The sequence below is a fragment of the Actinomadura sp. NPDC049382 genome (genome assembly GCF_040677125.1).
In the GTDB taxonomy this organism is placed as follows: domain Bacteria; phylum Actinomycetota; class Actinomycetes; order Streptosporangiales; family Streptosporangiaceae; genus Spirillospora; species Spirillospora geliboluensis.
In genome coordinates this window covers 1-57,671 of the sequence record NZ_JBFARO010000025.1, presented here as the reverse complement: position 1 = coordinate 57,671, position 57,671 = coordinate 1, and the positions used below count along the sequence as shown (strand labels likewise).

The 57,671-nt window shown below is 71.4% G+C and carries 48 protein-coding genes and 1 pseudogene; 32 read left to right on the top strand and 17 right to left on the bottom strand.

All coding sequences use genetic code 11. The annotated features are described in order from the left end of the window. Positions 1-161 precede the first annotated feature (161 nt). Positions 162-980 carry an NUDIX domain-containing protein gene (locus tag AB0K34_RS17890; protein ID WP_364549745.1) on the top strand — a complete coding sequence of 273 codons (819 nt, stop codon included), beginning with the start codon at positions 162-164 and terminating at the stop codon, positions 978-980. 128 nt (positions 981-1,108) lie between these two features. Here AB0K34_RS17890 and AB0K34_RS17885 read toward each other — a convergent pair whose 3' ends face one another. Then, positions 1,109-2,299, bottom strand: coding sequence for an MFS transporter (locus tag AB0K34_RS17885; RefSeq protein WP_364549743.1), 1,191 nt, complete (start codon positions 2,297-2,299; stop codon positions 1,109-1,111). Positions 2,300-2,359: 60 nt separating this feature from the next. Here AB0K34_RS17885 and AB0K34_RS17880 point away from each other — a divergent pair, with 60 nt between their 5' ends. From AB0K34_RS17880 to AB0K34_RS17810, 15 genes are all read left to right on the top strand, one after another. Next, a complete protein-coding gene (locus tag AB0K34_RS17880; protein WP_364549742.1) occupies positions 2,360-2,953 on the top strand; it encodes a TetR/AcrR family transcriptional regulator in 594 nt (197 codons plus the stop codon). 91 nt (positions 2,954-3,044) lie between these two features. Then, entirely contained in the window at positions 3,045-3,902 is an 858-nt protein-coding gene (locus AB0K34_RS17875; protein ID WP_364549740.1) for an SAM-dependent methyltransferase, read from the top strand. Positions 3,903-4,220: 318 nt separating this feature from the next. After that, a complete protein-coding gene (locus tag AB0K34_RS17870; RefSeq protein ID WP_364549738.1) occupies positions 4,221-5,783 on the top strand; it encodes an amidohydrolase family protein in 1,563 nt (520 codons plus the stop codon). 70 nt (positions 5,784-5,853) lie between these two features. Further along, positions 5,854-6,906, top strand: a complete 1,053-nt coding sequence (locus AB0K34_RS17865; protein WP_364549736.1) for an ABC transporter substrate-binding protein — start codon at positions 5,854-5,856, stop codon at positions 6,904-6,906. Positions 6,907-6,908: 2 nt separating this feature from the next. Continuing rightward, entirely contained in the window at positions 6,909-8,519 is a 1,611-nt protein-coding gene (locus AB0K34_RS17860) for a sugar ABC transporter ATP-binding protein (RefSeq protein ID WP_364549735.1), read from the top strand. Next, positions 8,512-9,456, top strand: a complete 945-nt coding sequence (locus tag AB0K34_RS17855) for an ABC transporter permease (protein ID WP_364549733.1) — start codon at positions 8,512-8,514, stop codon at positions 9,454-9,456. Before AB0K34_RS17860 ends, AB0K34_RS17855 begins: the two co-directional genes overlap by 8 nt. Then, complete coding sequence (locus tag AB0K34_RS17850) at positions 9,456-10,412, top strand: ABC transporter permease (RefSeq protein ID WP_364549731.1); 957 nt, start codon at positions 9,456-9,458, stop codon at positions 10,410-10,412. The genes AB0K34_RS17855 and AB0K34_RS17850 overlap by 1 nt, the downstream gene beginning before the upstream one ends. After that, on the top strand, positions 10,412-11,548 hold the full coding sequence (locus tag AB0K34_RS17845) for a M20 family metallopeptidase (RefSeq protein WP_364549729.1): 1,137 nt from the start codon (positions 10,412-10,414) through the stop codon (positions 11,546-11,548). The genes AB0K34_RS17850 and AB0K34_RS17845 overlap by 1 nt, the downstream gene beginning before the upstream one ends. Beyond that, on the top strand, positions 11,545-12,279 hold the full coding sequence (locus AB0K34_RS17840; protein ID WP_364549728.1) for an MBL fold metallo-hydrolase: 735 nt from the start codon (positions 11,545-11,547) through the stop codon (positions 12,277-12,279). The genes AB0K34_RS17845 and AB0K34_RS17840 overlap by 4 nt, the downstream gene beginning before the upstream one ends. After that, positions 12,276-13,094, top strand: coding sequence for an IclR family transcriptional regulator (locus tag AB0K34_RS17835; RefSeq protein ID WP_138632079.1), 819 nt, complete (start codon positions 12,276-12,278; stop codon positions 13,092-13,094). Before AB0K34_RS17840 ends, AB0K34_RS17835 begins: the two co-directional genes overlap by 4 nt. Next, a complete protein-coding gene (locus AB0K34_RS17830; RefSeq protein ID WP_364549726.1) occupies positions 13,091-14,302 on the top strand; it encodes an alanine racemase in 1,212 nt (403 codons plus the stop codon). Before AB0K34_RS17835 ends, AB0K34_RS17830 begins: the two co-directional genes overlap by 4 nt. Before the next feature lie 11 nt (positions 14,303-14,313). Then, a complete protein-coding gene (locus AB0K34_RS17825; RefSeq protein ID WP_364549725.1) occupies positions 14,314-14,955 on the top strand; it encodes a bifunctional 4-hydroxy-2-oxoglutarate aldolase/2-dehydro-3-deoxy-phosphogluconate aldolase in 642 nt (213 codons plus the stop codon). After that, positions 14,952-15,902, top strand: coding sequence for a sugar kinase (locus AB0K34_RS17820; RefSeq protein WP_138632088.1), 951 nt, complete (start codon positions 14,952-14,954; stop codon positions 15,900-15,902). The genes AB0K34_RS17825 and AB0K34_RS17820 overlap by 4 nt, the downstream gene beginning before the upstream one ends. A gap of 10 nt (positions 15,903-15,912) precedes the next feature. Beyond that, positions 15,913-16,296, top strand: coding sequence for a Rid family detoxifying hydrolase (locus AB0K34_RS17815; protein WP_176198003.1), 384 nt, complete (start codon positions 15,913-15,915; stop codon positions 16,294-16,296). Further along, positions 16,296-17,441: a hypothetical protein gene (locus tag AB0K34_RS17810; RefSeq protein WP_364549722.1), complete on the top strand. Its 1,146-nt coding sequence runs from the start codon at positions 16,296-16,298 to the stop codon at positions 17,439-17,441. The genes AB0K34_RS17815 and AB0K34_RS17810 overlap by 1 nt, the downstream gene beginning before the upstream one ends. A gap of 194 nt (positions 17,442-17,635) precedes the next feature. Here AB0K34_RS17810 and AB0K34_RS17805 read toward each other — a convergent pair whose 3' ends face one another. Next, on the bottom strand, positions 17,636-18,055 hold the full coding sequence (locus AB0K34_RS17805) for an SHOCT domain-containing protein (RefSeq protein WP_138632200.1): 420 nt from the start codon (positions 18,053-18,055) through the stop codon (positions 17,636-17,638). A 279-nt stretch (positions 18,056-18,334) separates the two neighbouring features. Between AB0K34_RS17805 and AB0K34_RS17800 the strand changes: the two genes are divergently transcribed. Next, entirely contained in the window at positions 18,335-19,735 is a 1,401-nt protein-coding gene (locus AB0K34_RS17800) for a DUF2252 domain-containing protein (protein WP_364549720.1), read from the top strand. Positions 19,736-19,822: 87 nt separating this feature from the next. Then, positions 19,823-21,433 (top strand): MFS transporter, encoded by a 1,611-nt coding sequence (locus AB0K34_RS17795; protein ID WP_364549718.1) that lies wholly within the window; start codon positions 19,823-19,825, stop codon positions 21,431-21,433. A gap of 9 nt (positions 21,434-21,442) precedes the next feature. Here AB0K34_RS17795 and AB0K34_RS17790 read toward each other — a convergent pair whose 3' ends face one another. Together AB0K34_RS17790 and AB0K34_RS17785 are read right to left on the bottom strand one after the other, a co-directional pair. Then, entirely contained in the window at positions 21,443-21,982 is a 540-nt protein-coding gene (locus tag AB0K34_RS17790) for a hypothetical protein (protein ID WP_138632103.1), read from the bottom strand. Positions 21,983-22,028: 46 nt separating this feature from the next. After that, the gene (locus AB0K34_RS17785; RefSeq protein ID WP_171068769.1) at positions 22,029-22,481 is read right to left on the bottom strand and encodes a hypothetical protein; all 453 of its coding nucleotides are present in this window, start codon (positions 22,479-22,481) and stop codon (positions 22,029-22,031) included. Between the two features lie 220 nt (positions 22,482-22,701). Here AB0K34_RS17785 and AB0K34_RS17780 point away from each other — a divergent pair, with 220 nt between their 5' ends. Both AB0K34_RS17780 and AB0K34_RS17775 read left to right on the top strand, forming a co-directional pair. Next, entirely contained in the window at positions 22,702-22,875 is a 174-nt protein-coding gene (locus AB0K34_RS17780; RefSeq protein ID WP_171068770.1) for a hypothetical protein, read from the top strand. A gap of 47 nt (positions 22,876-22,922) precedes the next feature. Beyond that, positions 22,923-23,180 (top strand): hypothetical protein, encoded by a 258-nt coding sequence (locus AB0K34_RS17775; protein WP_138632106.1) that lies wholly within the window; start codon positions 22,923-22,925, stop codon positions 23,178-23,180. A gap of 71 nt (positions 23,181-23,251) precedes the next feature. Here the strand turns inward: AB0K34_RS17775 and AB0K34_RS17770 are convergent, their stop codons facing one another. After that, a complete protein-coding gene (locus AB0K34_RS17770) occupies positions 23,252-25,906 on the bottom strand; it encodes a LuxR C-terminal-related transcriptional regulator (protein WP_364549715.1) in 2,655 nt (884 codons plus the stop codon). A 446-nt stretch (positions 25,907-26,352) separates the two neighbouring features. Between AB0K34_RS17770 and AB0K34_RS17765 the strand changes: the two genes are divergently transcribed. Further along, positions 26,353-27,087, top strand: a complete 735-nt coding sequence (locus AB0K34_RS17765) for a hypothetical protein (protein ID WP_364549713.1) — start codon at positions 26,353-26,355, stop codon at positions 27,085-27,087. Here the strand turns inward: AB0K34_RS17765 and AB0K34_RS17760 are convergent. The 3 genes from AB0K34_RS17760 to AB0K34_RS17750 all read right to left on the bottom strand — a co-directional run bounded on the left by AB0K34_RS17760 (position 27,047) and on the right by AB0K34_RS17750 (position 29,624). Next, positions 27,047-28,234: a DUF4241 domain-containing protein gene (locus AB0K34_RS17760; protein ID WP_364549711.1), complete on the bottom strand. Its 1,188-nt coding sequence runs from the start codon at positions 28,232-28,234 to the stop codon at positions 27,047-27,049. The genes AB0K34_RS17765 and AB0K34_RS17760 overlap by 41 nt on opposite strands. Positions 28,235-28,750: 516 nt before the next feature. After that, on the bottom strand, positions 28,751-28,972 hold the full coding sequence (locus AB0K34_RS17755) for a hypothetical protein (RefSeq protein ID WP_364549709.1): 222 nt from the start codon (positions 28,970-28,972) through the stop codon (positions 28,751-28,753). Between the two features lie 25 nt (positions 28,973-28,997). Next, complete coding sequence (locus AB0K34_RS17750; RefSeq protein ID WP_138632124.1) at positions 28,998-29,624, bottom strand: dihydrofolate reductase family protein; 627 nt, start codon at positions 29,622-29,624, stop codon at positions 28,998-29,000. 104 nt (positions 29,625-29,728) lie between these two features. Between AB0K34_RS17750 and AB0K34_RS17745 the strand changes: the two genes are divergently transcribed. Both AB0K34_RS17745 and AB0K34_RS17740 read left to right on the top strand, forming a co-directional pair. Then, positions 29,729-30,298, top strand: a complete 570-nt coding sequence (locus tag AB0K34_RS17745; RefSeq protein ID WP_138632127.1) for a TetR/AcrR family transcriptional regulator — start codon at positions 29,729-29,731, stop codon at positions 30,296-30,298. A gap of 68 nt (positions 30,299-30,366) precedes the next feature. Continuing rightward, positions 30,367-30,537, top strand: coding sequence for an SDR family oxidoreductase (locus AB0K34_RS17740; RefSeq protein WP_240807028.1), 171 nt, complete (start codon positions 30,367-30,369; stop codon positions 30,535-30,537). Between the two features lie 507 nt (positions 30,538-31,044). Here AB0K34_RS17740 and AB0K34_RS17735 read toward each other — a convergent pair. After that, positions 31,045-31,650 carry a dihydrofolate reductase family protein gene (locus AB0K34_RS17735; protein ID WP_138632131.1) on the bottom strand — a complete coding sequence of 202 codons (606 nt, stop codon included), beginning with the start codon at positions 31,648-31,650 and terminating at the stop codon, positions 31,045-31,047. Between the two features lie 506 nt (positions 31,651-32,156). Here AB0K34_RS17735 and AB0K34_RS17730 point away from each other — a divergent pair. The 6 genes from AB0K34_RS17730 (at position 32,157) to AB0K34_RS17705 (ending at position 39,471) form a co-directional block, all read left to right on the top strand. Then, positions 32,157-32,711 carry a histidine phosphatase family protein gene (locus AB0K34_RS17730; RefSeq protein ID WP_171068771.1) on the top strand — a complete coding sequence of 185 codons (555 nt, stop codon included), beginning with the start codon at positions 32,157-32,159 and terminating at the stop codon, positions 32,709-32,711. 833 nt (positions 32,712-33,544) lie between these two features. After that, positions 33,545-34,312, top strand: coding sequence for a hypothetical protein (locus AB0K34_RS17725; protein WP_138632137.1), 768 nt, complete (start codon positions 33,545-33,547; stop codon positions 34,310-34,312). Positions 34,313-34,657: 345 nt separating this feature from the next. Then, the gene (locus AB0K34_RS17720) at positions 34,658-36,214 is read left to right on the top strand and encodes a serine/threonine-protein kinase (protein WP_171068772.1); all 1,557 of its coding nucleotides are present in this window, start codon (positions 34,658-34,660) and stop codon (positions 36,212-36,214) included. A gap of 595 nt (positions 36,215-36,809) precedes the next feature. Then, positions 36,810-37,097 (top strand): hypothetical protein, encoded by a 288-nt coding sequence (locus tag AB0K34_RS17715; RefSeq protein ID WP_301174650.1) that lies wholly within the window; start codon positions 36,810-36,812, stop codon positions 37,095-37,097. A 77-nt stretch (positions 37,098-37,174) separates the two neighbouring features. Further along, positions 37,175-38,986, top strand: coding sequence for a glycoside hydrolase family 15 protein (locus tag AB0K34_RS17710; protein WP_138632146.1), 1,812 nt, complete (start codon positions 37,175-37,177; stop codon positions 38,984-38,986). After that, complete coding sequence (locus AB0K34_RS17705; protein WP_138632149.1) at positions 38,983-39,471, top strand: hypothetical protein; 489 nt, start codon at positions 38,983-38,985, stop codon at positions 39,469-39,471. The genes AB0K34_RS17710 and AB0K34_RS17705 overlap by 4 nt, the downstream gene beginning before the upstream one ends. Before the next feature lie 114 nt (positions 39,472-39,585). On the opposite strand, the gene AB0K34_RS17700 is transcribed toward AB0K34_RS17705, so the two are convergent. From AB0K34_RS17700 to AB0K34_RS17680, 5 genes and pseudogenes are all read right to left on the bottom strand, one after another. Continuing rightward, positions 39,586-40,803 carry a hypothetical protein gene (locus tag AB0K34_RS17700; protein WP_364549705.1) on the bottom strand — a complete coding sequence of 406 codons (1,218 nt, stop codon included), beginning with the start codon at positions 40,801-40,803 and terminating at the stop codon, positions 39,586-39,588. A gap of 23 nt (positions 40,804-40,826) precedes the next feature. Beyond that, positions 40,827-44,552, bottom strand: coding sequence for a hypothetical protein (locus tag AB0K34_RS17695; RefSeq protein ID WP_364549703.1), 3,726 nt, complete (start codon positions 44,550-44,552; stop codon positions 40,827-40,829). Between the two features lie 89 nt (positions 44,553-44,641). Beyond that, positions 44,642-47,056, bottom strand: coding sequence for a hypothetical protein (locus tag AB0K34_RS17690; protein ID WP_364549701.1), 2,415 nt, complete (start codon positions 47,054-47,056; stop codon positions 44,642-44,644). Then, positions 47,053-50,388: a DUF6603 domain-containing protein gene (locus tag AB0K34_RS17685; RefSeq protein WP_364549699.1), complete on the bottom strand. Its 3,336-nt coding sequence runs from the start codon at positions 50,386-50,388 to the stop codon at positions 47,053-47,055. The genes AB0K34_RS17690 and AB0K34_RS17685 overlap by 4 nt, the downstream gene beginning before the upstream one ends. 535 nt (positions 50,389-50,923) lie before the next feature. Next, positions 50,924-51,067, bottom strand: a pseudogene (locus tag AB0K34_RS17680) (transposase); the annotation flags it as partial. Positions 51,068-51,301: 234 nt separating this feature from the next. Between AB0K34_RS17680 and AB0K34_RS17675 the strand changes: the two are divergent. Together AB0K34_RS17675 and crtI (AB0K34_RS17670) are read left to right on the top strand one after the other, a co-directional pair. Next, positions 51,302-51,598 carry a hypothetical protein gene (locus AB0K34_RS17675; protein WP_138632170.1) on the top strand — a complete coding sequence of 99 codons (297 nt, stop codon included), beginning with the start codon at positions 51,302-51,304 and terminating at the stop codon, positions 51,596-51,598. 520 nt (positions 51,599-52,118) lie between these two features. Beyond that, positions 52,119-53,588, top strand: a complete 1,470-nt coding sequence (crtI, locus tag AB0K34_RS17670) for a phytoene desaturase family protein (RefSeq protein ID WP_138632176.1) — start codon at positions 52,119-52,121, stop codon at positions 53,586-53,588. Between the two features lie 50 nt (positions 53,589-53,638). Here crtI (AB0K34_RS17670) and AB0K34_RS17665 read toward each other — a convergent pair whose 3' ends face one another. After that, positions 53,639-54,304 carry a spheroidene monooxygenase gene (locus AB0K34_RS17665; RefSeq protein WP_364549697.1) on the bottom strand — a complete coding sequence of 222 codons (666 nt, stop codon included), beginning with the start codon at positions 54,302-54,304 and terminating at the stop codon, positions 53,639-53,641. A 40-nt stretch (positions 54,305-54,344) separates the two neighbouring features. Here AB0K34_RS17665 and AB0K34_RS17660 point away from each other — a divergent pair, with 40 nt between their 5' ends. Then, positions 54,345-55,031 carry a glycerol-3-phosphate acyltransferase gene (locus AB0K34_RS17660; RefSeq protein ID WP_240807031.1) on the top strand — a complete coding sequence of 229 codons (687 nt, stop codon included), beginning with the start codon at positions 54,345-54,347 and terminating at the stop codon, positions 55,029-55,031. Here AB0K34_RS17660 and AB0K34_RS17655 read toward each other — a convergent pair. Beyond that, a complete protein-coding gene (locus AB0K34_RS17655; protein WP_301174647.1) occupies positions 54,937-56,103 on the bottom strand; it encodes a glycosyltransferase family 2 protein in 1,167 nt (388 codons plus the stop codon). The genes AB0K34_RS17660 and AB0K34_RS17655 overlap by 95 nt on opposite strands. Next, on the bottom strand, positions 56,100-57,671 hold a 1,572-nt coding region (gene crtI / locus AB0K34_RS17650), incomplete at its 5' end, for a phytoene desaturase family protein (protein WP_364549695.1). The genes AB0K34_RS17655 and crtI (AB0K34_RS17650), both read right to left, overlap by 4 nt.

Here is a 57,671-nt window from a genome sequence, read left to right as displayed (position 1 = left end):
CCCAGGCGACCGCTTCGACATGCGCCATCTTGTCGCCAAGGTTCCGACCTGGCTCACCCCCGCAGCGACTGCGGTCACGCTCCTCAGCACTCGGCGAGCGACTCGATCTAATGTTCGAGAATACTGAGACGGGCGCTCCCTCGGCTTCTAGGCTCGATGCCGTGACGACCCCTGAACCAGCTGTTGAACCCGCCGAGCCGTGTCGCGGCTTCTGGGACGACACCGCCCGCATCCGGGCCGGCTACCTAGCCGAGGTGCCGACCCAGACCCTGGTGTTGAAGGTCGCCGAAGAGGTCGGTGAGGTCGCCGAGGCCTACATCGGGATGACCGGCGGCAACCCGCGCAAGGGCGTCCACAAGAACAGAACCGACGTCCTGGACGAGCTCGCCGACGTCATCCTGGCCGCTGCGATCCCCATGGTCGATCTGGCGGGCGGCGCCGCCCAGGCCGAGGCGCACATGGCCAGACGGCTCGGTGTCGTCTCCGCCCGCGATGTGGCCGCTCCCCCGGCTGGGGCCCGGGGCGCGAGCGGCTGGCACGGGTCCTTCATCGCACCTCACATCCTGCTGCAGCGCCAGGACGGTCACGTACTGATGCTGCGCCGCCACGCCACCGGATACCGCGACGGGTGGCTGTGCCCACCGGCCGGGCGGATCGAGCCGGGCGAGGACGTGCTGGCCGCCGCGATCCGCGAAGCCGCGGAGGAGAGCGGCGTCCGGCTACGAAAGCAGGACGCCCAGTTCGTCCACGTCATGCACCGCACCGAAACGACACTGCCCGCTCCGTGCCACGCGGTCAGCGACTACTGGTTTCGCTTCGACCGCTGGGAGGGCGAACCACGCGCCGCCGAACCCAACAAGGCATCGGAGGCGTTGTGGATCGACCCGGCGAACCCACCCGACGACCTGATCCCCCACTGCGCCATGGCCCTCGCCGCGATCATGCGCGGCGAACCGTTCAGCGTCCACGGCTGGTCCTGAGATCCACTTGTCGCCCCCGAGGGCCGGACGAAGAAACTCCGGCCGCTTTTCAGGCCGTCCACCACTTCGTTCCTGAACCGAGAAGGCCGACGACGATCTGCTGTAACCGGCCACCCTGAGCACCCGTCCTAACCACGCCCTCCAGTGATGCGTCCGGTACCGGCGAACAAGGCCAACGACGCCAGGGCGCTCACGGCGGCGATGAGCGGAAGCGCGCCAGAGCCGTGCGTGCTGAGTAGCCAGCCACCGAGACCGGCGCCGAGTGAGGCTCCGACATAGACCGCGCTGCTGCTGAGCGCCAAGGCTTGCGGCCCGGTCTCCGGTCCGGCCAACTGGAGGACGCGGGCCTGGACGGGCGGGGGAATCGCCCATGCGGCGGCCGACCACACCAGCAGGAGGACAACGACGACGGGAAGGTACGCGGGTCGCAGCGACCAGCACAGCGCGAGTCCGATCATGGCGGCGACGAAGACCACCGCCGCGGTGGTGAACGCCCGTCCCGAGCCGAACCGGTCGACGAGCCCACCACTGAGACGTGCTCCAGCGATGCCCGCAGCGCCGGTCAATGCCAGTAGCCCGCCCAGCATGGCCGGCGTCACGCCCGCCGCGTCGTGGAGGAAGGCCGCGAGATAGGTCTGGAACAGCAGATTTCCCAGCACCGCGACGACAGCGGCGAGCAGAACGCACAGCACGGCGGGACGTGCCAGAGGGCTGAGTCGCTCAGCGAGGCCGGCGGCCGGCGAGGGCGGAACATCTGGCACCGCCAGGCCCACGCAGACCAGCGCTATCAGGCCGAGAAGGCCGCCGAGCACGAAGGTGGCCTGCCATCCGAATGCCGCACCGGTCCAGGTGCCCAGCGGAACTCCGATGACAACGGCACCGGTCAGCCCGGTCATGACGGTGGCGAGGTGGCGGCCCTGCCGCTCAGGCGGAGAATGCGCAGCCGTGACCGCGAACACGGTGGGCAAGGTGACCGCAGCCGCGAATGCGGCCAGGATCCGCAATGCCATCAAGGCCGGATAGGAGGCGGCGAGCGGAACGGCGAAGTTGGCGGTGCAGAACAGCAGCAGGCCGCCGATGAGCAGGCGTTTCCGAGGCCATGAAGCGGTGACGACGGCGGCCACCGGTCCGACTACCGCGCACATCACCGAGAAGACGCTCACCAGCTGGCCGGCTGCCGCCTCGCTGACCTGTAAGTCGTGCGCGATGGACGGCAGCACCCCCACGATGACGAAGTCGTCCGTCTGCAGGGCCAGAGCAGTGATGGCGAGCGCGAGAAGCCAGGGCTCGGCGAACGCGCGGCGGCGTGTGACATCCATGGGACGTTAACGTAACATGTGTTTCCTTAACTTCGACCAACCGAGCCAGGAGCGCCGCCAGTGGCCAGACCCCGCGACCCGCACCGCCGCACCGAGATCCTTGACGCGGTTCTGGACCACCTCGCCCAGACCGGGCTGTCCAGCGGATTCTCCTTCCGGCCGATCGCGCAGGCGCTAGGCCACAGCACGCGCGTGCTCACCCATCACTTCGCCGACAAGGACGCGCTGCTGGCCGCGCTGCTGACACGTCTGGACGAGATCCAGCATGAGCAACTCCATGCGACGGAAGGCTGGGACGACACCGATCGGGGCATCGGATCGATCGTCCGCGACTCCTGGCACCGCCATCTCAGGCCGGCCAACCTTCCCTACACTCGCCTGATCCACGAGATCGAGGGACTGGCGGCCGCCGGGCGCCTCGGTGGCCAAGTTCCCAAGTTCCTGGCCGAGCGGGCCGAATTCGTCGCCGGGGCACTGACCGCCCGCGGACTCGATCCCCGCGAGGCGATGATCAAGGCGACCTACCTCAACAGCGCCTACGCCGGCCTGCAGACCGACCTGCTGATCACCGGCGACCACACCCGCGTCGAAGCCGCCCTCGACGACCTCTGCAAGCTCGCCGACTCCTGGACGGCAACGAACTCAGCCGGGTAATACTCGGACGGGACTGTCGAAGATCGGGGCGAGGTCGGAGACGGCGGTTACGTTGCCTGGTCGGGCAACTGCACTGCGGGATCGGGAGCGCATGGTGGCCGCGGAAGAACGTGAATCGCCGATCGAGATCCGTGATGACATACCGGCGTCGGCTCGGGTGTACGGATGGGCGCTCGGCAGTAAGGACAATTACCAGGTCGACCGCGACTTCGCGTTGAAGACCGCGCCCGCCTTTCCCGAGTCGATCGATATCAGCCGGCAGAACCGGCTGTTCCTGTACCGGGCGGTGCGGTACCTGGCGACCGAGGCCGGGATACGGCAATTCCTGGACCTGGGTTGCGGGCTGCCCACCGACAACAATGTCCATCAGGTCGCGCAGCGGTTCGCGCCCGACGCCCGCGTCGTCTACGTCGACATCGACCCGATCGTGCTGGCCTACGGCCGCGCGCTGCTGGCCGGGGACGGCTCGACCGTCGTCATCAACGCCGACTTCCGCGACCTGGACGCCGTCCTGAGCCACTCCGAGGTCGGGCGGCTGATCGATTTGGACGAGCCGCTGGCGGTGCTGTTCCTGTCGGTCGGGCACCACCTGACCGACGCCGACGATCCGCGCGGCATCCTGCACACCGTCATGGACCGGGCGGCGCCCGGCAGCCACCTGGCGTTCTCCCAGGTCGTCTGCTCCGACCCCGGCCGCGCCGCCGAACTCGACGCGCGCATGAACGCCGCCGGCATCCCGTGGCAGAACCGCACTCGCGAGGAGGTCGGCGCACTCCTGCTGGACGGACTGGAGCCGGTCGATCCGGGACTGGTCAACCTGCTGCATTGGCGCCCCGACCCCGACCAGCCGCCCCTGCCGCCCGTCCCCGACGAACTGGCCCAGTTCGTCGGTGCCTCCAGGATGGGACGAGACGTCTGCGAATACGGCGGCATCCTGCGAAAGCCGTGAACGGCATGTGGCGATCGGCGCGAGCAACGCCCTGATCGAGTTCTCCGCCGGGGAAGGCGCCATCGTTCATCAACCGAGCCCTCGGCAGGCTCCGTCCAGCCCGTCAGCCGGCGGGCCCATGTGTCCGGGTGAGGTCGTCCGGTAGCCCAGGCTGGCTCGCCCGCTGCGGGCCTTAGCGTAACCGTGCAGGTCAGCGGGTAGTTTTGCAGTGCAAAATCATGTGTTGTGAATCTGGTGCGGGGGTTGGTGCGCGCCCTAGCCTCCACGACTACCGGCACAGACGTCCGGTTACGTGGCTCCTGGGGTGAATGAGGTCCAATGTACGATCTGCTGGTTCGCGGGGGGACGGTGCTGGACGGCACCGGGTCCGCCCGCCGCCGCGCGGACGTGGCCGTCACCGCGGGACGCATCGCGGAGGTCGGCCTCCTGGACGGCGCGCGGGCCGCCGAGGAGATCGACGCGACCGGCCGGTACGTCATGCCGGGCTTCATCGACACCCATGTGCACGGTGACGCGGCCGTGTTCGACCCCGACGTGCAGCACGCCGCGCTGCGGCAGGGCGTCACGACGTTCGTGCTCGGGCAGGACGGCGTGTCCTACGCCCCGGCGAGCGCGGCGACGCTGCGGTACGTCAGCCGGTACTTCGCTCCTGTGAACGGCGTCCATCCGGGCCTGGACGACGGGCCGGTCTCGGTCGCCGAGCTGCTCGCCGGATACGACCGGAGGACGCCGCTCAACACCGTCTACCTGCTCCCCCACGGGACCATCCGGCACAGCGTCATGGGGACCGCGCGGCGGGTCCCGGAGGCCGGCGAGCTGGCGGCGATGCGCGCCCACGTCGAGCGGGGGCTGGCGGAGGGCGCGGCCGGGCTGTCCACGGGGCTGGAGTACGTTCCCGGCGCCTACGCGGACGCGGCCGAGATCGCCGCGCTGTGCGAGCCGGTCGGCGCGGCGGGGCTGCCCTACGTCACGCACATGCGCGGGTACGAGTCGGAGGCCGTCACGGCGATGGCCGAGGTGCTGGAGATCGCGCGCGCCGGACGCGTCGCCCCGCACGTGTCGCACTACCACGGCCCCAAGGACCAGCTGGTCGCGCTCGTGGACAACGCACGCGCCGAAGGCATCGACCTGACCTTCGACAACTACCCGTACCTGCGGGGGTCCAGCACGCTGACGCTGGTCACGCTGCCGGGCTGGCTCCCGATCGCCGACCTGGACGGCACGCTGGAGGCGCTCGCCGACCCGGCGGTCCGGCGGCGGCTGGAGCGGGAGTGGTTCGCGCACCGGCCCGAGGTGTGGCCGCGCATCACGTTGTCGCACGTCCCGTCGGACGAGTACCGCTGGGCCGAGGGCATGGCCCTTCCGGACGCGGCGGCGCAGGCCGGCAAGGCCCCTGGCGAGTTCTGCTGCGACCTGCTCGTCGCGACGCGGCTGGAGGCGGGCTGCGTGTTCGGGCAGCCGCCGACCAACAGCGAGGAGTCGGTGCGGGCGCTGCTCAAGCACCCCGCCCAGACGACCGGCTCCGACGCCATCTACCAGGGCGGGCATCCGCATCCGCGCGGCTGGGGCGCCTTCGCCCGGCTGCTCGGGCGGCACGTCCGCGACCTCGGCGACTGGACGTGGGAGCAGGCCGCCGTGCATCTGTCCGGCCGCGCCGCCGACCGCTTCCGGCTCGCCGGCCGGGGCCGCGTCGAGCCGGGGTACGCCGCCGACCTCGTCGTCCTCGATCCCGCCACCGTCACCGACCGCTCCACCTACGAAAGTCCCAGGGTGCCCGCCGAAGGCGTGGAACACGTCATCGTGAACGGCGTGGCCGTCCTCAGGGACGGCGCTCTCGCGGCGGCCCACGAGCCGCCCGGACGGGCCCTGACACCCGCCTGACCCCAGAACGACCCCCCGCCCAGTTCGCCGGAGCCCGCTCGGGCTCCGGACCAGCACAAGGAGTCCATCCATGATCGGTAGGTTCACGCGCGCCATCGTGGCCGTCACGGCGCTGGGCACGCTGACCGCCACGGCCGCCTGCGGCGTCGAGTCCGGCGACGGCGGCTCGTCCGGCGGCACCGGCAAGTCCAAGGCCCTCAAGGTGGGCTGGTCCACGATCTACCTGACCCCGTCGTGGATGCAGCAGACCGACAAGATGATCAAGGACGATGTCGCGAAGCTGAAGCAGGACGGCAAGGTCGCCGACTACCAGGTGTTCAACGCCAACGGCGACACCTCCCAGCAGATCGCCCAGATCCGGGCGATGATCCAGCAGAAGTACGACGTCATCCTGGTGGACGCCGGGTCGTCCACGGCGCTGAACCCGGCGCTGGAGCAGGCGGCGGACGCGGGCATCACGGTCGCCAACTTCGACAGCCTGGTCACCTCCGAGAAGGTCGTGCGCGTCGGCACCGACCAGACCGAGTGGGGCCGGATGATGGGCCAGTGGCTCGGCGACACGCTGGGCGGCAAGGGCAAGATCATCGCGTTCAACGGGCCGGCCGGCGTCGCGGTCAGCGAGCAGCGCTGGAAGGGCGCCGAGGAGGCGCTGAAGAAGTACCCCGGCATCAAGGTCGTCTCGAACGTGCACAGCGAGTACAACCTGGCCCCGGCCGCGCAGGCGTTCGCCTCGGCGTACTCCGCGAACCCCGACATCGACGGCGTGTTCTCGCAGGGCGGCGCCCTGTCGGCGGCGGCGCTGCAGACGCTCGTCAAGCAGAAGAAGAAGCTCGTGCCGATCACCGGCGAGAACTACAACGGCTTCCTGAAGCTGTGGCAGGAGAACAAGGACGCCGGGTTCTCGTCGCTGTCCACTGCGCAGCCCAACTACCTCGGCGTGATCGCACTGCGCGCGGCGGTCGCGAAGGCCGGCGGGGCGACGGTGCCGAACCAGATCACCGTGCCGCTGCCCAGGATCACCAACGAGAACCTGGCCCAGTACGTCAAGGCGGACCAGCCGGACGACTCGTACCCCATCCAGGACCTGCCGCAGTCCGAGATCGACAAGCTGATCGGCAAGTAGCCATGACACTCCTGGCCGTCGAGCGGGTCTCCAAGTCCTTCGCAGGCAACCGCGTGCTGCACGAGGTGAGCTTCGACGTCCGCGCCGGTGAGGTGCTCGCGCTCGTGGGCGAGAACGGCGCGGGCAAGAGCACCGTGCTGTCCCTCATCACGGGGCTGCTGGCACCGGACGCCGGGCGGGTCGTCTACGACGGCGACCCCGTCCGCGACTGGTCGCCGCACCGTGCGCGGGCCGTCGGGATCGGCTCGGTGCACCAGGAGCTCAGCCTCAACCCGCATCAGACCATCGCCGAGAACGTGTTCCTCGGCCAGTGGCCGGCGCGGCGCGGGCTCGTCCTGCGCCGCGACCTGGCCCGGCGCGCCCGGCCGCTGCTGGAGCGCGTCGGCCTGGACGCCGACCCGCTGACCCGGGCGGGACGCCTCCCCCTCGGCCAGCAGCAGCTCGTCGAGCTGGCCAAGGCGCTCGCGTCCTCCCCGCGCCTGCTGATCCTGGACGAGGCGACGTCCGCGCTGGACGACGACCAGGTCAAGAGCGTGTTCGAGGTCGTGGACGAGCTGCGCGAGGCGGGCTCGTCCGTGATCACCGTCAGCCACCGGATGGGCGAGCTGTTCGCCATCGCCGACCGGCTGACGGTCCTGAAGGACGGCGCGGTCATGGCCACCCGGGAGCGGGCGGAGACCGACCACGACGACATCGTGCGCCTGATGATCGGCCGGGAGCTGTCCGACCTGTTCCCGCCGAAGGCCGGGGCGGTCCCGCCGGGGACCGCGGCCGGCCCGGTCGCGGCGGAGATCGCGGCGATTCCCTCCGAAAAGGAGATCGCCGAGGAGAAGAAGGCCGCGACGGACGCGACACCCGTCCTCACCGGCAGGCCGGTGCTGAGCGCGCGGGGGCTGACCGTCCCCGGCGCCTGCGCCGGCGTCGACCTCGACCTGGATCCCGGCCGGATCATCGGCCTCGGCGGGCTCCAGGGCCAGGGGCAGCGGGCGGTGCTGCGCGCGCTGTTCGGGCTCGTCCGGCACACCGGGCGGATCGAGCTGGACGGGCGCCCCGCCCGCCTCGGGTCGCCGCGCGCGGCGATCCGCGCCCGCATCGCCTACGTGCCGGAGGACCGCAAGGTCGAGGGCCTGCACGTGGCGCAGACCGTCCGGGCGAACCTGTCCCTCACCAACCTCGACGTCGTCACGCCCGCGCGGCGGCTCACCACCGTCGACCGCGGGGCGGAGGCCCGGCTGGTCGACGACCTCATCGAGCGGATGCGGATCAAGGTGGCCGGGCCGGAGCAGGAGGCGCGCCGGCTGTCCGGCGGCAACCAGCAGAAGGTCGCGCTGGCCCGCTGGCTGCCGTCCGAGCCGCGGGTGCTGCTGCTGGCCGAGCCGACCCGCGGCATCGACGTCGGCACCAAGCGCGAGATCTACCACCTGCTCCGCCGGCTGGCCGACGGCGGCGTGGCGGTGCTGGTCACCTCGGGAGACACCATGGAACTGGTCGGCCTGTGCGACGAGGTCGCCGTCATGTACGAGGGCGCGGTCGTGGACCGGCTGTCGGGCGGCGACCTCACCGAGGAGCGGCTGGTCCGCGCCTCCGTGACCGGGACGGTGGCGCATGCCTGACCGCCTCACCGGGGCGCTGCGCGGCAACGTGGACGTGGCGGGCCTCGGCGCGCTGCTGGTCGTCCTGCTCGCCGTCTACAGCCACTACGACCCCGAGGTGTTCACCCCGGCGTCGATCACGATCCTGTCGGCGCAGTTCCTGCCGCTGATCCTGGCCGCGATGGGGCAGAGCACCGTCATGCTGGCCGGCGGCATCGACCTGTCGCTCGGCTCGGTGCTGGCGCTCGCGATGGCGGTGTTCGCCGTCCGGGCCGAGGACGGCGTCGTGCTCGCGGCCGTGCTGGCCCTGCTGGCCGCCGCCGCGACCGGGGCCGCGAACGGCGTGCTCGTCGCGTACGCGGGGCTGCCGCCGATCATCGTGACGCTGGCCGCGTCGTTCCTGTGGGGCGGCGTCACGCTCGTCGTGCTCCCCCAGCCGGGCGGCAGCGTCCCGGCCGGCCTGGTCAAGGCGTACAACAACGGCTGGAACGGGATCGCGCTGCCGTTCCTGGCGATCGCCCTGGTCCTGGTGCTGTGGAAGGTCGTCCGGACGACCCGGTTCGGGCTCTCGCTGTACGCGGTCGGCGGCAACGAGCACGGCGCCTACGCCAGCGGCATCGCGACGCGGAAGGTGAAGATCTCCGCCTACGCGCTGGCCGGCGTCTTCGTCGGCCTCGCCGGGATCGGCCTCGCCGTCCAGACCGGCTCGGGGGACGCCACGATCGGCGCCCCGTACACGCTCAACTCGATCGCCGCGTCCGTGCTCGCCGGGGTCAGCTTCTTCGGCGGCGTCGGGCAGATGCGCGCGACCGTCCTGGCCGCGCTGCTGATCGGCCTGCTGACGAACCTGCTGCTGTTCACCGGGCTGTCGCCCTTCTACCAGCTGATCATGCAGGGCGCGGTGCTGATCGTGGCGATCGCCGTCAAGACGTTCGCGACCCGGGAGAGGACGGACTGATGACCGCGCTACCGCGCGCCGCCGCAGTGCCGAGGGTGCTGCGGGACAACCGCGCCGCCTGGGCGTTCGGCGTGCTCATCGTGACCTGGATCGCCGCGATCCTGTTCGCGAAGGGCTTCGACAGCGTCTCCAGCGTCCGCTACCTGGTGCAGACCGCCGCGTTCCTCGGCATCGTCGCCGTCGGCCAGACCCTCGTGATCATGATGAGCGGCATCGACCTGTCGGTGTCGGGCGTCGTCGCGCTGTCGGCGGTCGTGTGCGCGCAGGTCGCGTCCGGCTCGGGCGGGACGGCGGGCATCGCCGCGGCGCTCGCGGCGAGCGTCCTCGTCGGGATCGCCAACGCGGCCGGGGTGACCTGGCTGCGGGTGCCGCCGATGGTGATGACGCTGGCCACCGGCACGATCGTCGCCGGCGCGCTGCTCGTCTACACCGACGGGTCGCCGAAGTCGGCGAAGGTGCCGCTGCTGGCGTCGTTCGCCAACGACCGCGTCGCGGGGGTGCCGCTCGCGTTCGTCCTGTGGATCGCCATCACCGCGGTCGCCGCCTGGCTGCTGCACGCCTCCCGGGTCGGACGGTACGTGTTCGCGCTCGGCAACGGAGAGCGGGCCTCGCGCGCGTCCGGGGTGCCGCTCGCGCGCACCGCGTTCATCGCCTACGGGACGTGCGCGCTGCTCGCCGGGGTGTCCGGTCTGGTGCTGCTCGGGTTCACCTCCACCAGCTCGCTCACGATGGGCAACCCGTACCAGCTGCTGTCGATCGCGGCGGTCGTGCTGGGCGGGACGTCCATTCTCGGTGGGCGCGGGCACGTCCTCGGGACGGTCGCGGGCGCCCTGCTGCTGACGCTGCTGACGGCGCTGCTGGCGGCGTGGAACGTGTCGGAGGGCGTCCGGCAGATCGTGCTCGGGCTGCTCATCATCGCGCTGCTGCTCGCCTACGCCCGGGAACGGCGGTCCTGATGACGTCCTCGGGGGAGCTTCTGCGGGCCATGGTCGGCATCGCCAGCGTCAACCCGCGCGCCGGTTCCGGGCCCGGGTTCGGCGAGGCGGCGATCGCCGAGTACGTCCGCGACTGGCTGGCCGGACACGGGATCGAGGCCGAGCTGCGGGAGGTGCTGCCGGGACGTCCCAACGTCGTCGCGACCGTGCCGGGGCGCGGGCCGCGCATGGTGCTGCTCGAATCGCACCTGGACACGGTCGAGACCACCGGCATGTCGATCGACCCGTTCGCCGGGACGATCCGGGACGGCCGCCTCTACGGCCGCGGCGCCTGCGACGCCAAGGGACCCCTCGCGGCGTTCATGCGGGCGGCGGTCGAGCTCGCCGCCGACCCGGCGGAGACGGGGGTCGTCCTCGCCGGGGTGATGGACGAGGAGCACGCCTACCAGGGCGTCCTCGGCCTGATCTCCGACCTCGGCGACATGCCGGTGGTGGGCGCGATCGTGGGCGAGCCGACCGGGCTGGTGCCCGCGACCGCGCACAAGGGCTGCGTCCGCTACACCGTCCGCGCGCTGGGCAGGGCCGGGCACAGCTCCCGGCCGGACGAGGCCGTCAACGCCGTCACCCTGATGTCCCGCGTGATCGACCACATCGCCTCCGCCGAGCCGGACGTCGCGCCGCATCCCCTGCTGGGGCCGGCGACGCGCTGCGTCACCCGGATCAGGGGCGGTGAGGGGCCGAACACCATTCCGGGCCGCTGCGAGATCGACGTCGACCGCCGCACCCTCCCCGGCGAGGACCCCCTCGACGTGTGGCGTCGCGACCGCGCCGAGCTGACCGCCCTCCTCCCCGGCCAGATCGAGGTGGACGAGCCGTTCACCGTCGACTACGCCCTCGACACCCCGGCGGCCAGCCCGGTGCCGGCCGCGCTCTGCCGCGTGCTGGAGGCGGCGGGACGTCCCGCGGCCGTCCAGGGCATGCCGTTCGGCACCGACGCGAGCAAGCTGGCGCGCGCGGGCATCCCCTCGGTCGTCTTCGGCCCCGGCTCGATCACCGATGCCCACTCCGCGGACGAATCGGTGGCGCTCGCCGACGTGGACCTGGCGACCAGGCTGGTCGTCGACACCGTCCGGTCCCTCGACGGGGGCCCGGCGTGAAGCTGACGGAGCACATCGACCTCATCGGCAGCGGAGCGGCCGGGTTCGACCTCACCGATCCGCTGGACTGCCACGTGTACCTCGTGAGGGGGCCGGCCGGAGCGGCACTGATCGACTCCGGAGCCGGGGCGTCCGCCCGGGAGTTCGCCCAGCGGCTGCGCGGCGAGACAGGAGAGCGGCATCTGCTGCTCACCCACGGGCATGCCGACCACGCGGGCGGCGCCGCCGAGCTGGCGCGGAGCGTGGAGGGGATCGCCGTTCGCGCGGGGGCACCGGCGGACCAGTGGATCGCGTCCGGCGACGAGAAGCTGCTCAGCGTCGACCGCGGCAAGGCTGCCGGGGTCTACCCCGACGAGTACGCGTTCGCGGCGTGCCCGGCGGTGCGTCCCATCGCGGACGGCGAGCAGGTCGACCTCGGCGGGGGCGTCGTCCTGCGGGCCGTCGCCACCCCCGGGCACGCGGACGGGCACATCTGCTACCTGCTCGACGCGCCCGAAGGGCGAGCGCTGTTCTCCGGCGACTGCGTGTTCACCGGCGGACGGATCTCGCTGCAGAACCTCCACGACGCGCGGGTGCCGGAGTACGCCGCGAGCCTCGCCCGGCTCGCCGGCCTGGAGGTCGACATGCTGCTGCCGGGCCACCACGAGATATCGCTCGCCCGCGCCGGACGGCACCTGCGAGCCGCGCGGGACGTCCTCAGCCGCGGCCTGCTTCCGGGGAGCACCACATGACCGACGAGGCCAAGCCCCGCAACCAGTCGTCGTCGCTGCGCCGCGCGCTCGCGGTGCTCGACCACGTCCGCGACCACGCCGACGCGCGGGGCATCTCGCTGACCCGCATCGCCGACGACCTCGGCATCAGCAAGAGCACGGTGCTGCGGCTCACGCAGCCGCTCATCGACGGCGACCTCCTCACCCGGGACCGGGACACCGGCTGGTACCGGCTCGGGCACGGCGCACTGCGGCTCGGCCAGGCGTACCTGTCGACGCTGGACATGCGGGCGGTCGCCGCCGACCCGCTGCGCCGCCTCCAGCACGTCGTGGGCGAGACCTGCCACCTCGTCGTCTACGAGGCGCCCGACGTGGTCTACATCGACAAGGTGGAGAACGAGCACAACGTCCGGATGGCGTCCCGGGTCGGGATGCGGATGCCCGCCTACCGGACGGCCGTCGGCAAGGCCATCCTCGCCTGGCTCGGTGAGGACGACTTCCAGCTCGTGGTCGCCGCCGGGATGCCGCCGCGCACCGAGCGGACGATCACCGACCCGGCACGCCTCGCCGCCGAACTGGAACGGGTACGCCTGTCCGGGTACGCCGTGGACGACCGGGAGAACGAGCCGGAGGTGCGGTGCGTCGCGGCGCCGATCTTCGACCACACCGACCGGGCCGTGGGCGCGCTGAGCGTGTCCGGGCTGACGTCCCGGATGACGCCGGCGCGGGTCAGGGAGGTCGGCCCGATGGTGGCGCGGACCGGCCTGGAGATCTCCCGCGTGCTCGGCTCGTCCCGGCCGCGCCGCCGCCGCAACGACGAAGGGAACCAGCCGTGAACCTCACCATCCCGAACGAGCAGGCCGACTGGCGGACGAAGGGCCTGTGGCAGCCGCGGGCCGTCCCGCTGGAGGAGTTCGCCGCCGCCCGGCATCCGCTGTTCGGCGGCCCGTTCACCTGGCCGGTCATGGTGGCGCGGCGGTCGGCGCTGGACCACAACATCGCGGCGCTCGCCGCGTTCTGCGGCGAGCACGGGCTGGCGTTCGCGCCGCACGGCAAGACGACCATGGCCCCGTCGCTCTTCCAGGACCAGCTGGACGCGGGCGCCTGGGGGATCACCGCCGCGACCGCGAACCAGGTCCTCGCCTACCGGACGTTCGGCGTCCCCCGGATCCTGCTGGCCAACGAGCTGCTCGACCCGACCGCGCTGCGCTGGCTGGGCGGCGAGGTCGACCGCGGCATGGAGTTCCTGCTGTACGCGGACTCGCCCGAGGGCGTCGCCGCGATCTCCGCCGCGGCCGGGGAGCGTCCGTTCCGGGTGCTGGTCGAACTCGGGCACCCCGGCGGGCGCACCGGCTGCCGCACGGTCGAGGAACTGGCCGGGGTCGCCCGCGCGGTCGCCGCCGCGCCCGGCGCCGAACTCGCCGGGGTCGCCGGATACGAGGGCGGGCTGCCGGACGTCCCGTCCGCCGCCGCGTACCTGCGGGCGCTCCGCGACGCGACGATCGCGCTGTCCCCGCTGCTCCCCCGCGACGTCGTCGTCACCGCAGGCGGCAGCGCCTACTTCGACCAGGTCGCCGAGCAGCTCGCGGGCGACTGGCTGCCCGGTCACGACCTCACCGTGGTCCTGCGGAGCGGCGCCTACGTGTCGCACGACGACGGCATCTACACCAGGAAGACGCCGTTCACCCGGGTGCCCGGGTCGCTGGACGCGGCGCTGGAGATCTGGGCGCAGGTCACGTCCGTGCCGGAGCCCGGCCTCGCGATCGTGGGGATGGGCAAGCGGGAGGCCCCCTACGACGCCGGGCTGCCCGTCCCGCTGAAGCTCCGCCGGGCGGACGGCACGATCGTCCCGGCCGAGGGGCTGAGCGTCACCGACACCAACGACCACCACGCCTACGTGGCGTTCGGCGACCAGGCCCCGCGCCCCGGCGACCTGATCTGCTTCGGCATCTCCCACCCGTGCACGGCCTTCGACAAGTGGCAGGTCATCCCCGTCGTGGACGACGACCACACGGTCATCGACCTGATCCGCACGTACTTCTGAGAGGACGCCCCATGATGCCCCGCATGGCGCCGGGCGCCGCGCTGACGGCGACCGGAGTGGTCGCGGTCGTCCGCGGCACCCGCGCCGACCGCGTCGCCGACGTCCTGGACGTCCTGGCCGCCGCCGGCGTCCGCTGCCTGGAGGTCACCCTGAACACCCCGGGCGCGCTGGACGCCCTGGGCGCGGCGCGCGACCGGCTGCCCGGGGACGCCGACCTCGGCGCCGGCACGGTCCGGACCGCGGCGGAGGCGAAGGCCGCCGTCGCCGCGGGCGCGTCCTTCCTGGTCGCCCCCGACACGAACGCCGAGGTCGCCGCCCTGGCCCGCGACGCGGGCATCGGCTACTACCCGGGCGCGCTCACGCCGACCGAGGTCGCCCGCGCCTGGGACCTCGGCGCGACCGCCGTCAAGATCTTCCCGGCGAGCACGTTCGGCCCGCGGTACCTGCGCGCCCTGGCGGAACCGTTCCGCGACGTCCTCCTGCTGCCGACGGGCGGCATCGGCCCGGACGACGCCGCCGACTACATCGCGGCGGGCGCCGTGGCCGTCGGCGCGGGCGGTTCGCTGATCTGCGACGCCCTCGACGGCGGCTCCCTCGACGCCCTGGCCTCCCGCGCGCGCCGCCTCCTCGCGACGGTGGAGGCCGCCCGATGAGCGTCGATCTCGTCACGTTCGGCGAGACCATGGCGCGGCTGGACAACCCGGTCGTCGGGCCGATGCGGCACGCCCGCTCGCTCGACCTCGGCATCGGCGGCGCCGAGTCGAACACGGCGATCGGCCTCGCCCGCCTCGGCGGCACCGCCGCCTGGTTCGGCCGCGTCGGCGACGACGAGTTCGGCCGCCTCATCACCACGGCGCTCGCCGGGGAGGGCGTCCGGCTCGGGCACACGGTGGTGGACGAGTCCGCGCCGACCGCGCTGCTGTTCAAGGAGCGCCGGTCGGGGACGCTGACCCGCGTCCAGTACTACCGGACGGGCAGCGCCGGGTCGCGGCTGAGCCCCGCCGACGTCCCGCACGACCTGATCCGCTCCGCCCGCGTCCTGCACGTCACCGGCATCACCGCCGCGATCAGCGACACCGCCCGCCGGGCCGTGGACGACGCCGTCGAGACGGCCCGGGCCGCGGGCGTGCCGGTCTCGCTCGACCTCAACTACCGGTCGGCGCTCTGGACGCCGGCCGAGGCCGGTGAATGCCTGCACGACCTGGTCAAACGCGCCGACCTGGTGTTCGCGACCGAGCAGGAGGCGCGGCTGGTCGTCCCCGGCGACGACCCGGCCGGGCTCGCCGCGGCGCTGGCCGCGCTCGGGCCGCGCGACGTCCTGGTGAAGCGGGGCGCCGCCGGGGTGGTCGCGTACTGCGCGGGGACCCTGCACGTCCAGCCCGCGCACAAGGTGCCCGTCGTGGACCCGGTCGGCGCGGGCGACGCCTTCGCCGCCGGCTACCTGGCGGAGTTCGCCCGCGGCCTGCCGGTCGCCGCGCGCCTGGCCACCGCCACGGCGGCGGGCGCGTACGCGGTGACCGTCCGCGGCGACTGGGAGGGCCTGCCCAGCCGCGCCGACCTGGACTTCCTGAAGACCACCGAAGACAACGTCAGCCGATGAGGAGACAGATATGAGCAAGCGCGAACTCCGCAGCGCGGACTCCGCCCCGCCCGCCGGCACCTACTCGCAGGGCCTCGTGGTCGGCGATTTCGTGTACACCTCGGGGATGGGGCCGCTCGACCCGAAGACCGGCGAGGTCGTCGGCACGGACGTCGCCACGCAGACCCGGCAGGTCCTCGCCAACCTGGCCGCGATCCTGCGCGAGCACGGGCTGGGCCTGGACGACGTGGTGAAGTCGACCGTCCACCTGCAGGACCTCCACCGCGACTTCGCCGCCTATGACGAGGTGTACCGGGAGCACTTCACGCAGCCCTACCCGGTGCGCACGACCGTGGGTTCGACCCTGATGAACATCCTGGTCGAGATCGATTTCGTCGCCTACAAGAAGAGCTGATGGACTCGTCCCTCTATGTGATGGTGGAGGATCTGCGCGGCGCGGACGCCGCGCGGATCCTCTCCCACAACGTCTCGTCCATCACCGTCGGGGCCGCCTACCACCGCGCCAGGGACGTGACCCCGCACGGCGCCAGCCGTGTCACCTTTCGCCATGACGGAATCCACTTCCCTCCCGGCGACCTCTTCGACGGGCTTCGCCTCCAGCCACCGGTACAGAAGGACGCCGCACTCGACCCCATACGGACCCTTCGGGAGGAGACCCACCGGCTCGGTGCCGCGCTGCACGGCTGGGGTGTCTTCCTGCACAACACCACCCTTGGTCTGGCCTTTCCGGACGTCACCCATCAGAACTGCTTCGGCGACCGTGCCGCACCCGCCGACCTGTGCCCGTCCAACCCGGACGTCCGCGCGTACGCCGTCGCCCTCGGACGAGCCATCGCCCGCCAAGGCGTCGACACGGTCGTCGCAGAATCCCTGCATTTCGGGACGTTCGGCCACGGCTACCACCACGAACGCTCTTTCGTGGACCTGGGCCCGGCCGCCGAGTTCGCCCTTGGCCTGTGCTTCTGCCCCTCCTGCGTCGCCCGCATCCCGCACGCCGCCGAGGCCCGCGCGGAAGCCGCCCGCCTGACGACCACCGTTCTGGACGGCGGCCCGCCCGCGAGCGACGTCCCGGACGTCCTCACCGCCTACGCCCAGGCCCGCGCGCCGATCGTCACGTCCCTGGCGGCCGAGGTGGCAGAAGCCGTGTCGACGGAGGGATCTCAGCTGACGTTCATCGACCTCACGGGTGCCGTCCTGGGCTACGCCGACGGCCGTCCCACCGGCCCCCCGGCCGCCGCCTCCGCCTGGCGGATCGGCGTGGACCCGAGATCGTTGGCGTCGGCCGTCCCGTCCTACGCGATCCTCTGCTACGCCCGCGAAACGGTTCGCGTGGCCGAGGACGTGGCCGCCTACCGCGAGGCCCTCGGCCCCGAACCGGCGCTTCGGACCGTCCTGCGCCCCGGCCATCCGGACACGGCGTCGGCCGACCACCTGGCGGCGAAGGTCACCGCGGCCCGGGCATCCGGCGCGGACTCCGTCGACTACTACGCCTACGGCCTGGCCCCGCTCCCGACCCTGGCCCGCATTCCTCGCACCTAAGGCATCATGGACGCCATGCACGCCCGGATCACGGTCCTGACATACGAGAACGTTCCTGGCAGCCTGCCGCCCGTACTGGCCCTCCGCGGTTGACTGCGTGAGCGCGGCATCGACCGCCTCGGCCTGCACCCCGACCAGCCGACCTCGAAGATCGTCGGCCGGCAGAGACGCCCAACGTAACCTCCGCAGCCCGGTCAGGTGAGGACTCTGGTCTTGGCCTGCTGGTACTCCACTTCGCTGATGTCACCGTGCTTCCTGAGCTCGGCGAGCTTGACCAACTCGTCGGTGCTCGTTGGCTCGGGAGTGCCGGCGGTCTCGCGGACGTAAGCGCGGAACTGCTCATCGCGCTTCTGGATCGCTCGCAGGTCGCGTTCCCCCATGCCCCGGCCGCGTGCGATCAGGTACACGAAGGCGCCGAGGAACGGCAGCACGATCACGAAGATCGACCATCCGGCCTTGCCCCAGCCGCTCAACCGGTCGTCGCGGAAGATGTCGGCGATGATCCTGAAGATCAGCATCAAGAACAGCACCCACAGGAAGAACCAGAGCATGGTCCAGAAGACGTTCAGCAGGGGATAGTCCGTTGCGGCGATGGAGCCGGCGAGCTCGTTCATGGTGATCCTCCAGTCGTGCGCCTCCGCATCTGATGCGGCCATGCTCCTCACGCCCCTCATCTCGCCGCATCACCCGCAGCGGGTGGCTTTCGCAAGAGCAGCGCACTATCGCTCCGCGCGACTCGACGGTAGGCCGGCGCCACTGCGGGAAGGCCGTCCCCGAGGGGGACTCGGTTACGGCTCCTGTCGGCGGACGGGCTCACCCCATGCGGGTGAAGCGGCCCGTCTGCGACATCGCCGAGGATGCCGTTCGTGCTTCTGACGAGAGGGGTTCCGCCCATGACCACCATCGGTGCCGCCGTCCGGACTCCGGCGGAGCGGGCGGCCCACGGGAAGCGGGCGCGCGCCGAGGTGCCCCGTTCGAGCCATGGGCGGTTCGAGCACGGCGAACGACCCGATCCGGTCGGCATCTTGGAGTCGCAGTCCGCGGCGAGGGTCCCGGAACTGGTGCCGCTCCGCTACGGCCGCATGCTGGAGTCGCCGTTCCGCTTCTACCGGGGCGCCGCGGCGATCATGGCCTCGGACCTCGGCGCCGCGCCCCACACGGGCATCACGGTGCAGCTGTGCGGTGACGCCCACATGCTGAACTTCCGGCTGCTCGCCTCCCCCGAGCGGCACCTGATCTTCGACATCAACGACTTCGACGAGACGCTCCCCGGCCCGTGGGAGTGGGACGTCAAGCGGCTCGCCGCGAGCCTGGCCATCGCCGGCCGCGCCAACGGGTTCTCCGCCCGGCGGCGCGCCGCCGCCGTGCGGGCGTGCGTGCGGAGCTACCGGGAGCGGATGCGCGAGTTCGCCCGCATGCGCATCCTCGACATCTGGTACGCGCAGGACAGCGCCGACGATCTGGACTCGATCCGGGCGGACCGGCTGAGCGGCGGCGCCCGCCGGCGGTTCTCCGCGGCGGCCGACCGGGCCCGCACGCGGACGAACCTGCAGGCCGTCGCGAAACTGACCCGATTGGAAGGGGGCGTGCGGCGGATCGTCCCCGACCCGCCGCTCGTCACTCCGGTCCGGGACCTGCTTCCCGGGGAAGAGGGCGCCGGGACGGCGGAGATGCTGGGCCGGCTGATCGAGGACTACGGCCGCAGTCTCTCCGCCGAGCGGCGGGTCCTGCTCGGGCGCTACCGCGTGGCCGACATGGCGCGCAAGGTCGTCGGGGTCGGCAGCGTGGGCACCCGCTGCTGGATCGTCCTCATGCTGGGGCGGGACGACGACGATCCGCTGCTGCTCCAGGCCAAGGAGGCCGGCGCGTCGGTCCTGGCCCCGTACACCGGCCCGGCCGGCTACGCCGACCAGGGCGAGCGCGTCGTCGCCGGGCAGCGGCTGATGCAGGCCGCGAGCGACATCTTCCTCGGCTGGGAGACCGCCCGGGGGATCGACGGCCGGCGCCGCGACTTCTACGTCCGCCAACTGCGCGACTGGAAGGGCATCGCCCGGCCGGAGACCATGACGCCCGGCGTCATGACGGCCTTCGGCCGGATCTGCGGCGCCTCGCTGGCCCGCGCGCACGCCCGTTCCGGGGACCCGATCGCCATCGGGGCCTACCTCGGCCACGGCGACGTCTTCGACCGGGCGCTCGCCGTGTTCGCCGAGGCCTACGCCGACCAGAACGAACGCGACCGCGAGGCCCTCGCCGAGGCAGCGCGCGCCGGACGGGTCCCCGCGGAAGCCGCATGACAGGCCACCCGCGCGAAGCACCCGGGGTGTAACGCGGGCAGGCGGAGTACGGGCGGCGACGCGGACACGGCGTATCGGAGGCACGCGATGGGACGATGGGGGCCGCTGCTCGCACTGGCGACCGCGCAGTTCGTCATGGTCCTCGACCAGTCGGTCATGAACGTCTCGATCAGCACACTGGTGGACGACTTCGACACGACGGTCCCCGCGATCCAGGCGGTCATCACCCTGTACTGCCTGGTGATGGCGATGTTCATGCTGACCGGCGCCAAGATCGGCGACATCATCGGCCGGCGCCGCGCCTTCGTCACCGGGCTGGTCGTCTACGCCTGCGGATCGGCGCTGACCGCGGCCGCCCCGACCCTGGCCGTGCTCGCGCTCGGCTGGTCGATACTGGAGGGCATCGGCGCCGCGTTGGTCCTGCCCGCACTGGTCGCCCTGGTCGCCGACAACTTCACGGGACGCGAGCGCGCGGCCGCCTACGCCGTGATCGGCGGGGTCGCGGGCGCCGGGATCGCGGTCGGGCCGATTCTCGGCGGCTGGGCGACGACCGAGCTAACCTGGCGGGTGATCTTCGTCGGCGAGGTGGTGCTGGTCCTGCTCATCCTGCCGGCGGCGCGCCTGCTGGCGGAGTCCGCCCGCGGCCGCCCGGCTCCCCGCCTCGACCTCGCCGGCACCGCGCTGTCGGCCTGCGGAGTCGGGACGATCGTGCTCGGCACCCTGCAGTCCAGCACCTGGGGCTGGGTCCGGCCGAAGGACGCCCCGGTCGAGCCGTTCGGCCTGTCGCCGACGCTGTTCGTCATCGCGCTCGGCGGGACGCTGCTCTGGGCCTTCACGGCCTGGCAGCGGCACCGCGAGCACGCGGCCGGCGATCCCCTGCTGCACCTCGACCTGCTGACGTCGCCGCCGCTCCGGGCCGGGCTGATCGGCCTGTTCACCCAGAACCTCATCCTCATGGGCGTCTTCTTCGTCATGCCGCTGTACCTGCAGCTCGTCCTCGGCCTCGACGCGCTGGAGACAGGCGTCAGGATGCTGCCCGTCTCCGTCATGATGTTCGCCGCCTCCGCGGCCGGATCCCGGCTGTCGTCGCGGCTGTCGGTGCGGGCGATCGTCCGGACCGGCCTGGTGCTCACCGGCGGAGCGGTCCTGGCACTGATGGCGACCGTGCGGCCGGACCTGGCGGGCCTCGCCTTCGCGCTCTCGATGGGGGCGCTCGGCACCGGCATGGGACTCATGGTCTCCCAGCTCGGGAACCTGGTGCAGTCCTCCGTCGGCGCGTCCGGCCGGGCGGAGGCGGGCGGCCTGCAGTACACCGGCCAGCAGCTCGGCTCCTCGCTCGGCATCGCGCTCATCGGAGCGATCGTCCTCGCCGGCCTGACCGGCGCGTTCGTGTCGAAGGTCGGCCAGGACGAGCGCATCAGCGCGCAGGTCGCCGAGCAGGTCGGCGTGGCCGCCGGCGGCGGCGTCGACTTCGTCGCCACCGGCCAGATCCGGGCGGCCGCGCGGAAGGCGGGCCTCGACGGCGCCACCGCCGAGGCCCTCGTCGACAACTACGGGAAGGCGCAGATCCTGTCGCTGAAGGCGGGGCTGCTGGCCACCGCGCTGCTCGTCCTGGGTTCGCTGGCGTTCACCCGCGACCTCCCGCGCACGCCGACCGCGCCCGGTAACGGACCCGCCGGCCGCAGCCGGCGGCGATGACCGGCGCCGTCAGTGAGTGAGCACCACCTTCAGCGCGACGATGAGCAGGCCGAGAACCAGGTTGACCATCCCCGACACGACGATCAGCCGGACGCCGGCATCGGCCCGCCGCCACGCGGCCACGGTCCATCCGACCTGCCCTCCGAGGGCCGTGAACAGCGCCGTCCAGGCGGCCGCACCGTCGGACAGGCCGGCGGCCCAACAGGCGAAGGCCGCCGCCGCGGGCGGTACGGCCGCCTGAGCCAGCGGCCACTCGCGCCGGCCGACCGACCGGATCTCCGGCCAGTTCACCCGCAGGCCGTGCTGCCGGTCACCGGCGAGGCTCGCGTACACGTGCGCCAGCCAGAAGACCAGCCCGGTCGCGAGCAGCAGCGCGATGAGCGTCGGGGCGGACGCCGGCTCCTGCCGGGGGCTCGCCCCCACGACCACCGACGCGGCCAGCAGCGACCCGTACACGGCCCCCGCGTAGTCCGCGCGCTCCCTCTCGTCGAGCCCGGCCGTCCTTCGCCGCTCGTCAACCCGCCGCCCGTCCACTGGGCGCCGCCGCATCAGGCCGGTTCCGCGCGCTGCTCGGCGGACGGTGTTCCGCTGAGCGTCACCGTCGCGGGTAGCCCGCATGTTCGGCGGCGCGCCGGCCGTACACGCACAGCGCCCAGATCACGGTGACGTCCAAGGCGATCATGACCACCGACCACACCGGGTAGTAGGGCAGGAACAGGAACTGGGAGATCGCGTTGACCACGGCGAAGGCGACTCCGATCGCCCGGGCCCACGCGTGGCCGGTGAAGACGAACACCCCGGCGACGGCGACGAGGATGCCGAGCCCCAGATGCGTCCACCCCCACGCGGACACGTCGAAGTCGTACACGTAGCGGGGCGTGACGACATAGAACTGGTCCCGCAGGATCGCGGCCAGCCCTTGCAGGGCCTGGAACGACCCGATCAGCACCATCATCACGCCGGCGAAGACCGCGAAGCCGGTCGCCCAGCCGCCGGCGGGCTCGGTGTCCGCACCGGGGCCCGGCCGGGTGGAAATCCGCTGTGACATGTGAACCTCCTCATTCCATCGATCACTCGCAGAATCACCCGGCGGCGGTGCTGTGGGCTCACCCTCGGCGGGTGAACTGGAAACGCCTCAATCACCCGCCGCGGAGGATGCGACCCGATCTGCGGAAACGGTGTCATTCCGGTACCGGCCCCAGCCAGGACGGACGAGCCGTCCAGGGGCCGGAGTCCAGACGTCGTACGAGAGCGTGGGAGGAGCGACGATGTCGACGACATCCCCGAGGACGGGAGGAACCGTCCCTGATCGCAGGCAGGGCACGATGCTCGTCGCCCTGACCTGGCTGTTCGGCCTCTGGTTGATCACCTGGGGGATCATCAGCGTCCTCGTCACCCTGTGGATCCGGCACGCCGGCCGGCAGGCCGCGTCCGCACGGTGATGCCGCGATCCCGCGATCCCGCGACCGGCGGGCCGAGAGGAGGCGATGTGCCGGCATGGGGCCACGGCGCACCGCATGCGACGTGGGACTACGAGATAAGGATCAAGGGGCGGGTCGGTGAATCGCTCCGGCTCGCCTTCGAGGAGCTCAGCGTCACGCTCAACCCCGGCGAGACGGTGCTGCGCGGCCGGGGACTGGACCAGGCGGCCCTGTACGGGATCCTGGACCGGGTCCAGGCGCTGGGGTTCGAGCTGGTCGCGGTCCGCCGGCTCCCGGTCCGCCGGCTCCCGCCCACTCCGCCCTGACTCGCGGGCTCAGGGACGTCCGCGCGCTTCAGGACGGGCACGTTTCAGGACGGGCCTGCCTCAGGGCGGGGTCACAGCAGCCGGTACCGGCGTGCGCGGCGGACCGCCTCGCCCCGGCGGGTCACCGCGAGCTTGCGGTAGATGTTCCTCAGATGGGTCTTCACGGTGTTGACCGAGAGGTACATCTCGGTGGCTATCTCTTCCGTCGTCAGCATCTTGGAGAGCAGGGTCAGCACCTCCAGTTCCCGCCTGCTCAGCGACCCCACGACGGCGGGGGCGGCGGCTTCTCGGCTGTCAGGGAGCACTCCCATGCCGAGTTGTCCGAGGAACCGCCGGTGCGGCTGGAAAAGCTCCGGATCCCGGTGCAGCACGGGGAGCAGCCAGCCGCGCGCCCTGGCGAACGGCAGCCCGATCTTCTCGCGTTCGCCCAGGCGCAGCGCGCGCTCCAACGCGCGGCGGCCCCGGGATCGGTCCTCCTCCCGGTAGGCCAGGCAGGCGTCCAGCAGCCACGCGTCCACCCGGACGGCGGCCGGTGCGGACGGCTCCATCAGCACGGGACGGACCGCCCGGGACGCCGCCGCCGGGTGCCGCTCATGCAGATGGACGCGGGCGAGCGCGACCGCGCCCTCGGCACCGCCGGCGTCGCGGGCGGCATCCCTCGCCTCCGCCGGCGCGTCGCCCGCGAGGTGCGCCTCGGCCTCGGCCAGCCGCACCCGGCGCCGGAACCACGGCATGCCGGCGGCGTCCCCGCCGATGGCGTCCAGCACGGCCAGCGCCCGGTCGGGCCGACCGGCGGCCACCTCCAGGCGCGCGGTGAGGAGGTCATGCAGGGCGGAGAGGAGTGCGTCGGGAGAGTCGGCGTTCGCCGCCCGGCCCTTGTCCAGTTCGTCCCGCGCCTCGTCCAGGCGGGCCTCCTCCAGTGCCACCCAAGCGCACGCCAGATGAACCGCCGCGACCCGCCGCCCGGCGGGTCCGGTGGAGATCTCGGGCAGCTGCGCCGCCGCCGACATCAGCCGGGCCGCCCGGCGGAAGCCGCCCTGGAGCGCCCCCGCCAGCGCGAGCCCGCCCAGGCACCGGCGATGCTGGAGGTCGCCGCCGGCCTCGGCGGCGGGCAGGGCGCGCTCGAACTCCTCCTCGGCCCGCCGGAGCCGCCCGGCGCGCAGTTCCAGGAGGCCATGCGCGTAGCCGACCAGTGCGTCCAGTTCCGGCTGGTCGTGCTGCGACCCGTACGGGAGGGCGTCCAGCGACCGGTCCAGGTCGTGGACGAGGTCGCGAAGGTCCGCCTGCCGCTCCGGGCAGGCGGCGACGAGCCTGATCACTCCCGCCGCCAGCCGCGCCGGGATCGCCTGGTCGTCGGGCAGTTCCGCCAGAAGGCGCTCCGCCCGGGTCAGGTGCGCCGCGCGGCCCGCGTCGTCCCCCTGGTCCAGCGAAACCGCGGCTGCCACGAGGTGCGGCTCGGGTCCGGCGGCTCCGGCGAGGGCACGGTCCGGGAGATCACCGAAGAGCGGGAGGACCGCCCGGCCGTCCGACAGGCCCAGCACACGGCCGATCGCCAGACCGTCGACGATGAGCCGGGAGGCGTAGGCCGGGTCTCCGGCCAGCACCGCGTGCCGAGCGGCCTCCTCGAGCGACCCGGCGCGGCTGAACCATTCCGCCGCACGCCGATGCAGCATGGCCTCATCCGCCGGATGCTCTTGGCGCAGCGTCAGGTTCAGGGCCGCACCGAGCACCGAGTGGAAGCGGTACCACCCATGGGCCACCGGCAGGACGAAGGCGTTCTCGCGCACCAGATTCGCGAACAGTTCACCCGTGTCCGGTCCGGCGAGCTCTGCCGCCAGTTCCGCGTCGAAGCTCTCCACGACGCTGAGCCTGAGCAGCAGCCGGCGGACCGCGGGGGGCTGCACGTTCAACACCTCCGCGACGAGGTAGTCGACGACGGCGTGGTCGTCCCCGGCGAACGCGGCGGCGAAGCCGTCGGGATCCGGATGACCCTCCATCGTCATGGCGGCCAGCCGCAGACCGGCCGCCCACCCTTCGGTCCGCTCGCGCAGGGCGCTGACCGAGGCCGGAGTCGCCGGCACCCCGTGGTGGGCGAGCAGTGTGCGGGTCTCGCCCTCGTCGAAGGCCAGATCCGCGCTCCGGATCTCGACGAGTTCACCGGTCAGCCGGTAGCGGTGCAGGGGAAGGGGCGGGTCGGTCCGGGAGATCAGCACCAGCCGCAGCACCGGACCGGCCCCTTTGAGGACGCGCGCCACGTCGCGAGGAAGATCGGAGCCGGCCGGCGGATGGAAATCGTCCAGCACGAGGACGACTGGGGCCGCACGGCCGGACAAGGCGAAGATGAGCCGCGCGCAGAAGATGTCGTGCCCGCGCTCCGAGGGCCGGGGGACATCGGCCACTCCCGCCTGCTCCAGCGCCGCGGCCACGAGACTCCAGAACGCGGCCGGACGGTGGTCCGCCTCGTCCAGGGAGACCCAGGCGACCGGCCCGGGCCGGCGCCCCGTGGTCGCCCAGGAGGCCACCACGACCGATTTGCCCGCGCCGGGAGGTCCCGTCACGACCGTGAGCGGGCCGCGTGTGCCCTTCTCGAGCCGCTCCATCAGACGTTGCCGGGTGATGAACCAGCTGCGGCGGCCGGGCACCCGAACCTTCGCCGCCGAGATCGGCGACGGTGCCCTGGGACGCTCGCGATCCGAAGCAGGATCTTGCGGCAAGGCTTCGTTCATGATGCCTCCTCCCCCACGTGCAAGAGGCCCCACAAGAGAACGGAAAAGCAACAAAGTCGCACATAACGGTACCTAGCGGAATCTTTGCGCTTATCTACGGCAAACCAATATGTATGGAAAGGGACCGGGGGCACCGTCGCGGCTCCCTCGGCGACGTCCCACCCCTTTGGCCACGGTCACCGGATGCCCCCGGCCCTCCTCCCGTCGCCGTGGCGGCACGATGACATCCACATCGCGGCCCGATCCGGTACCTGTCCGGCATCCTGGCCGTCGCCGCACCCATCGCCGCCGCGTCGTACTACATCGCGCTGGGTCTGCTGTGGGCCGTCCTCCTCTCCGCCGCCTTCTCGGCCCTCACCGTGCTGACCGGACGGGCCGCGCTCTCAGCCGGCGGCCCGGTGACCGTCCCCGCACCCGTACCGCCTCCGCGGCACCCGGTGGTCTTCATGAATCCACGATCCGGCGGCGGCAAGGTCGAACGGTTCCACCTGGCCGAGAAGGCACGAGAACTGGGCACCGACGCCGTGGCCGCCGTCGCCGCCCGGCACGATATGCCGTTGGTCGTCCCGGCCGGAACCCGCAACCACTTCGCCCTCGACCTCGGCCGCATCGCGGGCCGCGCCTTCGTGAACAACGCCTCCTTCGGCGCCTACGCGGCGATCGTGCAGAGCCCGGCGTACCGCGACGGCAAGGTCCGCACCAGCCTCCGACTACTCCCCGAACTGCTGACCCACCACCAGGGGCCGCGCCTGAGCGTCCGCGCCGGCAACGTGCTCATCGAAGCTCCGCAGGCCGTCCTCGTCAGCAACAACACCTACCAGGGCGGCGACCCTACGGGATTCGGACGCCGCGAGCGGCTGGACGCGGGCGTCCTCGGCGTCCTGGCCGTCACCGTGGACAGCGCGGCGCAGGCCGCCGGTCTGCTCCGCGGCCGACGCGGCCGCGGCCTTTCCATGCTGACGGCGAGCGAAGTCGTCATCGACTCCGAGAGCGGCGAGATACCGGTCGGTGTCGACGGTGAAGCGCTCACCCTGCCGACACCCGTCATCTGTGGAATACAACCGGGCGGGCTCCGCGTCCGGGTGCCGTGCGACCACCGCAGGACACCACCCCACCTTCCCGCCCGGCGGCTATTTGAATTTACTCACCCTCGGCGGCGGGATAGAGTCGAAAGTCGATGACGACGCAACTCGTTTGCCCGTCTTCGGTGCGGCCAATCCAGACAGGGTAGTATCCGTCGCCCCAGCCGGCGCGGAAGGCGATAAGGTTCGGCTCGGACTCTGGGCCGGCCAACTCCACCGTGAAACGGCTGTCGAGGAGGACGATCAGGTCGTCCTCGAGCTTCTCTCTGCTTACCGGCCGAGTCGCATCGAGGAAGGCGACTGTGCCGGTATCCACACCTACCCCGTAAAACTGACCCTCGCCGAGCAGTCCCAGGTCCTCTTCGGGCCGGATGACCATTTCCCACTCGCTGGGCGGGGCGTCCAGAAGGGTCACTTTGGCCGCGGCGACACGCACCTCGTTCGTCGTGCGCATCAGCGACACCGTGACCGGGAACTCGCCCGGTGGCACAGTGATGCGCCGCGCCGTTTCGTCGATCAAGCCAGGGTCCGAGACGATCAGCTGCCCGGACGGGACCCGCAGCAGTCCAGCATCGGTGAGCTCGACAACGGCCGGACCATCCGGAGTGTCGCGTGTGCCCGGAGTGAACAGCTGCTCGATTCCGGTCGCGCGCAGCGGTCCCTGCTCATCCTCCATCGAGACCTCGTTCAGGACCACCGTCGTGGCGGGCTCGTGGCCCTGCTGGGTGAGGAACCGTACGAAGACCTGCCAGTCGCCGAATTCCGGTGCGGGGAGGAGGAAGTCTTGGATGGGAGCCGAGAATCGGCGCACCGTGACGTTTTCCGGCTCGGCGACCGAGGATTGCTCCGACCTGCTGAACTCGGACCTGATCTCGACCTCGCCGTTGGCCGATACGGTCGTGGTTTCCTGGACATCCCACTTACCGGACAAGTACTGCCGCTCGCTGGAGAACTGCCAGCGCGTGTTCCGGTGGGCCCACAACACCTTCTTGCCGCGGTCGCACTTGAGGTCGATCATCTGTGTGCGATACGACCTGTCGTCGAACAGATACACACGCCACATTCGGTTCGGCCAGTATTCGAGCAGCGCCAGCGGCCGCTCCCGCGCGGCCAGCAAGACCGCATAGTCCTCCTCAGCAGCATGTCTACGCGCAGCAACCGCACGCGACATCGGATCAGGGTGAGTCATGGCATGCCCGGAACCCCACATCTCGCCATACGACACATCAAGACTGTCCAGAATCACAGCCCCACATCTCCCTCATCGCCAGCAACTGCCCCGAACCGCACTGCGCACCCACCGATGGTGATGCGGTCTGTCGGGTTGGGACGGACCGGGGTGCCGATTCCGCGCCCCCGGGGCCTCCGCGCCACGCTCACTCGCGCCAAGCAAGGAAACCTGGCGGAACACTAGCGCCCCCGGCCGACATCCCGGATCGAACGGATTCGGCGCCCGTGCCGTCGGGCCGGCGCGTCCCCGGCGCGCTGGCGGGCCACTCCCTGCCAGCGTTCACCATCGACCGGGCCGCTCGGAGATCCCCTGTTCCTGGCTCTGCGGGCCCGCTGACTACACCGCGCACACCGGACATCCGTTGCAGGACGTCTCCAGGCTTCGAGCTGCGCTCACTGCAGGAGGAGCAGCGGGGCCAGTCCGTCAGATCAACGCATCGGCTCAAGGTCGGTCTCAAGCCCACTCACACCGCCACCGGTGGCCCGACAAAGGCCGTCGACCGCACTGATCCCCACCAGTCTCGCTAACTGGTCACGCTGATCCACGCTGATGCCAGGTCTCAATGCGGCCCCGCCGGATGTTCTGGAACTTCTTCGACCGGCCCAGCGTGCCCCCGCCGATGACGATCGGACCGCTGCCGGCGGGGACGAAGAAGTTGGCCGGGTTGTTCTGCACCCGTCCGGCGGACGAGCCGATGGCCAGGCGCCCGATGGGTCGGGCGGCCTGCTGGTCGAACTCTGCCGGAGCGGGCATCGAACTGTCCTGCGGGGAGGTGGCCTCACCTGCCGGTGTCGGAGGCAGTTTCGCCGGGCTCAGCGGGTCGGTCGTAGGTGAGGAACGCGGCGCCGCTGCCGAGCACGGTGTGGTCGGTCAGTTCCCACTTGCGCGGATCGAAGGCGGCCGTGCGCGAGAAGAGCGGGATGCCTGTGCCGATGGTCAGCGGGCCCACCTTGAGGATGAGCCGGTCGATCTCGCCGTACAGGGCGCCGGCGAGTTCGCCACCGCCGACCAGCCAGATGTCCTTGCCGTCCTGACGCTTGAGCTCCCGGACCTTCTCTGCGGGGTCGGTGGCGACGATCTCGACGGCGGGGTCGGGGCTCTCGGCGAGGGTCCGGGAGAAGACCAGGTGTCGCAGGTGCGGATACGCGTCGGCGATCCCGGCCTTCAACCCGATCTCGTAGCTGTGGCGCCCTTCCAGGACGGTGTCGAAGCAGGTGCCCTCGGCGGTGACCGAGAGCGCGGACCGCGCCGGTCCGGGGAGAGTCTCGGGGTAGTTGGCCACGAGGTGCTCGATGTAGTCGGCGGGGATGGGCCAGAAGCCGTCCGGACCGGTGGGGTCGGCGCCGTCCGGTCCGGCGATGAAGCCGTCGAGGGTGGTGGCGATGTAGTAGACGAGCTTTCGCATGGAGACGCCCTTCTGATCACTGCAGTCGTAGTACTGTGGTTGAAGTGCTTTGAACCTTAGTACTGCACTTGCAGTGGTGTCAATCGTCCTTCGTGGAGGCCCCCATGCGGCAGAACCCGACCCGGCGCACCGCGCTCCTCGACGCCGCCATCGACGTCCTGGCCCGGGAAGGCTCGCGCGGTCTGACGCTGCGCGCGATCGACAAGCAGGCGGGCGTGCCCACCGGCACCGCCTCCAACTACTTCGCCAACCGGGACGAGCTGCTCGCCCAGGTGATGCGCCGCACCCGCGAGCGCCTCACCCCCGATCCCGAGGCGCTAGCCGAGACCATGAAGCAGGCACCGTCGCACGAGTTGGTCACCGAGTTGATGCGCCAGTTGCTGGCCCGAATGCGCAACGACCGCGCCGGCAACCTCGCCATGCTGGAGCTGCGCCTGGAGGCCACCCGCCGCGCCGGCCTGAACGCCGAGCTCAGCGGGTTCCTCACCGAGGAGCATCGGGAGATCATCGACTACCACGTGAACGCGGGCCTGCCAGGCGACCGCACCGGCGTCGCCCTGCTCTACTTCGCCATGTCCGGGCTGATCGCGGACGACCTAACCGCCCCCGCCCTCCTGGAGCCCTACTCGACCGACGACCTCATCGAGCAAATGGTGGACCGCCTCCTCCCCTGACCACCGTTCCGCTGGCGGACGTCCTCCCAGGCGGCTGGCGCTCGGCATTTTGCATCTGGGCCGACGCCATGATCGCTGGCGGAGAACTCGATCGCGGCCAAGCCGAGGCAGGCCAGGCCATCGACCGGCTCGGAACCGCTGAGGAGATCGCCCAGGCCGTACTGTGGCTGTGCAGCCCCGGCGCCGGCTACGTCACCGGCGTCGCACTCCCGGTCGACGGCGACTTCACCGCCCAATGACCCCGAGGAGCCGCGCTGGCACCGCCTTCAGAGGGTTCGGAACAGACGCTTAGCTTGATGTTCAACCCGTGGTCAGTGGGTCGGAGTCGTTACATCGTTGCCCTGCGCTGCAGTTCCGCCGGGCACAGCCGTAGCAGGCCGGTCAGGTCGACGTCCTGGTAACGGTAGGGAACCGCGGTCGTCCCTGCCTTTGGACGCCGAGGCTTGGAGAGACGCGAGCTGCTTCACCACGTGCAGATCGGCGTCTGAGAGCCCGGCGGCGTGCTGGTCCATCAGCTGTTCAAGTGCCTGGATCGCCTGCCGGCGCTCGCGGTCTCGATCACGCCAAGGAAAACGTCGGCGATCAACCTGGCCACCTCGGCCACCGCGCCCACGCCGAGCGCGGCGACCGTGTGCCCACTCCTCGGCGCCTGGACCGGGCGTCCTGACGTCGGTCGTTCGCCCCCTATTAAGGTCTTGTTCCGCGCCCGCCGGCGCGGGTCTGGCGGCCGTCCGGAACGGCGGACGTCACCCAGGGACGCCGAGCGGCGGGTGCTCGAGCACGCGGGGCTTGTACTCGACCAGCTGGATGCGGCCGTCGAAGGTGCGGTGCTCGATCATCTCAAGGGCAACGTCCGGATAGCCGTCGTAGATGCGTTCTTCGCCCGTGGCCCCGGTGATCACCGGGAACATCACGACCCGGAAGCGGTCGACGAGTCCGGCTCGTAGCAGGGACCGGCACAGGCTGAGGCTGCCGATCGTGCTGAGGAGCCCGGAGCCACTCGACTTCATGGCGCGGACCGCCTCGACGGCGTCGTCGCGGACGAGCGTGGAGTTGGCCCACGTCAGTGGGTCCTCGAGTGAGGAGGAGAACACCACCTTGGTGGCTTGCGTGAGCTCGTCGACGGACGCCTCTTCCTCGGGCCTGAACTCGTCTTGGCCGCTGGGGACCTCACCTGCGGCGAAGCCCGACATCAGGCGGTAGGTGTTCGCTCCCATCAGGTAGGTGGCCTCGGGCTGCTCGCCGAGCCATGCGAGATACTCCGGGCCCTCGAGGCCCCAGAACCCGGGCCATCCTTCTCCCGACGCGTAGCCGTCGAGGGAGGTGATGAAGTCGAGGAGAAGCTCCGACATGGCGGTGTCCTTTCCTAGGTGTCACGAGCTTGGACCAGCCGGGAGCCACAAACTCATCGGCCGCGCTGTGGAGATCCCGCACGGATTGGTGGATCGTGGTGACCGTCAAGCTCTCTTGGAGCGGCCCGCGCACCAGTGAACGTAGATCTCGACGATGTCGGCGACGGTGAACGTTCTCCTTGCCGGCCGGTGCGTCTGTTGCCCCCTCGGCTCACAGGTCAAAGGACCGCGATGACTCCAAGAGGCCCCGGACCCTCAACCAAGGTCATCCTCGGCGTCCCATGATCAACCAGGGCGTTCAGTTCCGTAAGGCAAGCCAACGTGCGAGACCGGGACCAAGCGGTTGCGGCGGAACCGGCCGACCTCACCTTCATTGTCCGACCAGCGGTAAAAGGCATCCATGCCGCATTCTTTGAACTGCACATATTCCCTCAAGGACGTCCCGCTTGCTCTCCGGCGGGAAATTGGATATCGACTCTGGGATTGGCGCGGTATTCTGGGGCGCTGTGACGATCTTCTATGTGGTGCAGCATGGCGAGAAGGAGCGGCTGCCTGGCGACCCGGGATTGACCGATCTCGGCCGCTGGCAGGCTGACCGTACGGCCATGTGGCTGCGCCAAGCAGAGGTCATGTCGGTGTTCAGCAGTCCGATGCGGCGGGCTCGCGAGACTGCCGATTTGATCGCCTCGGTGATCAACACCCCGGTCCGCGAGGACACGCGGTTGCGAGAACGGATGAACTGGGACGGCTCTCAGCCGTTCGATGAGTTCCTGACTGAGTGGGCGGCCTCAGTCCGTGATCGCGATTTCGTGCCTCAGGCCGGCGACTCCTCGCGCCAGGCCGGTGAACGGTTTCGCTCCTTCCTCCGGGACGTCGCGACGGGGCCCGAGGTGATCGTGGTCTGCACTCATGGCGGTGTGACGGTGGACTTGCTACGGACTCTGGTCGGTGACCAGGAATTGGATCCGCGGTTGCTCGCTGAGGGCATCCCGTCATGTGCGATCACGACTCTTCAAGATCAGACGGTCCTGGATATTGCTTCGGTGAACCATCTGGAGTAAGAACGCGGCGGGTTACTTCTTCCCACTGGCCATGAAGGGCAGCCCGAGGTCAACTGGTGCGGCGCGTGAGAGCCGGTTCATCCGGGCGAGTTCGTCTTCGGCCCCGGCGAGGCCGACCTTGAGTCCCTCGGCCTCGCCGAACCAGCCCTCGCGTTGGGCTTCGGCGATCCGGTCGATGGGGTCGGTCGACCCGGTCGGCGGGCTGCCGCTGCTCCTCGTCGGCGCTGTCCTCCATCAGCGGTGACCTGGGCAACGCGCTCGGGGTCGCCACCCTCGGCAGCCTCGGCACCGCCGTCTACCGCGACACCATCACGCCCCCGCCGGAATCCCCGCCGACGCCACCGAGACCGCCGCCGCGAGTATGAAGGACGCCCTTACCACCCCGCCCAGGAACTGCCCGCCAGCCCCGCGAAGGCCCTGACAACCGCCGCCGAAGCCACCTACACCAACGGGCTCAACGCGATCGGCCTCACCCGTGCCCTCATCACCGCGATCAGCGCGATCAGCGCGATCAGCGCGGTCATCTCACTCAGCATGCTGCGCGGGCACCGCTGCGGCATCCCGGCCAGTGATACCTCACCGCAGCGGGACGACCAGCGGAAAGGCCACACCGAGGCGGCAGCCAAAGCACTGTCGACGCCCGACTGAACGGTCGAGATCGGCGACGTCGCACGCCGGCTGCCTGCACCCACCGCGCCCGGCCAATCGGTGCGCGATGTCCGGGTGTCCGTTGTCCGTTTCGCAGGACGGTGACGCCGACGCTCGTTCGGGGTTGTGGGGGCGGTCGGCGGGCGGGAGGATCCTGCCCTGTGACCGCGAGGAGAAGGGCAGCGGTGGGAAACATCGGATGGCTTGGCCAGACGGTCCTGATCGGCGCGGGCACCGTGGCCGCGGCCGGGGCCGTGACGGCACTGTTGCTGCTTTCGACTGATTCGTCCGGGCCGACGGAGGCGGCGGCCGAGCGCCTGGCGGGGGCGCAGGTGTTGCCCAGCAACAGCCCTGCACAGCTTGCCCTGGTTCGCGCTTGTATGGTCGGCGATCCTCTCGTCATGGCGCCGGTCCAGGGCGATCCGATGAACCCTCAGCGGCTGACCGGGTCGGGGACGGCCGTGTCCGACTTCCGGGTTCTGGCCGAGTCCGTTCGCGACGCCCGTGGACGGACGGTCTTGCTCGGCAGCGGGACGGCGTACCGGCTGTGCATGCTCGATCGATCCGGCAAGCCGACCCCGAATGACCGGGCTCCCAATCAGTCCGCCCGCGTCTGGGGTGTTCCTTTGACAATCGTCCCCGACCACGTGATCTATGACGACACAGGCGGCGGTGATCTGCGCTTCGACGATCCCGCCTCCAGAAAGGGCTGGGAACTGCATGTCGCCGGACGGGTCATGCCGGGTGGCACGCGCATCACCTTCACGGGCCCGGACGGCAACTCAGTGCAGGCCCCGGTGACCGATCGCTTCTTCGTCCTCAGGAGAAGCGGCGGCGGCGCGAACGGTCCCACGCCCGGTGGTGGAATGGTTTCTGTGACCGTCAAGCTCTACAACGGTGACCAGGTTGTGAAGGAGTACTCCACGCAGATCGACGCGGCCATCATGGGGTAGCCCGGCCGGCGCAGAACGTCCGGCGGCACCTGTCAGGGGCACGCCGACCGTGCACCGGCGGGGCATCGCGGCAAATCCCTCGGGCTGCCGGTCACCGCCGCCTCGCTTCAGGATGCGGCCGGCGAGGCACCGGCCCGCTGGCTGTCGGCCACGGGATTGCGGCGGGTTTCTGTGCGCTCGACCGGGCGCGATCCGAACCGGTCGCGTGAATCGTGCCTGGCACACCGCAATGGTGATTCGGCCCGTTCTCCACTGGACCCGAGGTGCATGCGTTGGAGATCATTCAGGCGTGCGGGCGGGATGGGAGCGGGGATGCAGGGGCGGACCTTGGCAGGGCGCTATCGCTTGGAGACGCCGCTGGGCCGTGGCGGTATGGGCGAGGTCTGGAGAGCAGCCGATCTGCGCCTGAAACGCACCGTGGCGGTCAAGATCTTGTCGCTGGACGGGATGCCCGGGCAGGCCGTGGCGCGTTTCCGCCGCGAGGCCGAGATCGCCGGCGGCCTGCAGCATCCGGGTATAGCCGTGGTGTTCGACACCGGCATCGACAACGACGTGCTGTATCTGGTGATGGAACTGCTGGACGGCACCGATCTGGCCGAGGTGATCAGGCGCCATTCCCACGGTCTGCCGGCCGTGCGGGCGGTCACGCTGCTGGCGCAGATCGCCGACGCGCTGGCCGAGGCCCACGCCAAGGGCATCGTCCATCGCGACATCAAACCCGCCAACGTGATGCTGCTCAAGGACGACCGCGTCAAGCTCCTGGACTTCGGCATCGCCCGTTACACCGAGCAGACCACCGACCTGACCGGCAGCGCCCTGATCGGCACCCCCGCGTTCATGGCACCCGAGCAGTTCGACCGCAACGAGGGCGTCGACCACCGCACCGACCTGTACGCACTGGGTGCCCTGGCCTACGAACTCCTCACCGGCAAGCGGCCGTTCACCGCCGACACCGTCCGTCGGCTCCTTCATGACGTCCTGTTCACTCCGGCCCCGGCGGTCCGCGACACGCACCCGCACGTCCCCCCGGCCTTGAACGATCTGATCGCCGAACTGCTGGCCAAAGACCCGGACGCCCGGCCCGAAAACGCCCAGTGCGTCGCCGCACGCCTTCGCGCCGTCGATCGTCGCCCGGCACCCGCCCCTGTGGCCGCCGGGCTGCAATCCGGCGCACCCCCGGCCGGACCGGTTGTGAAGCCCACGGTGAGGCTCCCCACCTCCGACTCACGGAGCAAACGCTCGGGCCCGCCGTGGTGGCTCGCCGCGACGCTCCTCTTGGTGCTGGCGGTAGCCCTTGGCGCGTTCTACGTCAACCCCGGCGGTCCTCTGCAGGACGGCGGCGACTTCCGCGCCAAGCCCGCCTGCGGCGAGTTGCGCCCCGCCGTCTTCTCCAACGCCGCCAGTGAGGATGAGGGCGGCATCGACTGCCACTGGTACAAGGAGCAGAAGAAAACGGGCGTCGTGGACGACGGAAGTCACAAGGAATACGAGTACAAACTCATCTGGGACCTCAGAGTCAGCATGTCACTGCACTCCCCCAAGCCGTGGGAGTGGCTGTCGGGGCCGGACGTAGCCGCGACCTACCTAAAGAAACAGAACATTCACGGCGATGCCGTCGGTGAGCCACGACTGGGGCCTGGTGCTTATTATTCCCTGGACCACAGTCCGTACGCGGACGACGGGGACTCAAATACGGACTACGAAATAACGGGCAGTCATACATTCGCATTCCGTATCAACAATCTCGTCACGGTGGTCTCCTACGTGGAGGATCGCAGCGACCTCGAAGACATGGACGAGAACAAGGTGCGGGCCACAGCACGAGAATTGGCCGTCGAGATAGCGGCGAAGATCAAGAACGAGACGGTCGGGCTCGGACTCACCCGGACCAACGGCACCTGACCCGCGGACCGGGGACGGCCGTCGGGAACGCCCGAGCCACGCCCGGACCGCCCTCACACGGCTTCTCCAGCGGCCTCCAAGGCTAAAAAGACTGCTGAAGACCCTTTTGGAGGGGCTGTCCGGCTGCGGGCCGGGGCGCCCCTCTCCACTGCAGGTCACACCGCGACTCCCGCACCGTCTCGAAATCCGATAGCCCATGCAGAGCCAGTGAGGCGATCACTGCAGGTGGCAGCAGCGGCTCCACCAGCGCCCACTCGTCGTCGGTCAGGTCCGAGGGATAACACGACGTCGGAGCCACCGCCACACTCTGCACGAACCAGCGCAGGACATTACGCAGTCACACCGACCGAGATCAACTCCTCGAACTCGCACTGGATTCGAGGCCAACGCTTATGTTCGCTGCATCAGTCCCATCCGGTCTTTTGCTGAGGTTCGACACCGGTGTCCCCTGCATAGCGGTAGCCGCGGCCCCTATCGCCAGATCCCACCATCGGGCGCCACCCTGGCAGCGTTCGCCCGGGAGCCGGCCCAGTTCCGCCAGCGGACATTGTCGCCGTCGCGCGTGATGGCGGTGCCGCCGGGATGGACGGTGGAGGTGGCGACCTCGCGGGTCTCGGCCGGGGTAGCGGACGGCTCGTTCGGTCATGGCGCCGGGCAGGTCAGCGCGGCCCCGCAGATCGGGGTGGCGGCCGCGGAGATCGGCCCGGGCGGCGAGTCGCTGGTGATCCTCAAGCACAAGGACGACGTGGAACTGGACTGCTCCGAACTTGATGAGGCGCTGCACGGCGGCGGGGGGTGGTTGCACGCTCTCGCCGGCCGTCCGGCCTTGAGGGACCGGAGTTCCCCCACCGGTGGAGTCATATGGGGAGGGCAGGGCAAGTAACGGAACGTGACCGAGTGGGAGCATGGGTGCGTCGAAGCCGTCGGCCTCGCCGGTGGCGGCTCGGGCGGTCCGGACGCATGACGGTCTTCCGGAGCGACGGCTACGTCCGGCTGCGCGACTACGCGGTGATCGGGGACGGGCGGAGCGCCGCGCTGGTCGCCTCCGACGGGTCGGTGGACTGGCTGGGAACGCCGGATCTGGACTCCCCGTCGGTGTTCGCCGCCATCCTGGACCCCGCCAGGGGCGGCCGCTTCCTGCTGGAGCCGGCGGAGCCCTTCACGGTCGCGCGCCGGTACCTGCCTGACACGAACGTGCTAGAGACCACGTTCACCACTGGGCGCGGCAGTGTGCGGGTCACCGACTCGCTGACTCTGGAGGGCTGCGGGACGCTGGGGCCGATGCGGGAACTGCAGCGGCGCCTCGACGGGGTCGCCGGTACCGTGCCGCTGCGCTGGAGCGTGCAGCCGCGGTTCGGTTACGGCGCCCGCCGTCCACGGGTCAGGTGGCGCGCCGGTGTGCCGGTGGTGGCGTCCGGCGCGGACGCGCTGGCGGTCTGCAGCTGGGACGCGGGTGAGCCGGAGTGCGCCGGCGGGGCGATCAGCGGGCGTCTCGAGCTCGGGCGGGGACGGCGGGCCCTGCTGGCCCTGGCGTTCGCGCACCAGGAACCGCTCGTCCTGCCGACCCGGTCCGAATGCGACGCGCGCATGGAGCACACCGTCGCGGCCTGGCAGGGATGGTCGCGGGAACGCGCGTACGAGGGCAGGTGGCGGGACGCCGTGCTGCGCAGCGCGCTGGCGCTCAAACTGCTGATCTTCGCGCCCTCCGGAGCGATCGCCGCCGCGGCGACGACGTCGCTGCCGGAACATGTCGGAGGCGAACGCAACTGGGACTACCGCTTCTCCTGGGTCCGCGACTCGGTGTTCACCCTCCACGCGCTGCTGCGGCTGGGCTGCTTCGCCGAGGCGCACGCCTACTTCTGGTGGCTCATGCACGCCACCCAGCTCACGCATCCGCGGCTGCGGGTCCTCTACCGGCTGGACGGCGGCGGCCGCGCCCCGGAACGCACCCTGCCCCTGCGCGGGTACCGCGACTCCACGCCGGCGCGGATCGGCAACGCGGCGGGCGCCCAAGTCCAACTGGACACCTACGGTGAGCTGCTGCAGAGCGGCTGGGTCTACGCCGGTGCCGCCGGACGGCTGGACGCCGACCTCGCCCGGCGGCTGGCCGAGCTGGCCGACTTCGTCTGCGACGCCTGGCGGTGGACGGACTCGGGCATCTGGGAGGTCCGCAGCGCTCCGCTGCACTTCACGCATTCGAAGATGATGTGCTGGGTGGCGCTCGACCGCGCCATCGACCTGTCCGAGCGCGGGCTGATCCCGGGCCGCGGTTCGGATCGCTGGCGGCGCGGCCGCGCCCAGATACGCGACTTCGTCGAGACGCGCTGCTTCTCTCCCGACCGCGGCTGCTACACGCGTTCCGCCGAAGGTTCGGAGCTGGACGCCGCCGTCCTGCTCGGCCTCCTCCAGGGCTACGCGCGGCCCGGTGATCCCCGCATGCGCGCCACGGTGGACGCCGTGCAACGGGAGTTGCGGCACGGCCCGTTCGTCGACCGGTACTCCGGCGAGGACGGGCTGGCTGGCACCGAAGGCGCGTTCCTGGCGTGCTCCTTCTGGTTGGCCGAGTGCCTCGCCCGGACCGGGCGCCTCGACCAGGCCGTCGCGTTGATGGACGACCTGGTCGGGCTGGCCAACGATGTCGGCCTGTACGCCGAGGAGATCGACCCGGAAACCGGCGCCTTCCTGGGCAACCTGCCCCAGGGACTGAGCCACCTGGCGTTGATCAATGCCGCGTGCGCCATCGGCTCGGCCGCCGGGGAGGGGGGAGCGTGAACGCCTGGGGGACCGCCGCGGGCGGCTTCGCCGGGACGCTGGTACTGACCACCGCGCTGCGGGCCGCCGGCGAGTTCAAGCTGACCCGGATGGACCTGCCGTTCCTGCTCGGCACCGCCGTGACCGCGAACCGGGCCCGCGCCAAGGCGATCGGGTACCTCATGCACTTCGCCAACGGCGAGGTGTTCGCGTTCGTCTACTACGCCGTCTTCCTCGCCATCGGCCACGCCGGCTGGTGGCTCGGGGCGCTCTTCGGTCTGGTGCACGGCACGTTCGCCGGCACGGCGCTGGTGAACATCCTGCTGCCGCTGGTCCACCCGCGGATGGGCAGCCCGCTGACCAGCGCTCCCAAGGTCGCCCTGCTGGAACCTCCGGGCTTCCTCATGTTCAACTACGGCCCGAGCACGCCCCTGGTCACCGTCCTCGCCCATGTGGGCTTCGGTGCCATCGTCGGAGGCTTCACCTCCCTCGGGCCCCCCGGCTGACCCGACTCTTCGCCCTGCGGGCGGAAATGGCTCCGGGATCGACGCTTCCAGTCCTGTCCGAACTCCTAGCCGGCTCAGCCCAACGCGTCAGAAGGCTCGGCGATCGCGCCCCTGCTAGGCTCCTGTCGGGTTTGCTGCGAACGGCTCGCAACTCGGAGCACGATTGTCCCCGGAAAGGCTGACCCAGTAGAGCTTGACCCGGCCTGTGGTGCTGCTGCTGTTCTCAGCCTTGATCCGCACCTCGCAGACTTCCCCCCCGGGAATCGGCATGATGATGTGCTGCCTGGTGTATCCGCCGCCGGTGCCGGCGGACACCCTTGCCGCGACGGGGGCGAACCCCTTGCAGGTCAGCTGCACTTCGAGGTCTGCTTGCGCCCTCTCCTGCCCCTCGGAGATCGACAACTCACCCACGACGAGACCGTCGCCGGGGCCCTGGCATTCATACTTGGCCTCTTCGCCACCTCCGCCGATCACCTCTTGGCTCTCAAAGGAGATCAGAGTTTTGAGGAGCGCGGGCCGCAGCCCGGCGATGAGCGCGTTGGCCGCGGTGATATCCCCGCCGTGGACTTGGACGACGGTCGAGTCGGAGTAGGGGAGCCAGTCGTTGCCGACCTGGTGTTCGGCGACGATCTCGTAGACCGTCGTGGTGTGCAAGGGGCCGGTGTGGAAAGGCGGTTCGATCCGACCGCCTCCGAGTTTCTTCTCCACACCGTTGACGAAGAACTGGTACCTCACATTGTGGTCGCCGTTGACCGTCCAGTTGAGTTTAGTAGAACGACCGTTCTCCACGATCGGGTCATCGGCGCGGAAGTTCTTCAGCTCGAAGCCGGTGGGAAACTTTCCGATCGAATGAGTGGCGTCTTTGAATCCTGGCCGGCCATCGGGGGCCTCGATGGAGACGACGACGTCGGTGATGCCCTCGATGGCGCTGACGTGGATGTCGTCCAAGTGCAGGCGCAGCGCGTCATTCGGCCCGGCCTCCTTGTTGGCGGGCTTGAAGGTGAACTGGCCGGGTTCCTGGTCGCCGGTGACCTCGGTCCAGCCGGGGGGCAGTTCGAGCTTCGGCCGGCTGACCTTGTCCCAGACGGGGGTGAGGATGCTTGGGGCGTCCTCTCCCCAGTCGTTGCCGGCGACGGCGAACGTGATCGTCAGGGATTCGAACTCGATGCGGGAGAAGCCGTCGTTGGAGATCAGGAGGTCCAAGGACGCCTTCGTCGGCGCGTTGGAGCTCTCGGAGACCGTCATCGGCGCGGGATGGGTGCTGATACTGGAGCGGAACGGGAAGTTGCGCTCTTCGGTCCCGACGCTGGGCGGTGCGATGGTACTGGTCATGCCGGGCTCCTGTGAGTACTCGGTTACGGGCGAGTGGGCGAGTCGTGGCGTCGGGTCATGCCGTTGGCGAGATGCAGCAGCCCGGTGCGCAGGTGCGTGCGGGATTCGGGTGTGATGCGGGCGGTGGTGTCGGTGGCGGTCACGGCGATCGTGGTCCCGTCGGGTCGCCTCCACGTCCATTCGCCGCTCTCCACGACCGGCAGTGGAAGGCTGAATGCCTGCGTGACCGTCTCGGTGCCGTCGCCGCGCTCGACGGTGACGCCCTGGAGGCGCCCCAGGACCGGGCCGACGTGGAAGACGGCGTCCATGCGCGCGAGCGCATGGGAGATGTAGTCGACGTCGGGCCGCAGGTAGCCGGTCGGCAGAATATGGGTGTTCGCCTGGACACCGGCCCATGGATCGGCGAGCAGTGTGACCAGGCGTGAGTCGCCCAGCCCCAGGGCCAGGCCGGCCCCCTTGTGCCGTCCGGCCACATAGCCCTCCGGCGGGTTGCGCGGAGGGGCCACGGCGTAGAGCCTGGTGTAGTCGTCCTGGTCGAAGTAGCCGATGAGACCGTCCTCGAACGAGGAGTTCGAGCCGAGCAGGACCGGCCAGGCGTACTCCTGGTAGTCGGCGGTGGGCGGGTCGGCCGCGAGCCGGCTGGGCAGGATCGGGACGATCGGTTCGGCGTCCCCCTCCAGTTCGAGCCGGGCGCGCATCAGCGCGAGCGGGTGGCCGAGCATCCGCAGCGTGGGATGCGACGCCGACGGGCGGTCCGGGACGATGGCCAGCCGTGCGGCCTCGACCGCGGCGATCAGGTCCTCCAGGGACCTGACCCGGTCGTCCCTGGAGTCGAGACCGTTGAGAAAGCGAGCGATGTGGGGGTGTTCGGCGCTGTCCTGCCCGAGGGTGGGGGCGTCCGCGTGATACCGCTCGAAGACCAGTGCGTCCTGGTCGGGACGCAGCTCCCCCAGTAGGCGGCCGTCGGCCGCCATGCACAGCAGTGCCCCGTCGAAGTAGCTGGGAACGATCCAGGCGCTGATCTGGTCGCCCGCGTCGGCGCTGAACGCGACCTGCGCGTCGTCCAGCCGGGACACGAAGTCGAAGCCGAGCCGGGCGGGCTGCGGGAGCCGCGGCCGGAGCTGGAACAGGTGCGGCGCCCAGGATCGCTGCCGCCCGACGTGGACGAGCGCGTCGGCGTCGCCCGGCTTGCGGGGGTCCTTGGCATCGGGGACGACCGTCGCGGCCCGGGCGGGCGCCGGACGCTGGTCCGGCCGGTCGGCCGTCTGGACGACCTCGTATCCGCGGCCGAAGCGGTCGACCAGGAACAGGCGGTTGAACCGGAACTGGCCGGCGCGGTAGGGCTCGTAGCCGGGGGCGGCGAGCCAGTTCTCGTCCGGAGCGGGGTCCGCCGGTTCCCGGGTGACGGCGGACAGGGCCCTCGGCGCGAAGGTGTGGTGCCCGTCGAGGATGTCGGCGACGGCCGCATCCGGGCGGGGGCGGACCCGGGATTCGCGGCCGGTGAGCTTCTCGGTGAAGCCGTCCAGGGCTTGCGAGATCAGGTCGGTGCCGCCGCCGGCGTCGGCGAGGTGCCTGGCGAGGTCGCCGACCGCGTGGAGGAACTCCTCGCTCTGCCCGGGAGCTTCGGAATCGACGTTCTGGAGGCGTTCGGCGATGTTGTCCACGGCATGCGCCGACAGCAGGATGGAACCCGAGACGCTGCGCGGGACGGCCTTGTCCTCCGCCGCGTCGCCTTCGCCGCGCCACTGGTAGAAGTCGTCTCCGAACTCCCAGTTCTTGCGGGGGTCGGACCTCCCGGCGTCCTGATAGTGGTGGTAGGGGACGGCGAAGTACTCCGCCTCCCACACCAGCAGCAGTGGAGTCCACGGCTGCTTCCACAACGCGGTCGCGCGGCGGACGGCACGGACCCGCCGGTCGGGGGCCGACCAGGCGACGGGTGCTGCCTGGTCGGCGAAGGTGGCGGTGGCCGGGGCCCGGTACCGGTCCAGCGCGGCGAATTCGGTCAGCAGGTTCCCGGGCAGGTCCGCGGGGACATTGGCGGGGATCATGTCCGCCACCGCCGCCCAGCCCGGAGGCAGCAAGGCGGTGACGGCGGCGTTCTCACCGGCCTTGGTCACTGTCTCCCCCGACAACCGGCACGGGATGACCGCGGGGTCGTCGAGCAGCCGGGTCGCCTTGGCGCCCTTGATGAGGACGACCGGCTCGCGAGCGTTGTGGAACACCGGCCGAGGCGTCCGTATCGGCCGCCCCACAGGGGCGCGCTTCCACAGCCCGGTGAGCCGCTTGACCTCGGCGTCGATCGCGGTGTCCAGGTCCTCGGGCGTCACGGCCTTCAGCAGCGCCGGAGCCTGCGCCAGCGCGGTGCGCTCGGCCGTGACCTTGCCGGCGAAGGCGGCCAGGTCCGCCTCGACCTTCCGCTTCAGCTTTTCCAGCCGGCCCTTGACCACCCGCTGTCTGGCCGTTTTGAGAGACGGGATGATCGCGTTGAGCCGCTGGACGTACCACCACAGCTCGGAGAGCCGTTCCTGGCGGCGGGCGAGCCGCCGGGCGGCGGCGTCGTAGGCCCGCTGGGCCTCGTTGGTGTCCGCCAGCCATTCCCGCTCCGGCTCCGGCAGCGGCCGGACCGGCTGCGAGTCCTCGCCCTGAACCGCCGGCGGGGTGGTGATGTCCCAGGTGAAGCCGCCCGCGACCGGCTCGAATCGGGCCTCCCGCGTGCGCTGCTGGACGGCCGCCATGCCGTCCCGGGTGTCGAGCTGGTGCAGCAGTCCGTACTGGAGGGCCTGCAGCCGCCGGAGCCGGCCCGGCTCCTTCCAGAAGCCGGTGTCATGGGCGAGGGCGAGCGCGCTGATCCCGTCCGCCGAGGATTCGGCGACGCCGTAGGTGACGGGACGCTTCTTCGGGTCGTCCTCGGTGACGGGCGCCTCGTCGTTGTCCGGCTCCGGCACGCCGGTCTTCTCCCAACGGACGCCGACCGCGGCGCCGGCGCAGACGGTGCGGACCGGCGTCGCCGGGACGGGGCAATCCCAGCCGAGGCGCTCGAGCCGTTCGGTGATCTTCTCCATGAACTCGGCGGGCGGGCCGGCGGTGACGCCGGCGAGCGGATCGTTTGCGTCAGTGCCGTACCAGCCCATGACCAGGTAGCTGAGATCCAGCGGGTCGCCGGTGAGTCCGGTGAGGGGGTCGTGCATAGAGAAGACGCCCATGTTGTAGGGCTGGTAGGTCGCGAAGGTCGGCAGGCCGGGGCCGATCGCCGTGAGCGGGCCGGACAGGACGCCGGCGGGCTCGGCGGGCTCGGACAGATCCCCGTCCAACGGCCGGACGCGGCCGACGCGCTTGGGAACCGGTGTTGGGTCGGTGGCGGACGCCGGGACGGCATAGGGCGAGTTGTCGGCGGCTTCGGTGTCGCTCAGATGATCACTGTGGACGAGCCATCCGGCGGCGGAACGCTCATCGGTGCCGGTCCTGCCGCCGTAGCGCACCACGAGCCATCGGGTGGGGACCGCCGCGTAGGCCGTCGTCCCGTCGGGCTGCAGGGCGCCGGCGCGCAAGGCGGCCGGCAGCTCCCAGTGCACCAGCACACCCGTGTCGGGACGGCTCACCGGCTGGTTCAGCGGATCCGGTTCCGGGCCGAGGTCGCTCCGTCTGGTGAAGTCGGGGCGCCAGCGGCGCCAGTCCTGGTTGCGGACGGCGTCGTTGACCATCAGCGCCGTGACGCGGACGGGCACGATGACGGCTTCTGTGCTGCTCACAGGGCGCTCCTTGACAGGCACGTCCCGGACGGTCTCCGGGCCGGCGGGCGATGGGAGGCGGGACGTCGGTCGGCTGGGGAAGACGGTGGTCAACCGGGAGAGACGGTCATGGCCGCGGTTTCAGGTGACTGGATCATCTGCAGGGCGAGCTGGGCCGGGCTGAGCCTCGTGGTGCCGTCCGGCTTGAACCTGCCGTCGAGTGCCCTGGCGATGGCCGTCGCCAGGGCCGATTCGCCGTCGTTGAAGTCGATGACGGTGGCTCCCGCACCGTCGGCCGACCGGTAGGGGACCCTGACCCACACCGGGGGCGCCAACGCCTGGCCCGCCTTGAGGTCGTCGACGTCAACCAGGGTGCGCAGGCTGACCCAGTCGCCTTCGACGCCCGCGCCCTTGCGCCTCTGGAAGCCGATGTGCAGGCCCTGCATCGGCTCGTGCAGGACGATCCTGGCGGGCAGGCCGTCGAACAGGCACAGCAGGACGTCGGGGGCGATCCGGTCGCACCGCAGCACCTCCCCGGCCGCCGGAGCGGAGCCGTCGGCCTGCTCGGCGGAGACGCTCACCCGCATCTCCGGGTACGCGGAGACCAGTTGCGAGCGGATCAGAATCCCGGACCGGGGAAGTCCGCAGGTCCGCTGCAGGTAGGTGTCGCGCAGCTTCTCCAGCGCCTCGCAGTCGAGGCGCGAGCGCTTGGCCGCGGCGAAAACGCCGTTCAGCAGGTGGTCCACCCATGCGGAGTCGACCTGGAAGACGCGGACGCTCTCTGCCGGCAGCATCTCCGCGTGCGGCACGAGGTGGTCGAACGGTACCTGCTCCAGGCGGCGCAGCCGGTCCAGCCACTGGACGATCGTCGATTCGTCGGGGTCGGTGCTCCCGGCGGCCCCGGCGTCGCCGCCGTCCGGCTCACCGGCCGCCGCGGGCGCCGGGGCCGGGGCCGTGACCTGCGCGGCGAGGTCGCCCAGGACCGAGTCGTCAGCGGCCAGGAACGCGCTCATCAGCCCGGTCATGGGCGGTGCGGCGGCCGAGCCGAGGTCGCCCTCGCGGAGCACCGCGACCAGGTCGGCTTCGGTTCCCGCGCCGGGTCCGGGCTCGTCGCGGGCCGCGCCGGCACCGGCCGGGCCGCCCGCGCCCGAGGCGTCCGCGGCCAGGACGGCAGCGTGGTACTGCGCCGGCTCACCGTCCACGACCACGCTCCGGAACGCCGCACGCCAGGCGTCGCCGGCCTGCCCGAACAGCGAGACGACCGCCGCCCGCAGGTCCGCACCGTCCCCGTCGGCCCCCTCCGCCGCCGCCGCGGGGATCTGGGGCGCGATGATGCGGCACGCCTCCGCGAGGCGGGCGTGCGCGCGGTCGAGGTAGGCGGCCAGCGCCGCGGCGACGTCCTGGTCGGCCAGGACGAGTCCGCGGCCCAGGGCGTGCGCGGCCGGGTAGCCGAGGTCGTCGACGCCGTACTCGGTGTCGGCGGGGGACGGACCGGTCACCTCGTAGGGCACCAGAGGCCCCCGATACCAGGCGAAATCCCCCGGCTTCCCGCTGTCGTGGGCGACCGGGACGAAGCCGTTGGCAAGCCTGTACCGGGTGTGCTCGGTGTATTCGCCGGTGCGAGTCGTCTCCGGTTGCGGCAGGCGCAGCAGGAGCCGCCGCGAGTTGTCCGTCGCGCCGGTCGGCATCGCCGACGCGAGCAGTTGCTCGCGCAGTCCCGAGAAGCTCGCATGCCCGCCCGGCCCGGACGTGAAGGTCCACGAGTACAGCGACAGGAGCCGGATGTCTCGGGTGAGCGTGCTCGGGTCGGCGAACCGCCCGGTGTGCCCTTCGAGCGAGACCAGGTGCGCGACGTAGGGGCCTCCCGTCCTGGACGGGAGGCGGTTGGCCGTGATGAACGAGTACTCGGCCGCCCGCCTGGTCGCCTCGTCCCCCGTCTCGCCCGGCAGGGTGCCGCGGACGTGGGCCAGGTGCGCGACCTCGGTCGCGCGCGGGGCGACCGCGCGGAAGGTCTCCCCGGTGACGCGGATGGTGCGGACCGGTTGGGCCCTCTCGTCCTCGGTGAGTCGCGGGGAGAACTCCGGCACGGTCACGTCCGCGGCGTCGACCAGCAGTTCCCCCGCCGTGCCCGCGGTGGTCAAGCCGGCCGCCTCCGGGTCGTCGACGATCTCGCCGCGGGTGAACAGCAGGAGCGCCAGCCAGGGGCGCTTCCGGTCCTCCGCCTCGCCAGCCTTCCAGTCCAGCCGGTTCTCCCAGGGCAGTACGCGCCGTTCGAAGGCGATGTGCGGCAGGACGGTGTCCAGCGGGCCGCCGGAGCCGGCCGGCGGGTAGGCGCCGTGGACCTCCTGCTCCCCCAGGTGCAGGCGCAGGCCCGCCACCTCGATCCGCTGGGTGACGGGCACCGGCGGCCGCTCGCCGTCGAGCGGCAGGTCGTCCGGCAGCGTCTGCCCGACGGTGATGGTGTAGGTGCCCCGGCCGATGGAGGGCGCCAGGTTGTCGGCGAACGTCAGAGGACGCGTGGTCATCGCTGGACCTCCAGCAGTCCCAGTCCGGTGAGCACCTTGCCCATCTCCTCGAACGCGGTCTCGCGGGGGACTCCCGGACCGCCCGGCGCAGTGCACTCGGACGTGGCGTGCCGGAGCGGATTGACCTGTCCCGTCCACGGCCGCTCCCGGATCGCCTCGATGGACGTGTCGACCTTGCGGCCGACCAGTTGCGGGGCCGGAATGCGCACTTCGAGACCGGTCGCGTAAACCTCGGTGGGGCGCGTCGCAACGTCCTCGGGGCGCGGCGGCGCGTCCAGTACCTTGCCCCACAGCGCGTTGGGCACGGCCGAGTACTGGGGGACGACGATCCAGTCGTCGGCGCTGGCGTACGCCTCGCCGTCGTCCCGGTATCCGCCGTGCGTGTTCTTCACGACCGACACGTTGTGGACGGAGCGCTTCGACGGCTCCCCCGTGTAGCGCATGGGCCGCACGTCGAGCTGCGTCTTGCGGCGGCGCTTGACGCCGCCGACCTCCGGCTCGTCCTCAAGCGTCTGCCGCGCGGAGTTGTAGCCGACCTCCGTGGCGGGGATCGCGGTGCGGGTCGTGAACGCGAACCCGTCCGTGGAGACGATCCAGCTCCCCGGCACCGCCTTCTTCATCATGACCGGATCGGTGAGCAGGCCGTCCAGCACCGACAGGGTCAACGGCGCCTCGGGCAGCTGCCTGCTCTGGAACTCCTTCCATGCCAGCCGCCGCGAGCGCGGATCCGCGTCGGCGCCGAAGCCGATGCTCACCGAGAACGGGCCCGCCTTCAGGCGCGCGCGCCCGCCGGCGGGCGGCCCCCACACCTGCAACGTGGCCTTGATCTCCACCCGGACCGTCACGCTGAACAACCAGCAGTCCAGGGTGTAGGACGCGCCGACGGTGACGCCGATGTCGGCGCGGAAGTACAGGGGCGCCCACCACACGATGACGTTGAAATGGGCCACCAGCCAGGCGCGCAGGCCCCCGGCGTCGTAGCTGATCTCCAGCCGGCCGCCGACCATGCCCGCCTCGGGAGTGACGGCGACGTACAGTTCGCCCTTGACGGCGACCGCGGAACTCGGCGACCAGCTCAGCCCCACCCGCGGCACCGCCGGATAGTGGTCGGGCTTGCCGAAGGCGGGATGGTAGCCGCCGACCGTGGCCACGAAGTCGCCCTCATGGACGCTGCCGGGGAACCACACGCACAGGGCCGCGCCGCCGGTCAGCTTGCAGTCCTCGTGGAAGATCCAGGAGTTGGCGCCCAGCGCCGCCGTCAGCGAGAACTGCCGCTTCGCGTGCTCGTACAGGGCCCGGAACCCCAGCTCGATGTGGGCGATGCGGGGCGTCTTCTCAGCCTCGGTCGAGCCCGTGGGGAAGTCGGCCGACATCGTCCCGAGCAGTGCCACCAGGAAGTCCCGGTCGCCGAACTGGACGATCAGCAGCCCCGTCAGGTCCACCGTCTCGGCGACCGAGGCGCTCACACCCGCCGCCAGCCACAGGACGCCGGCGGCCGGTGACACCACGGCGTCGGCGCCGCCGGTGACCTTCTCCAGCACCTCGGTGGGGCTGATCGGCTGGTCGGGTTCGGCCCCCGTCAGCTGCCCCAGGTCGCCCAAGGCCCGCACGAACGGGAACTGGGCCACCTCGTCGGCCTCGGGCAGAGTGAGCCGGCTGTTGTAACCGAAGCCCAACGCCAGCCCGGTGAACACGACGGGCGGCGGCCCACCGATCTTTCCCTCCAACGCGCCGAAGACGAACAGCGAGGTGTAGGCGGGGTGCTGCTTCGTCTTCTTGACGCGGGCGTAGGACCCCACGGCCATGAGCCCCCATTTGGCGGCCTTGACCATGATCAGCCCGTCGTAGGCGAACTCGTACTCGGCGTCAGGGGGGCGGGACGCGAGCATCCCCAGCACCTGCAGCGGATCCCGCGCGTACGCCACGCCGAGGCCGCGCAGCACCACCCGGACGACGGGGTCCTCGGTCAGCTCGATCTCCATGCCGAGGCCGGTCGCCTGCAGCTCGAAGCCGGCCGCGACGAACCCCGCGTCCAGGCCCACGACGAGCCTCGCCGCCCGCCCCTCGACCGCGGGCACCAGCCGGACCTTGACCTGCCGCAGATGCAGCGTCCCCAGTGCCCGCTCGACCTTCTGCACCGCCTGCGCGTCATCGCCGGGCTCGTCCCGCTTCCCGTCACCGGTCTGCTTCCCGTCACCGGTTTGCCGCGACTGCTTGGAAGCGGGTTCGCGCACCAGCATCTTGTGGGTCTTGTCCCCGATCGTCACCCACGCGACCAGAGTGCTGCCCGCCGCCAGGTCTCCGGTGTCCGGCAGCGGCGCCGCCGCCTTGCCCAAGGCGCCGTTGAGCGCCTTGATCCGGTCCACCCTCAGGTCCTGGGAGGCGTAAACGGCCTGGAGGCCGATCTGGAGATCGCTGTCGGCGGGGATCTGCCCGCGCAGCAGATCCAGCTCGGAAAGCCGCGTCTTGGAGCCGAACGGCACCATCGCCGAGGCCACGACGGGCCGGCTCTTCTCCTCGCCCTCCTTGGGCAGCACTGCCGCGGCCCACGCCACCGTCCCTTTCTTCGTCCCGGCCGGATAGACGACGATGCGGTGCTTGCCCGCCTCCGGAACGTCGTAGCGCAGGACGATGCCGGTGAACGACGGAAGGAACGTCAGCGACCGCGCCTCAGTGAATCCGAGCGCGTACAGCGCCTCGGCCACCGAGATCGGGGCGGACGACGCCACGGTGAACTCGAAGCTCTTGGCGGTGGCCTTGGAGTCCATCTCGGCGCTGGCCTTGGAGTCCCCCTTGGAAGTCGCCTTGGAATCCGTCTTGCCAGTGGCTTTGGAATCCGACTTGGCGGTGGCCTTGGAGTCCAGCTCGGCGGTGGCCGTCAGCGTCCTCTCGCTGGAGACCTGGAACTCCGCGGAAACGGACAAGCGGCGCCGCGTCCCGCCGTCCATCATCCGCGTCTCGAGGTCGAGGGTCACCGTCTTCAGGACGTCCGCCAGGAACGCGAACTTCTCCGTCCCGGCCAGCGACAGGCTCACCACGACCCCGGCGACCGGGTCGCCGGCCTTGGGTTCATCGCTCGCGGCGACGAACCGGACGGTCAGCTTCAGTTCCGTGCCGGCGACCGTGCCAGTCAGCGACAGATCCGCCAATTTCTTGGTGCTCACCGATATCTCGACGAGCTTTGTCGTCCTGGCAAGCTCGGTTGCCCACTCCTTGAGGGGGCTCAGATCGATGGCGGCCCGAACCTCCCCCAGGTCACCGGGAAGCCCCGCGGGGATCTCCAGCCCGTCCGGCGTACTGAGCCGCTTCAGCCACGTCTGGAGACTTCCCATGGTCATCGTCGTCGATGACCGGGCCAATGTCTGGGTCACGGAATTCCTATGGTCGTCCGCCTAGATGCTTCGTACAGGGCTGCACGCAGGACACTCCCGCGCGTCACTCGGGATCGAACTCGTGCGGCGCGAGCGTGCAGATCTGTTTCGCGGAACTCGGCGCCGTCCTTCACCTGGGGTACCTGTGGATGTACCGCCTTCGATGCACGCGGCCCCCGTTGGTTCCCGCAGGTTCGGCGCCGTTCTTCGCGCCGTCCGCCGTACAGGCCCACGGCATACGTAGAACCCTCGCGCAGCTCCGCCACCGGCATAGACCCGCAACCCTCCGCATCGTCACGTCTCAGCCAGCGATCGCCATGCCCGGCCACCACGCTTCGCATGCGACCGGTAACTCTAAGCATTCCAGAAGGTGGTCATAGCTTTTCCGCGCGAGGCACCACCCCTCACCAGGGAAAACGCAGCAGGCTGCGGCTTCCCCGGCCGCAGGGGCGCTCGGGGCCGGCGTTGATGTGCTCACTGGTCGCGGATGCCGAGATCGCTGCACCCCCGCCGAGCGGCGGCCCTTCTTCTCGAACCGGGTGTCGTCGATCGCGAGCACCCCGCCGGCGTCACCGAGCCGCTCGGCGACCTGGGCCCGCAGCGCGTCACGCACCGCATCGACGTCCCATTTCGCGTGCCGTCCAAAGAACGGCGCCACCAGCGCGAACAGCTCACCGAACGCGCCCGCCCACGCGGCCGGATCGATCGCTTCCGCAGTGGGCGGCACGAGTTCAGACCCGTCGCGGGTGAACACCATCGCGCGCAGGCTCAACCGCCCGTCCCGCTCCAGCCGTGCTGTGACGAGGTGATGCCGGGCCCTTTATGTTGGGTGGTAGGGCCTGACGGACAGCCTGGAGCCGAGGAGATGGGGCCGGTGAGCGGGACGATGCACCAGGTCTGGATCGAGGCTGGCGGGGGCCATGACCTGGTCCGCGCCGATGCGATCGTGATGCTCCGGCTGGACGGGACCGGAAGGCTGACCGCGCAACTGCGCGACGACGCCAAGGTCAGTGTGACCCTGCTGGAAGGCTCATCCGGCGCCCGCCCGCCCGACGACTTCCACCGCCGGCTGATCCAGACCGTCGCCGAGCTCGCCGACTCCAGCGGCGCACAACTCGTGCGCGCACGACACGAGGGAGGCGTCTGGAGCTGGACCAGCGACCCCCTCTAGGGACATGTCGCGTGTAGCCTGCCGCGGGGTTCGCACACCCGTCCCTCCGCCGTCGAGCCGTGGCTGCGCCACGTGACCTCGTCACCGACGTCGGGATCGTCGTCGCGCTTCCTGTTCATCGGCTGGCGGTACCCGCCATCTTGCCGGGCAGTCCCGATCGCGGCGATGCGGCGCCCCAGGCCACGTCAAAATCCGGTCACCGTGCGCTTGTGCGCGCCGGAGCCCGGGTAGGCACCGTCCGACCGACGGGCGAGGCTATGGCCATTCCGGAACGGCGCAGGCCACAGACCGTGGGATCTGTGCCTGGTGATGGGGGCCGGCGGTTGTATCGGGGACACCGGTCACTGGGTGCGATGCATGGCCCGTTCGGCGCGGCGGCTACGCGATCAGCCCTGGGCCGGACGGGTGGGGATCGTCGAGGTCGACGGAACCTACGGACGGCAATGGAGGAGACTGTGCGCCGCGAACCGTTCTCGAGCGCCGCTCGGCCAGAGCGCGGCGGCTCGCCGCGGTCGCGTTGATGGCGGTGACCGGCCCGGTCGTCGTGGTGGGCGCGGGACTGTCCGGCCTGTCCGCGGCGATCCATCTGGCGGCCCGGGGACGTGAGGTGGTGGTGGTCGAGGCCCGGGACGCGCCCGGCGGCTGCTGCGGCTCGGCGAGCCTCGGGCCCTACCGGTTCGACACCGGCCCTTCTGTGCTGACCATGCCGGACGTCCTCGCCGACACGCTCGGCGCCGCCGGTGAGGACATCGAGGACTCGCTGCCGCTCCGCCGTCTGGACCCGTTCTACCGGATGACCTTCCACGACGGCTCGCACCTGGACGTAGTGGCCGGTGAGCAGGAGATGGCCGACAACGTACGGGCCCTGTGCGGACCGCAGGAGGCCGCTCGATACGTGCGGTTCCGGCGGCGGCTCGGCGCGATGTTCGACGCGGAGTGGTCGTCGTTCATCGACGCGGACATGACCCGGCTGCGCGCCATGGCCCGTCCCGCCGCGCTGCTGAAGCTGGCGGCGGCGGGGGGATTCCGCCGCATGGACAGGTTCGTGTCCGCGCAGTTGACCGACGAGCGGCTCGTCAGGGCGCACACCTTCCAGGCGCTGTACGTCGGGTTGGCCCCGGACAAGGCACTGGCCATCTACTCCGCCGTTTCCCATATGGACACCGTCGGCGGCGTCTACTTCCCGGTCGAAGGCGGTATGCGCGCCATCCCGGAAGCCCTGGCCTGTGCGGCAGGGAAGGCCGGCGCCCAGCTCAGGTTCGGTGTACGCGCGGAGCGCGTCGAGACCGGTCCGTCCGGGGTGTCGGCGGTCCGCCTCGACACCGGGGAGCACATCACCACCGGCCACGCCGTGATCGCCTGCGATCTGGTGCGCGCCCATACCGGCCTGCTCCCGGAGGCGGCGGGCGACTGGCGGCTGCGGCGGCCGCGCTACTCACCGTCCTGCCTGGTCATGCACTTCGGTCTCGACCACCGGCCGCCGGGTCGGGCCCACCACACGCTGCATTTCGGCCGGGAGTGGGAGGCGACGTTCGCCGCGCTGGCGTCCGGACGTCCGCAGGCCGACCCGAGCCTGCTGGTCACCTGCCCCAGCGGCGACGCCTCCGCAGCACCTGACGGGCATGCGACGCTGAGCGTGCTGGAGCCCGCTCCCAACCTGGCCTCCGGAGCGGATTGGGAGCATCTCACGCCGAGGCTGGAGCGGCGGATGCTGAGCCGCCTCGCCGATCTGGGCTACGGTGACCTGTCCGCGGCACCGAGGGTCACCTTCGATCCACCGGCCTGGGCACGCCTCGGCCACTCGGCCGGCACTCCCTTCGCCCTGGACCACCGCTTCCGGCAGACGGCGTGGCTCCGGCCCTCGGGCCGTAGCCGCCGCGTTCCCGGCCTGCATTTCGCCGGGATGTACACCGCTCCAGGGGTGGGCATCCCACCTGCCCTGATCTCCGGAAGGCTGGCCGCCGCGCGGATACTGGAGGGCTGCCGGTGACGGAGCCGCGCCCGGGACGTCCCGCACGGGAGAGCAGCCGGACGACGGACTCAACAGCGGCCCCGGTCGCGCAGCGGGTCGCGTCCGTCCCAGGTGCCCTGGCTGCCGTAGGGCGCGAAGCGTGCGAACAGTTCTTCGCCGTACCAGTCCTCGTCGCGGACTCGCGCGATGACGTGACGGTGCGCGCCTTCCCTGTAGGCGAAGCGGGCGATGGCCGCCTCGTCCTCCCACAGCGAGAACGTCGCCTGACGCGCCAGCGGCCACTCCCCCACCCCGATCGAGGCGAAGCAGCCGTCCGCGCGCCGCAGCGCCCGGTCCACATCGGCGATCGACCGGTAGAACGCCACCAGCCGGGCCGGACGGATCGAGGCCCTGGTCAGGACGGCGACCGGACCGGGCCCGCGCGGGGCGGCGCCCCGCGGTCGGACCGCCGGCCCCCCGAACGGGTCGCGGCCGCCCCAGCGGCCGCGCGAGGCCACGGGCGCCAAGCGCACGTGCCACGACTCCTCGGCCTCCGCGCGCCAGCGCGCGGCGATCGCCGAGCGCTCCAGGAATCCGTCCAGTGCCGGCGCGCCGTCCCAGACGGCGAACAGGGCCCAGCGGCGCAGATCGGCCCCCAGACTCATGGACCGGCCTCGGCCGGTGCCCAGCAACCGCCAGAACCGCAGGCCGCGCGCGGCGCGCAGTTCCGGCCGGTCGAACGCGATGTGCCTCATGGCGTCCACACCCGCGTACCTGATGAGGTGAAACGAGGCGATGACACCGCTTCCCGAGGCGTCCCCGCACGGGACGCCCCCCACTCTGAGATCTCTGCTCGTGCCCGTCATCGGCGGCTACCTGCTCGGCTCGGTGCCGGTCGCGGTCCTCGTCGGGCGCGCGCACGGGTTCGACCCGCGCTCGGTCGGCGACCGCAACCCCGGCTTCTGGAACGTCATGCAACGTGTGGGCGGGCGGTCGGCCGCGCCCGTGTTCGCCGGCGACCTGCTGAAGGGCACGGCGGCCGGCCTGCTGGGGCGCGCGGCCGGCGGAGGCCGGGCAGGCCGCCTCGGGACGGTCACCGGGCCCGGGGTCCTGCCGGTGTACGCGGCGGTGGGCGCCGCGATGGCGGGCCACGCCTGGCCGCTGTTCGCCGGGCGGAAGGGCGGGCGCTGCGTCCTGACCTTCGCCGGCGGTTTCGCGGTCATCTGCCCGCCCGCCTTCGGGCTCGGTCTCGGGCTGCTCGCCGCCACGGGCGTCGGCGGGCGCTCGTTCGCCCTCGGCGCCCGCGTCGCGGTGTTCTCGCTCCCCGCGCTGCAGCTGCTGTTCGCTCCGGCGAAGCAGGTGGCCGGCACCGGGGCGCTGATGTCCCTCATCGGACTGCGCTTCGGCCAGGCCGCGCTCGCAGGCCGCGCGGCCCGGCGGGGCCCGGGTCGCCGGGGCGAGCGGCGAGCCCGGCGGGACTGACCGCGTCGCGGCCATAGGTCCGCCCGCGCCAGGCGCGCCGGGGGCGCACCGCGGACAGCGCCAGCCGCAGCGCGGCGACCGGGTCCAGCAGCGGTGAGAGCGCCAGGCCGATACCCGGTTCCCGGTAGCTGCCGCGAAGGGCGGCGGTCAGCAGGAGCCGCTGCCCGAGCAGAGCCAGGTCGAGCCGTGTCGGGCGTCCCCCGGCCAGCCGCAGGACCGGCAGCGCCGCCGTCAGCCACACCACCGCCAGGTCACCGGCGAGGCGGACGGGTGCGGTGACGTCCCGCAACGCGATCGAGCGTCCCCACTCGCGCCACACGCCGGGGGCGGAGCCGTGCATGTCGACCTCCAGGAGCGCACCCGCGTCGACGAACGCGACGCTCCAGCCGTCCCGTGCGAGCGACCGGCCCAGCGCGGCATCGTCGGTGAGGTGGCGGCGGACGCGGGCGAACGCGTCCGCCCTCACCATCGGCGCCTTGCGGAAGGCCATGCACTGGCCGTTGACCAGGAGGCGGTGCGGCGACCTCGCCTCCGGGCCGAGTGGACCGAACCGGTACACCAGCGTGCTCAGCAACGCGGCGTGCAGCGCCTGCTCGACGGCGCCGCCGGTGATGAACCGGGGACCGGCACTGACCAGATCCCAGGTGTCCAGCAGCTCGGCGAGCTTCGCGCACAACCCGGCCTTGGGACGGGTGTCGGCGTCCAGCAGCACCACCACGGGCCCCGCCGCCGCGTGCACACCCTGGTGCAGCGCCCACTGCTTGCCCACCCACCCGGCCGGCGGCGGAGGGGCCTGGACGACGGTCGCGCCCGCCCTGGCGGCCTGCCGAGCGGTGCCATCAGTGGACCCGTCGTCCACCACGATGACTTCCCGAACCGCCGGATCCGCCAGCAGCGGCGCGAGGCACCCCCCGATCCGCTCCTCCTCGTTCCGGGCGGGGATCACCACCGAGATCGGTTCCGCCGGGACGCTGCCGGAGGGGGTCAGCGGCGGCGGGCGGTGCCGACCCCGCGCCAGCCGGGCCGCCACCACCAGCGCCGCCACCGACTGGACGGCGGTCAGCGCCCTCACCGCCGGACTCCCGCACGACCGGCCCCCGCCGCACCGGGGGCGGCGAAGTCACGCTCCAGCAGGGACGCGACGATGCGGCCTCCCATCGCGACCATCGGCAGCCCGCCGCCCGGGTGCGTCGACCCGCCCACCAGGTACAGGCCGCGCCGGGGCCCGCGGTTGCCGGGCCTGCGCAGCGGCGCGGTCCGGCCCCCGTACGCGGTGCCGTAGATCGCACCGCCCGGCGCGCCGTACCGGTCGCGCAGATCCGCGGGGGTGAAGAACTCCACGAACCGCAGCCGCCCCGCCAGGTCGTGCCCGCGCCGCGCCAGCCGCTCCAGCACCAGCTCCCCGTAGGACTCCGGCGCCATCGGCCATCGCCCGGGATCTCCGGCCGGAACGTTGACCAGCATCACCTGGTTCTCCGCCCCGGGCGGTGCCTGGGCCGGGTCGTCCACCGCCGAGCAGCCGATGTAGACGGTCGGGTCCCGCGGCGGCTGGCGGCGGCGGAAGATGTCGTCGAACTCGCGGCGGTAGTCGGCCGAGAACAGCACCGAATGGTGCGGCAGCCCGTCGGTCCGTCCCTCGACGGCCGCGAGGATCAGAAGCGCCGACGAGGACGGCCCCAGCCGGGCCATTCGGCGCACCCTCCGCCGGTCGGGGAGCAGCCGGCCGTACAGCGCGGCGGCGTCGGCGTTGACCACGACCGCGTCCGCCTCCTCCCGCTCACCGGACGCCAGGATCACCCCCTTGACCGACTCGCCGTCCGCCAGGATCCGGGTGACCTCACTGCTGGTGCGGACGTCCGCCCCCGCCTCCGCCAGCAGCTCCGCCAGATCGCCGGCGAGCCGGGCGAGGCCGCCCGGCACGTACCATCCGCCGTCCCCGTGCTCGATCGCCGGGACGCAGCCCAGCGCGGCCGGGGCCCGGTACGGGCTCGACCCGGCGTAGGTGGCGTAGCGCCCGACGTACTGCTGCAGCCTCCGGTCGGTGAAGAAGCGCCGCGCCAGGCCGTGCAGCGTTCGCCCAGGGGCGACCGCCAGCAGGTCTCCGAGCCTGGCCCCTTCCGGAGGACGTCCCACCGGGCCGGCGAAGAACGTGCGCTCGGACGCCGCGAGGCAGCCCTTGGCCCAGCCGTGGAAGGCTCGCCAGGCGGCGCCCTGGCCAGTGGCGAGCCGGTCCACCTCGTCGGCCATCCGGGCGGGGTCGCGGAAGGCGCGCAGGCAAGCGCCATCGGCGAAGCGGTACCGGCAGAGTTCGTCCAGCCGGACGAACTCGCGGTCGACGCCCAGTTCCCTGAACAGGCCCGGCAGGGTGAGCAGCGACGGGCCGAGCGAGAACGTGAAGCCGTCCCGTCGGCGCTCGGCGAGCTTGCCGCCCAGCCGCCCCAGCTTCTCGTGCAGCCGGACCTGATGGCCGCCGCGCGCCAGCAGCAGGGCGGCGACCATCCCGCCGACCCCGCCGCCGACCACGATCACCTCCGCCATCCGCGCCTCCAGGCCGCCCTTCCCGCACACCAGCAGCAGCGTCCCGGCGTCCTCCGGGGCCTCGGCGACGAGGCCGAGCAGCTCGTCCGGGTCGTTGGCGTA

Excerpts from the sequence above, each read along its gene's own strand:
- AB0K34_RS17690 (WP_364549701.1), bottom strand. The coding sequence starts at position 47,056 with ATGACCACGCGTCCTCTGACGTTCGCCGACAACCTGGCGCCCTCCATC.
- AB0K34_RS17710 (WP_138632146.1), top strand. The coding sequence starts at position 37,175 with ATGACGGTCTTCCGGAGCGACGGCTACGTCCGGCTGCGCGACTACGCG.
- AB0K34_RS17735 (WP_138632131.1), bottom strand. The coding sequence starts at position 31,650 with ATGTCGGAGCTTCTCCTCGACTTCATCACCTCCCTCGACGGCTACGCG.
- AB0K34_RS17700 (WP_364549705.1), bottom strand. The coding sequence starts at position 40,803 with ATGACCAGTACCATCGCACCGCCCAGCGTCGGGACCGAAGAGCGCAAC.
- AB0K34_RS17810 (WP_364549722.1), top strand. The coding sequence starts at position 16,296 with ATGGACTCGTCCCTCTATGTGATGGTGGAGGATCTGCGCGGCGCGGAC.
- AB0K34_RS17740 (WP_240807028.1), top strand. The coding sequence starts at position 30,367 with ATGATCGCTGGCGGAGAACTCGATCGCGGCCAAGCCGAGGCAGGCCAG.
- AB0K34_RS17845 (WP_364549729.1), top strand. The coding sequence starts at position 10,412 with ATGACGTCCTCGGGGGAGCTTCTGCGGGCCATGGTCGGCATCGCCAGC.
- AB0K34_RS17780 (WP_171068770.1), top strand. The coding sequence starts at position 22,702 with ATGTCGACGACATCCCCGAGGACGGGAGGAACCGTCCCTGATCGCAGG.
- AB0K34_RS17820 (WP_138632088.1), top strand. The coding sequence starts at position 14,952 with ATGAGCGTCGATCTCGTCACGTTCGGCGAGACCATGGCGCGGCTGGAC.
- AB0K34_RS17685 (WP_364549699.1), bottom strand. The coding sequence starts at position 50,388 with ATGGGAAGTCTCCAGACGTGGCTGAAGCGGCTCAGTACGCCGGACGGG.
- crtI (WP_138632176.1), top strand. The coding sequence starts at position 52,119 with ATGGCGGTGACCGGCCCGGTCGTCGTGGTGGGCGCGGGACTGTCCGGC.
- AB0K34_RS17750 (WP_138632124.1), bottom strand. The coding sequence starts at position 29,624 with ATGCGAAAGCTCGTCTACTACATCGCCACCACCCTCGACGGCTTCATC.
- AB0K34_RS17885 (WP_364549743.1), bottom strand. The coding sequence starts at position 2,299 with ATGGATGTCACACGCCGCCGCGCGTTCGCCGAGCCCTGGCTTCTCGCG.
- AB0K34_RS17765 (WP_364549713.1), top strand. The coding sequence starts at position 26,353 with ATGAATCCACGATCCGGCGGCGGCAAGGTCGAACGGTTCCACCTGGCC.
- AB0K34_RS17870 (WP_364549738.1), top strand. The coding sequence starts at position 4,221 with ATGTACGATCTGCTGGTTCGCGGGGGGACGGTGCTGGACGGCACCGGG.
- AB0K34_RS17850 (WP_364549731.1), top strand. The coding sequence starts at position 9,456 with ATGACCGCGCTACCGCGCGCCGCCGCAGTGCCGAGGGTGCTGCGGGAC.
- AB0K34_RS17860 (WP_364549735.1), top strand. The coding sequence starts at position 6,909 with ATGACACTCCTGGCCGTCGAGCGGGTCTCCAAGTCCTTCGCAGGCAAC.
- AB0K34_RS17795 (WP_364549718.1), top strand. The coding sequence starts at position 19,823 with ATGGGACGATGGGGGCCGCTGCTCGCACTGGCGACCGCGCAGTTCGTC.
- AB0K34_RS17825 (WP_364549725.1), top strand. The coding sequence starts at position 14,314 with ATGATGCCCCGCATGGCGCCGGGCGCCGCGCTGACGGCGACCGGAGTG.
- AB0K34_RS17665 (WP_364549697.1), bottom strand. The coding sequence starts at position 54,304 with ATGAGGCACATCGCGTTCGACCGGCCGGAACTGCGCGCCGCGCGCGGC.
- AB0K34_RS17770 (WP_364549715.1), bottom strand. The coding sequence starts at position 25,906 with ATGAACGAAGCCTTGCCGCAAGATCCTGCTTCGGATCGCGAGCGTCCC.
- AB0K34_RS17875 (WP_364549740.1), top strand. The coding sequence starts at position 3,045 with ATGGTGGCCGCGGAAGAACGTGAATCGCCGATCGAGATCCGTGATGAC.
- AB0K34_RS17800 (WP_364549720.1), top strand. The coding sequence starts at position 18,335 with ATGACCACCATCGGTGCCGCCGTCCGGACTCCGGCGGAGCGGGCGGCC.
- AB0K34_RS17790 (WP_138632103.1), bottom strand. The coding sequence starts at position 21,982 with ATGCGGCGGCGCCCAGTGGACGGGCGGCGGGTTGACGAGCGGCGAAGG.
- AB0K34_RS17815 (WP_176198003.1), top strand. The coding sequence starts at position 15,913 with ATGAGCAAGCGCGAACTCCGCAGCGCGGACTCCGCCCCGCCCGCCGGC.
- AB0K34_RS17660 (WP_240807031.1), top strand. The coding sequence starts at position 54,345 with ATGACACCGCTTCCCGAGGCGTCCCCGCACGGGACGCCCCCCACTCTG.
- AB0K34_RS17865 (WP_364549736.1), top strand. The coding sequence starts at position 5,854 with ATGATCGGTAGGTTCACGCGCGCCATCGTGGCCGTCACGGCGCTGGGC.
- AB0K34_RS17785 (WP_171068769.1), bottom strand. The coding sequence starts at position 22,481 with ATGTCACAGCGGATTTCCACCCGGCCGGGCCCCGGTGCGGACACCGAG.
- AB0K34_RS17755 (WP_364549709.1), bottom strand. The coding sequence starts at position 28,972 with ATGCCCGCTCCGGCAGAGTTCGACCAGCAGGCCGCCCGACCCATCGGG.
- AB0K34_RS17805 (WP_138632200.1), bottom strand. The coding sequence starts at position 18,055 with ATGAACGAGCTCGCCGGCTCCATCGCCGCAACGGACTATCCCCTGCTG.
- AB0K34_RS17835 (WP_138632079.1), top strand. The coding sequence starts at position 12,276 with ATGACCGACGAGGCCAAGCCCCGCAACCAGTCGTCGTCGCTGCGCCGC.
- AB0K34_RS17745 (WP_138632127.1), top strand. The coding sequence starts at position 29,729 with ATGCGGCAGAACCCGACCCGGCGCACCGCGCTCCTCGACGCCGCCATC.
- AB0K34_RS17855 (WP_364549733.1), top strand. The coding sequence starts at position 8,512 with ATGCCTGACCGCCTCACCGGGGCGCTGCGCGGCAACGTGGACGTGGCG.